This window comes from Ideonella paludis, assembly GCF_018069865.1.
Taxonomy (GTDB): domain Bacteria; phylum Pseudomonadota; class Gammaproteobacteria; order Burkholderiales; family Burkholderiaceae_C; genus Ideonella; species Ideonella paludis.
The window spans coordinates 1-57,671 of sequence record NZ_JAGQDG010000004.1; the positions used below are offsets into that span (position 1 = coordinate 1).

Annotated in this window: 49 protein-coding genes (1 of these 49 running past the window's edge); 27 read left to right on the forward strand and 22 right to left on the reverse strand. The window is 63.5% G+C overall.

Annotation, left to right across the window (positions count from 1 at the left end; translation table 11 throughout):
• Both KAK11_RS10425 and KAK11_RS10430 read right to left on the reverse strand, forming a co-directional pair.
• The coding region (locus tag KAK11_RS10425) for an ABC transporter permease subunit (RefSeq protein ID WP_445666943.1) at positions 1-296 on the reverse strand (296 nt) is incomplete at its 3' end.
• Between the two features lie 90 nt (positions 297-386).
• Positions 387-1,748 (reverse strand): replication-associated recombination protein A, encoded by a 1,362-nt coding sequence (locus tag KAK11_RS10430; RefSeq protein WP_210809015.1) that lies wholly within the window; start codon positions 1,746-1,748, stop codon positions 387-389.
• A gap of 163 nt (positions 1,749-1,911) precedes the next feature.
• Here KAK11_RS10430 and KAK11_RS10435 point away from each other — a divergent pair, with 163 nt between their 5' ends.
• Positions 1,912-2,442, forward strand: coding sequence for a chemotaxis protein CheW (locus KAK11_RS10435; protein WP_210809016.1), 531 nt, complete (start codon positions 1,912-1,914; stop codon positions 2,440-2,442).
• A 10-nt stretch (positions 2,443-2,452) separates the two neighbouring features.
• Positions 2,453-3,148 carry a PA4824 family protein gene (locus KAK11_RS10440; protein ID WP_210809018.1) on the forward strand — a complete coding sequence of 232 codons (696 nt, stop codon included), beginning with the start codon at positions 2,453-2,455 and terminating at the stop codon, positions 3,146-3,148.
• Positions 3,149-3,158: 10 nt separating this feature from the next.
• Here KAK11_RS10440 and lolA read toward each other — a convergent pair whose 3' ends face one another.
• The 3 genes from lolA to KAK11_RS10455 are packed head-to-tail and all read right to left on the reverse strand — an operon-like array spanning position 3,159 to position 6,847.
• Complete coding sequence (gene lolA / locus KAK11_RS10445; protein ID WP_375140682.1) at positions 3,159-3,782, reverse strand: outer membrane lipoprotein periplasmic chaperone LolA; 624 nt, start codon at positions 3,780-3,782, stop codon at positions 3,159-3,161.
• A 37-nt stretch (positions 3,783-3,819) separates the two neighbouring features.
• Complete coding sequence (locus KAK11_RS10450) at positions 3,820-6,123, reverse strand: DNA translocase FtsK (RefSeq protein WP_210809020.1); 2,304 nt, start codon at positions 6,121-6,123, stop codon at positions 3,820-3,822.
• 58 nt (positions 6,124-6,181) lie between these two features.
• On the reverse strand, positions 6,182-6,847 hold the full coding sequence (locus tag KAK11_RS10455) for a Crp/Fnr family transcriptional regulator (protein ID WP_210809022.1): 666 nt from the start codon (positions 6,845-6,847) through the stop codon (positions 6,182-6,184).
• A 194-nt stretch (positions 6,848-7,041) separates the two neighbouring features.
• Between KAK11_RS10455 and trxB the strand changes: the two genes are divergently transcribed.
• The 3 genes from trxB (at position 7,042) to rpmG (ending at position 8,709) form a co-directional block, all read left to right on the forward strand.
• On the forward strand, positions 7,042-7,998 hold the full coding sequence (trxB, locus tag KAK11_RS10460; RefSeq protein ID WP_210809024.1) for a thioredoxin-disulfide reductase: 957 nt from the start codon (positions 7,042-7,044) through the stop codon (positions 7,996-7,998).
• Positions 7,999-8,282: 284 nt separating this feature from the next.
• On the forward strand, positions 8,283-8,516 hold the full coding sequence (gene rpmB, locus KAK11_RS10465) for a 50S ribosomal protein L28 (RefSeq protein WP_210809026.1): 234 nt from the start codon (positions 8,283-8,285) through the stop codon (positions 8,514-8,516).
• 22 nt (positions 8,517-8,538) lie between these two features.
• Positions 8,539-8,709 carry a 50S ribosomal protein L33 gene (gene rpmG, locus KAK11_RS10470; protein WP_141286813.1) on the forward strand — a complete coding sequence of 57 codons (171 nt, stop codon included), beginning with the start codon at positions 8,539-8,541 and terminating at the stop codon, positions 8,707-8,709.
• A gap of 540 nt (positions 8,710-9,249) precedes the next feature.
• Here the strand turns inward: rpmG and KAK11_RS10475 are convergent.
• From KAK11_RS10475 to purN, 3 genes are all read right to left on the reverse strand, one after another.
• On the reverse strand, positions 9,250-10,473 hold the full coding sequence (locus KAK11_RS10475) for a DesA family fatty acid desaturase (protein ID WP_210809028.1): 1,224 nt from the start codon (positions 10,471-10,473) through the stop codon (positions 9,250-9,252).
• A gap of 126 nt (positions 10,474-10,599) precedes the next feature.
• Entirely contained in the window at positions 10,600-11,859 is a 1,260-nt protein-coding gene (locus KAK11_RS10480; RefSeq protein ID WP_210809030.1) for an RsmB/NOP family class I SAM-dependent RNA methyltransferase, read from the reverse strand.
• Between the two features lie 21 nt (positions 11,860-11,880).
• A complete protein-coding gene (gene purN, locus KAK11_RS10485) occupies positions 11,881-12,513 on the reverse strand; it encodes a phosphoribosylglycinamide formyltransferase (RefSeq protein ID WP_310737784.1) in 633 nt (210 codons plus the stop codon).
• Positions 12,514-12,629: 116 nt separating this feature from the next.
• Here purN and trpS point away from each other — a divergent pair, with 116 nt between their 5' ends.
• The 4 genes from trpS to KAK11_RS10505 all read left to right on the forward strand — a co-directional run bounded on the left by trpS (position 12,630) and on the right by KAK11_RS10505 (position 15,988).
• Complete coding sequence (gene trpS / locus KAK11_RS10490) at positions 12,630-13,634, forward strand: tryptophan--tRNA ligase (protein WP_210809032.1); 1,005 nt, start codon at positions 12,630-12,632, stop codon at positions 13,632-13,634.
• Complete coding sequence (locus tag KAK11_RS10495) at positions 13,634-14,545, forward strand: DMT family transporter (RefSeq protein ID WP_246498809.1); 912 nt, start codon at positions 13,634-13,636, stop codon at positions 14,543-14,545. The genes trpS and KAK11_RS10495 overlap by 1 nt, the downstream gene beginning before the upstream one ends.
• Before the next feature lie 2 nt (positions 14,546-14,547).
• A complete protein-coding gene (locus KAK11_RS10500; RefSeq protein WP_210809034.1) occupies positions 14,548-15,420 on the forward strand; it encodes a sulfurtransferase in 873 nt (290 codons plus the stop codon).
• A 133-nt stretch (positions 15,421-15,553) separates the two neighbouring features.
• Positions 15,554-15,988, forward strand: coding sequence for a universal stress protein (locus tag KAK11_RS10505; protein ID WP_210809036.1), 435 nt, complete (start codon positions 15,554-15,556; stop codon positions 15,986-15,988).
• A gap of 39 nt (positions 15,989-16,027) precedes the next feature.
• Here the strand turns inward: KAK11_RS10505 and KAK11_RS10510 are convergent, their stop codons facing one another.
• The 3 genes from KAK11_RS10510 to KAK11_RS10520 all read right to left on the reverse strand — a co-directional run bounded on the left by KAK11_RS10510 (position 16,028) and on the right by KAK11_RS10520 (position 18,637).
• Entirely contained in the window at positions 16,028-16,804 is a 777-nt protein-coding gene (locus tag KAK11_RS10510) for a ZIP family metal transporter (protein ID WP_210809038.1), read from the reverse strand.
• 66 nt (positions 16,805-16,870) lie between these two features.
• On the reverse strand, positions 16,871-17,758 hold the full coding sequence (locus KAK11_RS10515) for a dienelactone hydrolase family protein (RefSeq protein WP_210809040.1): 888 nt from the start codon (positions 17,756-17,758) through the stop codon (positions 16,871-16,873).
• Positions 17,759-17,899: 141 nt separating this feature from the next.
• Positions 17,900-18,637, reverse strand: a complete 738-nt coding sequence (locus tag KAK11_RS10520) for a glycine-rich domain-containing protein (RefSeq protein ID WP_246498812.1) — start codon at positions 18,635-18,637, stop codon at positions 17,900-17,902.
• A 172-nt stretch (positions 18,638-18,809) separates the two neighbouring features.
• Here KAK11_RS10520 and metG point away from each other — a divergent pair, with 172 nt between their 5' ends.
• The 3 genes from metG to KAK11_RS10535 all read left to right on the forward strand — a co-directional run bounded on the left by metG (position 18,810) and on the right by KAK11_RS10535 (position 23,521).
• The gene (metG, locus tag KAK11_RS10525) at positions 18,810-20,855 is read left to right on the forward strand and encodes a methionine--tRNA ligase (RefSeq protein ID WP_210809042.1); all 2,046 of its coding nucleotides are present in this window, start codon (positions 18,810-18,812) and stop codon (positions 20,853-20,855) included.
• Positions 20,856-21,014: 159 nt separating this feature from the next.
• Positions 21,015-21,800: a hypothetical protein gene (locus KAK11_RS10530; protein WP_210809044.1), complete on the forward strand. Its 786-nt coding sequence runs from the start codon at positions 21,015-21,017 to the stop codon at positions 21,798-21,800.
• Positions 21,801-21,847: 47 nt separating this feature from the next.
• Positions 21,848-23,521, forward strand: coding sequence for a SulP family inorganic anion transporter (locus KAK11_RS10535; RefSeq protein WP_210809046.1), 1,674 nt, complete (start codon positions 21,848-21,850; stop codon positions 23,519-23,521).
• Positions 23,522-23,535: 14 nt separating this feature from the next.
• Here KAK11_RS10535 and KAK11_RS10540 read toward each other — a convergent pair whose 3' ends face one another.
• Positions 23,536-24,042 carry a hypothetical protein gene (locus tag KAK11_RS10540; protein WP_210809048.1) on the reverse strand — a complete coding sequence of 169 codons (507 nt, stop codon included), beginning with the start codon at positions 24,040-24,042 and terminating at the stop codon, positions 23,536-23,538.
• Positions 24,043-24,380: 338 nt separating this feature from the next.
• Between KAK11_RS10540 and KAK11_RS10545 the strand changes: the two genes are divergently transcribed.
• Together KAK11_RS10545 and KAK11_RS10550 are read left to right on the forward strand one after the other, a co-directional pair.
• Complete coding sequence (locus KAK11_RS10545; RefSeq protein WP_210809049.1) at positions 24,381-24,581, forward strand: DUF3460 family protein; 201 nt, start codon at positions 24,381-24,383, stop codon at positions 24,579-24,581.
• Between the two features lie 11 nt (positions 24,582-24,592).
• Positions 24,593-25,438: a segregation and condensation protein A gene (locus KAK11_RS10550; RefSeq protein ID WP_210809051.1), complete on the forward strand. Its 846-nt coding sequence runs from the start codon at positions 24,593-24,595 to the stop codon at positions 25,436-25,438.
• A 51-nt stretch (positions 25,439-25,489) separates the two neighbouring features.
• Here the strand turns inward: KAK11_RS10550 and KAK11_RS10555 are convergent, their stop codons facing one another.
• The 6 genes from KAK11_RS10555 to KAK11_RS10580 form a co-directional block, all read right to left on the reverse strand.
• Complete coding sequence (locus KAK11_RS10555) at positions 25,490-26,182, reverse strand: response regulator (RefSeq protein ID WP_210809053.1); 693 nt, start codon at positions 26,180-26,182, stop codon at positions 25,490-25,492.
• A gap of 111 nt (positions 26,183-26,293) precedes the next feature.
• Positions 26,294-26,770, reverse strand: a complete 477-nt coding sequence (locus KAK11_RS10560; RefSeq protein WP_210809054.1) for a MaoC family dehydratase — start codon at positions 26,768-26,770, stop codon at positions 26,294-26,296.
• Between the two features lie 186 nt (positions 26,771-26,956).
• The gene (locus KAK11_RS10565; RefSeq protein WP_210809056.1) at positions 26,957-28,525 is read right to left on the reverse strand and encodes an ABC transporter substrate-binding protein; all 1,569 of its coding nucleotides are present in this window, start codon (positions 28,523-28,525) and stop codon (positions 26,957-26,959) included.
• 161 nt (positions 28,526-28,686) lie between these two features.
• Positions 28,687-28,893, reverse strand: coding sequence for a heavy-metal-associated domain-containing protein (locus KAK11_RS10570; RefSeq protein ID WP_210809058.1), 207 nt, complete (start codon positions 28,891-28,893; stop codon positions 28,687-28,689).
• A 75-nt stretch (positions 28,894-28,968) separates the two neighbouring features.
• A complete protein-coding gene (locus KAK11_RS10575) occupies positions 28,969-30,204 on the reverse strand; it encodes a cyclic di-GMP phosphodiesterase (RefSeq protein ID WP_210809059.1) in 1,236 nt (411 codons plus the stop codon).
• Between the two features lie 96 nt (positions 30,205-30,300).
• A complete protein-coding gene (locus tag KAK11_RS10580) occupies positions 30,301-30,924 on the reverse strand; it encodes a c-type cytochrome (RefSeq protein WP_246498814.1) in 624 nt (207 codons plus the stop codon).
• Positions 30,925-31,133: 209 nt separating this feature from the next.
• Between KAK11_RS10580 and KAK11_RS10585 the strand changes: the two genes are divergently transcribed.
• From KAK11_RS10585 to KAK11_RS10595, 3 genes are all read left to right on the forward strand, one after another.
• Positions 31,134-31,988, forward strand: coding sequence for an AAA family ATPase (locus tag KAK11_RS10585; protein ID WP_210809063.1), 855 nt, complete (start codon positions 31,134-31,136; stop codon positions 31,986-31,988).
• Between the two features lie 20 nt (positions 31,989-32,008).
• Positions 32,009-32,602 carry a GNAT family N-acetyltransferase gene (locus KAK11_RS10590; RefSeq protein WP_210809065.1) on the forward strand — a complete coding sequence of 198 codons (594 nt, stop codon included), beginning with the start codon at positions 32,009-32,011 and terminating at the stop codon, positions 32,600-32,602.
• Positions 32,603-32,681: 79 nt separating this feature from the next.
• Positions 32,682-34,760: a S9 family peptidase gene (locus tag KAK11_RS10595; protein ID WP_210809067.1), complete on the forward strand. Its 2,079-nt coding sequence runs from the start codon at positions 32,682-32,684 to the stop codon at positions 34,758-34,760.
• A 3-nt stretch (positions 34,761-34,763) separates the two neighbouring features.
• On the opposite strand, the gene KAK11_RS10600 is transcribed toward KAK11_RS10595, so the two are convergent.
• Entirely contained in the window at positions 34,764-36,794 is a 2,031-nt protein-coding gene (locus KAK11_RS10600) for an EAL domain-containing protein (protein WP_210809069.1), read from the reverse strand.
• A gap of 186 nt (positions 36,795-36,980) precedes the next feature.
• Here KAK11_RS10600 and KAK11_RS10605 point away from each other — a divergent pair, with 186 nt between their 5' ends.
• The 4 genes from KAK11_RS10605 (at position 36,981) to KAK11_RS10620 (ending at position 46,352) form a co-directional block, all read left to right on the forward strand.
• A complete protein-coding gene (locus tag KAK11_RS10605) occupies positions 36,981-38,150 on the forward strand; it encodes a vWA domain-containing protein (RefSeq protein ID WP_210809071.1) in 1,170 nt (389 codons plus the stop codon).
• Entirely contained in the window at positions 38,147-40,024 is a 1,878-nt protein-coding gene (locus tag KAK11_RS10610; protein WP_210809073.1) for an autotransporter assembly complex protein TamA, read from the forward strand. Before KAK11_RS10605 ends, KAK11_RS10610 begins: the two co-directional genes overlap by 4 nt.
• The gene (locus KAK11_RS10615; protein ID WP_210809075.1) at positions 40,021-44,238 is read left to right on the forward strand and encodes a translocation/assembly module TamB domain-containing protein; all 4,218 of its coding nucleotides are present in this window, start codon (positions 40,021-40,023) and stop codon (positions 44,236-44,238) included. Before KAK11_RS10610 ends, KAK11_RS10615 begins: the two co-directional genes overlap by 4 nt.
• Positions 44,239-44,609: 371 nt before the next feature.
• Positions 44,610-46,352 (forward strand): DEAD/DEAH box helicase, encoded by a 1,743-nt coding sequence (locus tag KAK11_RS10620; RefSeq protein ID WP_210809076.1) that lies wholly within the window; start codon positions 44,610-44,612, stop codon positions 46,350-46,352.
• On the opposite strand, the gene KAK11_RS10625 is transcribed toward KAK11_RS10620, so the two are convergent.
• Complete coding sequence (locus tag KAK11_RS10625) at positions 46,265-48,340, reverse strand: M3 family metallopeptidase (protein WP_210809078.1); 2,076 nt, start codon at positions 48,338-48,340, stop codon at positions 46,265-46,267. The genes KAK11_RS10620 and KAK11_RS10625 overlap by 88 nt on opposite strands.
• A 241-nt stretch (positions 48,341-48,581) precedes the next feature.
• Here KAK11_RS10625 and KAK11_RS10630 point away from each other — a divergent pair, with 241 nt between their 5' ends.
• From KAK11_RS10630 to KAK11_RS10645, 4 genes are all read left to right on the forward strand, one after another.
• Complete coding sequence (locus KAK11_RS10630) at positions 48,582-49,673, forward strand: oxidoreductase (RefSeq protein WP_210809080.1); 1,092 nt, start codon at positions 48,582-48,584, stop codon at positions 49,671-49,673.
• Between the two features lie 62 nt (positions 49,674-49,735).
• Complete coding sequence (locus KAK11_RS10635) at positions 49,736-50,308, forward strand: YaeQ family protein (protein ID WP_210809082.1); 573 nt, start codon at positions 49,736-49,738, stop codon at positions 50,306-50,308.
• 147 nt (positions 50,309-50,455) lie between these two features.
• On the forward strand, positions 50,456-52,600 hold the full coding sequence (locus KAK11_RS10640) for a prolyl oligopeptidase family serine peptidase (protein ID WP_310737785.1): 2,145 nt from the start codon (positions 50,456-50,458) through the stop codon (positions 52,598-52,600).
• 7 nt (positions 52,601-52,607) lie between these two features.
• Entirely contained in the window at positions 52,608-52,886 is a 279-nt protein-coding gene (locus tag KAK11_RS10645; protein WP_210809083.1) for a GNAT family N-acetyltransferase, read from the forward strand.
• Here the strand turns inward: KAK11_RS10645 and KAK11_RS10650 are convergent.
• Positions 52,883-55,246 (reverse strand): TonB-dependent receptor plug domain-containing protein, encoded by a 2,364-nt coding sequence (locus KAK11_RS10650; RefSeq protein WP_210809085.1) that lies wholly within the window; start codon positions 55,244-55,246, stop codon positions 52,883-52,885. The genes KAK11_RS10645 and KAK11_RS10650 overlap by 4 nt on opposite strands.
• A gap of 32 nt (positions 55,247-55,278) precedes the next feature.
• Between KAK11_RS10650 and KAK11_RS10655 the strand changes: the two genes are divergently transcribed.
• Together KAK11_RS10655 and KAK11_RS10660 are read left to right on the forward strand one after the other, a co-directional pair.
• Complete coding sequence (locus KAK11_RS10655) at positions 55,279-55,785, forward strand: retropepsin-like aspartic protease family protein (protein ID WP_210809086.1); 507 nt, start codon at positions 55,279-55,281, stop codon at positions 55,783-55,785.
• On the forward strand, positions 55,778-57,613 hold the full coding sequence (locus KAK11_RS10660; RefSeq protein WP_310737786.1) for an NAD(P)-binding domain-containing protein: 1,836 nt from the start codon (positions 55,778-55,780) through the stop codon (positions 57,611-57,613). The genes KAK11_RS10655 and KAK11_RS10660 overlap by 8 nt, the downstream gene beginning before the upstream one ends.
• Here KAK11_RS10660 and KAK11_RS10665 read toward each other — a convergent pair.
• Positions 57,604-57,671 carry the 3' portion of a helix-turn-helix transcriptional regulator gene (locus KAK11_RS10665; RefSeq protein WP_210809088.1) on the reverse strand. 922 nt of this gene lie beyond the right edge of the window, so only the last 68 of its 990 coding nucleotides appear in the window; the start codon falls outside the window, past its right edge; it ends in the stop codon at positions 57,604-57,606. The two genes, KAK11_RS10660 and KAK11_RS10665, sit on opposite strands and share 10 nt — an antisense overlap.

Sequence of the window (57,671 nt, forward strand, 5' to 3'; positions counted from 1 at the left end):
CGCGGCGCGTTGCGCAGCGGCCGGTAGGCCACCTTCTCGATGGTGAAGTTCAGCAGCGAGCACACGATGATGGCCGCGACCGCCGAGATCAGCAGCAGCACCCAGCCCGGCCAGCCCGTGCCGGCCAGCGCCGTCACCACCGTCCACGACACCATGGCGCCCACCATCAGCACTTCGCCGTGCGCAAAGTTGATCAGGCTGATGATCCCGTACACCATCGTGTACCCCAACGCCACCAGGGCATACATGCTCCCCAGCACCAGGCCGTTGATGATCTGTTGTACGAATATGTCCATCTGAATCTCCTGATCTGAAGTCGCGGCGCATTGTAGGGACGAGGCCCCCCGCCGCTGCCACGGTGTTTTCCCCCCGGAAAGTACCCGGGACTAGGATTTGTCGGGGGCTTGGCCGCGCGCCTCGGCATTGAGGCGGCGCAACTCGGCGAGCTTGTCGCGGATGCGCAGCTCTAAGCCGCGTGGGACGGGCTCGTAGAAGCGCGGCTCGCCCAGGCCTTCTGGGAAGTAGTTGACGCCGGCCGCAAACGCGCCGGGCTCATCATGGGCATAACGGTAGGCCTGACCATAGCCCAAGCCCTTCATCAGCTTGGTGGGGGCATTGCGCAGGTGCAGGGGTACGGGCTGGCTGCCGCCTTCCCGCACCAGGCGTTGCACCGCCTTCCAAGCGACATAGACCGCATTCGACTTTGGCGCGACAGCCAGATAGACGACCGCCTGCGCCAGCGCCAGCTCGCCTTCGGGGCTGCCCAGGCGCTCGTAGGTCTCGGCGGCGTCCAGCGCCAGCCGCAGTGCACGCGGGTCGGCATTACCGATGTCCTCATTGGCCATGCGGATCAGGCGACGCGCCATATAGCGAGGGTCGGCACCGCCATCGAGCATGCGCGCAAACCAATACAGCGCAGCGTCAGGGTCGGAGCCCCGCACCGACTTGTGCAGGGCCGAGATGCTGTCATAGAAGTGATCGCCGCCTTTGTCGTAGCGGCGGAGTTGCTCACCCAGCGAGCGCTCCAGCGCCTCTTCGTCCAACTCAGTGACCTCACCCGCCTGGGCCACCAGATTTTCATAGGCATTGAGCAGGCGGCGGGCATCGCCATCCGCATAGCCGATGAGTCGCTCGGCCGCAGCCGCGCTGAGCGGTGGGGCTGCCAGCAAGGCTGCCGCTCTCTGCAACAGTTGCTCTTGCTCAGGGGGCTGCAGCGCTTTGAGCACATGCACCGTGGCCCGGGAGAGCAAGGCAGAGTTCACCTCGAAGGACGGGTTTTCGGTGGTGGCACCGATGAAGGTGAACAGGCCGGACTCGACATGCGGCAAAAACGCGTCTTGCTGGGCTTTGTTGAAGCGGTGCACCTCATCCACAAACACCACGGTGCGATGCCCGGCCTGCCTGGCCAATTCAGCTTGAACCACCGCGTCGCGGATGTCCTTGACCCCTGCCAGCACGGCCGAGAGCACGATGAAGCGGGCCTCCACCGCCCCCGCGACCAATCTTGCGAGCGTCGTTTTACCCACGCCCGGCGGGCCCCAGAGGATCATGGAGTGCACGCGCCCGCGCTCAAAGGCCACCCGCAGCGGCTTGCCTGGGCCCAGCAGATGGGACTGGCCGATGACCTCGTCCAGGTGAGCAGGACGCAGCCGCTCGGCCAGCGGGGCGTCTTCAGGCACAGGGTTTGGCCCATCAGCCTGCTCGAGTGGGGCGGGCTCGTGGTCAAAAAGCGCATCTTGCCGAGTCATGTCTGCATTGTCGCAGCCCAGGGAGTGCGAACCTGGGCGAGCCACAGTCGCGCAAATTGGCAAGCGCAGAACCCGCTTATCAAGCCTTGCAGCGCTTCAAGCTTCGCCAAACTGCGGGCATTACCTGATTCGCTCTTCTTCTTTGCCTTAGGAGCCCCCTGCCATGAGCGCTCAAGCCTCAACCCTGAAACCCGCCACCCCCAACGGTGCCGCGCTTGCTGGTGCGCCGCGTGAGTACTTGTCCTTCAAGCTCGGGGCGGAAGAGTACGGCATCGATATCTTGAAGGTGCAGGAGATTCGCGGCTACGAGCCGCCCACCCGCATTGCGAATGCACCGCACTTCATCAAGGGCGTGGTCAATCTGCGCGGCGTCATCGTGCCCATCGTAGACATGCGCCTGCGCTTTGGCCTGCCCGACGTCAAGTACGACAGCTTCACTGTGGTCATCATCTTGAACATTGCGCACCGCACCGTGGGCATGGTGGTGGATTCGGTGTCGGATGTGCTGGAGTTGCCTCCGGGCCACATCAAGCCAGCACCCGAGTTCAATGGCGCTATCGACGCCACCTACATCACGGGCCTGGGCACCATCAAACACGGCGATGATGAGCGCATGCTCATCTTGATGGACATCGAACAAATGATGACCGCCGCCGACATGGGCTTGATGGACACCGATACCTTTGTTCACTGAAAGCTCCGCCATGACGCTTCGCCTCCTCCTGCTGGCCACAGCCACTGCCCTGACCTGCTCGTCCGCCTTGGCGGGTCGGCCCATGGCGACGGAAGACGCCGGTGTCTTGGAGGCCAGCGCTTGCGAGTTGGAGAGCTTCATCGGCGCCAACCGGCCCAGCGGCGGCCCCACGGAGCGCGTGCTGTCGGTGCAAATCGGGTGTGGCGTGGGTGCTCAAAGCCAGTTTGCCGTGGCCTTGGCCCGAGCGAGTGCTGAGGGTGACTCTGTACGCAGCATGACCCTGCTAGGCAAAACTGCGCTGACCCCGAATACCGAAGACACAGCACCCCAGTTCACGCTGGCCTGGGCCTTGAGTGCCGACTCCGCGCGTGGCGGCATGAAGCACGAAGGCAGTGCGCTCAACGCAGTAATGAGTTGGCCCTTGCATGAGAAGGTCAGCCTGCATTTCAACGTGGGCTGGAACCACTCCGCGAGCGACAAGCAAAGCACCACCAGTTGGGCCGGCGGCGTCGAGCACCATGTGCGGGACGACTTGGACCTGACGGCTGAAACCTTTGGCAATGACCGCGAAGCCTCACCCTGGGTTCAGGTGGGATTGCGCTGGGCGGTGAAACCCGAGAAGTTCTACATCGACACCAGCTACGGGGTTCAGACCGGCGGCGAGCGCAGCAAAGCCGTGACGCTGGGGCTGCGCTGGGCTTTCTGACCGGCCCTGATCAAGGCTCCGTCACATCCACGCCTGCTGGCACGGTGAACTTGAAGGTCTCAGGCGCCGGTGGCGTTTGCGAGGCGATTGCATTGAATTTCAGCAAGGATCGCTGACCAAAGCTGTCGGCGATCTCCAGCGCCGCCAAGGTCGTCCCCTTGAAGCCCACGCGCAACCACTGCAGTTGCCCTTCGGATTGCTTGGGCGTGGCCAGCACCCACTGCAGTCCATCGCGGTCGGGCTCGGCCTTCAGCTCAAAATCTTTCTCAATGCCCTGCCCCGCCAACACGGCCGCTGGCGTGGCGCCCAAGGCGTCGCCCATTTTGCGCACCGTCACCTGGGCCAAATCGACGTCGTAGAACCAGACCTTTTGGCCGTCGCCCACAATGGTCTGTGCATAGGGCTTTTGGTAGACGAATCGAAAGCGATTCGGCCGCGAAAACTCAAACGTGCCCGTCGACGTTTTCTTCTTGATGCCGTCGGGCGCCGTCACTGTTTGGGTGAAGTCCGCGCGGCCAAACTTGGTGTCGCGAACAAAGCCGCGCAATTGATCTAAGGCGTCCGCGTGGGCCAGGCCCGGCAGGGCCGCGGCCGCCAGCGCCGCGCGCAGCGCCCAGGTTTTGAGTGTGTGCACAGTGATCTCGTTCAGCGAGCCCAGGGGCTCATCGTCATCATTCTTCACGCTTGGGCAGGAGGATCTCTCGGCTGCCGTTGGTGGACATGGAGGATATGAGCCCGGATTGCTCCATTTGTTCCAGCAAACGGGCGGCTCGGTTGTATCCGATGCGTAAATGTCGCTGCACCAAGGAGATGGAGGCCTTGCGGTGCTGCAGCACGATGGCCACGGCCTGGTCGTACATCGGGTCAGACTCGGCGTCTCCGCCGCCCTCAGTGCCCCCTTCACCGCCCTCACCGTCCAGCGTGCCGCCCTCCAAAATGCCCTCGATGTAATTGGGCTCGCCCTGAGACTTGAGCTGTTCCACCACGCGATGGACTTCCTCGTCGGAGACAAAGGCGCCATGAACGCGAATGGGCAGCCCCGTGCCTGAGGGCATGTAGAGCATGTCGCCCATGCCCAGCAAGGCCTCAGCACCCATTTGATCAAGGATGGTGCGGCTGTCGATCTTGCTGCTGACTTGGAAGCTCAGGCGTGTAGGAATGTTGGCCTTGATCAGACCCGTGATCACGTCAACACTGGGCCGCTGGGTGGCCAAGATCAGGTGAATGCCTGCGGCCCGAGCCTTCTGGGCCAAGCGCGCAATCAGCTCTTCAATGCGCTTGCCCACCACCATCATCAAGTCAGCCAATTCGTCAATGACGATGACGATGAAGGGCAGCCGCTCCAGGGGCTCGGGCGCCTCCGGCGTCAGGCTGAAGGGGTTGGGCACCAGCTCGCCTCGGGCGGTGGCGTCGTCAATCTTCTTGTTGAAGCCCGCCAGGTTACGCACGCCGTGCTTGCTCATCAGCTTGTAGCGGCGCTCCATCTCACCCACGGCCCAGTTCAAGGCGTTGCCGGCCTGCTTCATGTCGGTGACCACCGGGCACAGCAGGTGCGGGATGCCCTCGTAGACGCTCATTTCGAGCATCTTGGGGTCGATCAGGATCAGGCGCACATCACGCGCCTCGGCCTTGTAGAGCAGGCTCAGGATCATGCCGTTGATGCCCACCGACTTGCCCGAGCCGGTGGTGCCCGCCACCAAGCAGTGCGGCATCTTGGCCAAGTCCGCCACGACAGGCAGGCCCACAATGTCTTTGCCCAAACCCATGGTCAACAAAGACGGCGCTTTGTTGTAGATCTCGGAGCCCAGCACCTCCGACAGACGAATGGTCTGGCGCTTGGCATTGGGCAACTCCAAGGCCATCAGGTTCTTGCCGGGAATGGTCTCGACCACCCGGATAGACACCAGCGACAAGGAGCGCGCCAAGTCCTTGGCCAGGTTGACGATCTGCGAGCCCTTCACGCCGGTGGCGGGCTCAATCTCGTAGCGTGTGATCACAGGCCCCGGCTGGGCCGCCACCACGCGCACACTGACCCCGAAGTCCGAGAGCTTCTTCTCGATCAAGCGGCTCGTCATCTCCAGCGACTCTGGCGTGACGGTCTCGACATGCGGGGGCGCTTTGTCCAGCAGATCGACTTGGGGCAGCTTGGTGTTGATCAGTTCATTAAACAGCGGCGCTTGGCGCTCGCGGATGACCCGCTTGGACTCTGGCACCACCATGACGGGGGGCTCGATGACGATGGGCGCATGCTCAATGTGCTCAACCCGCTCCTCTTCAACCTCCACTTCCCGCTCACGCAGTGCGACTTCGCCCATGCGCACGTCCTCGGCCTTCTCGCGCAGCTCAATGCGTTTGTCGCGCACACCCAGCACCCAGCCGCCCAAGGCGTCCGCCACGGTGGCCCACGAGAAGCCCAAGGCCATGGGCAAGGCCGTGGCCAACAGCGCAATCCACAGCACGCCCGAGCCGGTGAAGCCCAGCCACTGCATCGACAGTGGCCCCAAGGTGTACCCCAGCGCGCCGCCCGCATGACCGGGCAGCCTAGCTTCCAGGCCGTAGAGGCGCGTCCATTCCAGTGCAGAGCTGGCCACGATCAGCAGCGCAAAGCCCACCCATCGGCGCCAACGCGGCGGGCGATTGAGCAAAGGCAATGTGGGGTCACGCACCGCGTCTGCCAGGGCCGCCAGCCACAGTCGCACGCCAGCCACCACCATCCACCACGCCGAAAAGCCCAGGGCCACCAAGGCTGCATCGGCCATCCAGGCCCCGCTGGCACCCATCCAGTTGCGCAAGGGCTCACCCGTGCCCGACGTGGAAAAGCCAGGGTCGTTGGGGTGGCGACTGGCCAGCGCCAGCGCAAAGGCCAAGCCAAACACACCCCAGACCAGCAAACGGAAACGGGCCCGCAACGCCCCTGTGGTGGGGCCGGGCCCGGCTTCACTGCGGCGGCGCGCCGCAGCCGTGTCTATACGCATTCAATCCTCCCTGGGCCAGACGCAGAGCGATCTGCGCGCCCCGGGCGGGGGAGCCGCATCACTCCGGCAGGCGATTCTTCAACAGGACAGAGCCATTTTCCAGCGTTTCAATCACGCCGCGCTCTTCCAGATCCTTCATCACACGGCTGACCATCTCGCGCGAGGCGCCCACGATCTTGGCCATGTCTTGGCGCGAGACCTTGCTGCGCACCACCTGATCGCCATCGACTTCTTCGGACATGTCGAGCAAAGCCCGAGCCACCCGGCCATAGACATCCAACAGCGCGAGGGACTCAATTTGACGGTCAGCACTGCGCAAGCGCGTCACCAAGCCTCGCATGATCGCGTACGACAGGCTGGAATTCTCAGGCAAGCAACGTGCAAACTCTTGGCGACCCAAGATCAACATGTCACATTGAACCTCGCAGCGCACCGTCGCGGAATGCGATTGATTGTCAATGAGACTCATCTCACCGACGTAATCACCGGCTTCCAAGACCGCCAAAATGACCTCGCGACCGCGGGAGTCAGCCGTCAGCACACGCGCCCGACCGTTGAGCAAAATGAAAAGCGCATTGCTCTTCTTGCCCTGTTCCACCACCAGTTCGCCGCGACGATAGCGACGCTTCACCACACCATCAGCCACCGCGCGGGCTTGATCGTTGGTCAGCATCGAGAACAGCGGCACCCGGCGAATCAGGTCCAGGTTAGACAGCATCGACATCAATGACCCCCTCAAAGAGCTCGTTTCCCAAACAGCCGCCAGCAACGCGGCTACCCAATCCTTAGAATACGGAGACATTGTGGCTCAGCTTGAGCCCTTCCCTGATCCGTATCACCACCCAGCGAGTCAGTTTGATACAGGAAGCTGCTTTCAGCGGCCTCTTGCTCACATTAACGCGCATTACTCTCAAATCCATGACGACCACGACACACGCTCAGGTTCTGATCCTTGGCTCCGGCCCTGCGGGCTACTCCGCCGCGATCTACGCGGCTCGTGCCAACCTCAAGCCCTTGCTGGTCACCGGCATGGCCCAGGGTGGACAACTGATGACCACCACGGAAGTCGACAACTGGCCGGCTGACGTGATGGGCGTGCAAGGCCCCGAGCTGATGCAGCGATTCCAACAACATGCCGAGCGATTCCAGACTCAGATCGTGTTCGATCACATCAACACTGTGGATTTCGGCACGCGGCCGTTCAAGTTAAAGGGTGATAGTGGTGAATACACCTGCGACAGCCTGATCATCGCCACCGGCGCCTCGGCCAAATACCTCGGTTTACCCTCTGAACAGGCCTTCGCAGGCCGCGGCGTAAGCGCTTGTGCCACTTGCGACGGTTTTTTCTACCGTGGCGAGGAAGTTTGCGTCGTCGGCGGCGGCAATACGGCGGTCGAAGAGGCGCTTTACCTCTCGAATATCGCGAACAAAGTGCATTTGGTGCACCGCCGTGACAAATTCCGCGCAGAAGCCATCATGATCGACAAGCTGATGGACAAAGTTGCGGCCGGCAAGATCGAGTTGCACCTGCACCAAACCCTGGACGAAGTGCTGGGAGACCAAAGCGGTGTGACCGGCGTGCGTCTGCGCAGCACCTCCGGCGACAGCACCAAGGAGCTGACCCTGAAAGGCTGCTTCATCGCGATTGGTCACTCGCCCAACACGCAAATTTTTGAAGGTCACCTGGAGTTGAAGGATGGCTATCTGGTGACACGCGGTGGCCAAAACGGCTTTGCCACCATGACCAGCGTGCCCGGCGTGTTTGCCGCAGGCGACGTGCAGGATCACATTTATCGCCAGGCCATTACCTCGGCGGGCACGGGCTGCATGGCCGCGCTGGACGCTCAACGCTTCCTGGAACAAGGCGCTCATTGACCAGAAGGCCCGGGGGCCGGTGTCACCCGGCTCTCAGCACAGGAGACGCAGCCCGCTGGCAGGCCGCCTAAAACGTGGCTATAATCGCGGGTTTTCTTGTGCAGGCAATCAGGGCTTCAAGCCTTTCTAGCGGTTCGCTAGTCGGTTTTCAGGCTCTCGACATTTCAAGCAAGATAGGGTTACCGCCACCCTTTTGGCGAGGTGAGGCCCAGTGGCTGACAGGTGAGCAAAGCGCTCAAAAACCAGTCAAGTGCTAGGCTGTAGACAAGTATCGGAGTGTCCTCATGGCACGCGTCTGCGCAGTTACGGGCAAGAAGCCCATGGTCGGGAACAATGTTTCCCACGCCAACAACAAAACCAAGCGCCGGTTCCTCCCGAACCTGCAATACCGTCGTTTCTGGGTCGAGAGCGAGAACCGTTGGGTTCGTCTGCGCATCAGCAACGCAGCTTTGCGTCTGATCGACAAGAAGGGCATCGACGCCGTTCTGGCCGACCTGCGTGCTCGCGGTCAAGCCTAATCACTGAACCAGGAGCAATACCATGGCATCCAAAGGCGGCCGCGAGAAGATCAAGCTGGAGTCCACTGCGGGCACCGGTCACTTCTACACCACGAACAAGAACAAGAAGACCACGCCCCAAAAGCTGGAATTCATGAAGTTCGACCCCAAGGCACGTAAGCACGTGCTGTACAAGGAAATCAAGCTGAAGTAATTCGGCGCTTCCTCATCAAAAAGCCCGCTTCACCGCGGGCTTTTTGCTTTCCGTGGGACTTGTTGACTGGAGTGGTGCGCAGACTGCGAACAGGGTGTAGCTGACACGGGAGAACAGCGGGCTTGCCGCCGCTCGTGTCCTCCGTCCGGTGCCTGACGGCACCGGCCTCCCCCTTTACCTCGCTATGGCGAGCCCACTGCTCTCCCGCGTCCATCGACGACGGATGCTCATCGAGGGTTGAGCGAACACGCAGCCCTCCTCACGAGACCCGGGCTGCACCGAAACGCGCAACGCAACGAATTGCGGCAGGGTGCTGGGGCGTGATGTAGCGAAGTTAAGGAGGAGCCCAAGCGGAGCTTGGGCGGGGGACTGAACTCGGACACAAACAGTCCTGAGGACTGTTTGTGCCTAGTGAAGGCCAGTGACGCTGCCGCTGGCATGAGCGGAATCACGCCCCAGCGACCTGTCGCATAGCACCCACGCCTTGAAATTGAATCCGGATTGCCCAACAGGTCTAGGCGCGGAAGTCAGTGCGACAACTTAGGCCCGCGCCGCACGCAACTGCAGCGAGAACTCACGCAGCGCCGCAATGCCGCTGTCCTCAGCACGCTTGCACCAGTCTTGGAGGTCGGCCACCAACTGCTCGGCGGAAACATTGGTGCGCGTCCAGAGTTGGCGCAGCTCTTCGCGCATGGCCACCAACTTTTGCAGCGATGGTGCATGCGCCATGGCGCTCTCTAACGCAGCACGCACATTGGCGGGGATCTTCTCGGCATCACGGTGCAGCCAACGCTCAGCCACCCGCAAGTCACTCCAGGCTTTGCCAGCGGTGCTGCCCTGCGCCTTCAAGCGCGCGACCTCACCAGCGCAAGCGCGGCGCAACTCCTTGGCGTAGTTGGCCATCACCTCGTAGCGATTGGCAATGATGGCCTCCAGCGTACGAGCGTCGGCCACGGCCTTCAACTCGCCCAAGATCAGCTGCGGCGGTGTCTTGCGCGCCTTGGCCAAGCCCACCATCTCCATGCCCCGGATGTACATCCAGCCGATGTCGAACTCGAAAGGCTTGACCGAGAACTTGGCCGAGGTCGGATAGGTGTGATGGTTGTTATGCAACTCTTCACCGCCGATCAAGATGCCCCAAGGCGAGACATTGGTGGAGGCATCCGGTGCCTCGAAATTGCGATAGCCGTAATAGTGACCGATGCCGTTGATGATGCCGGTGGCCATCACAGGGATCCAAGCCATTTGCACCGCCCAGACCGTCAAGCCGATGGCGCCGAACAGGGTCAGGTTGATGATCATCATCAGCGCCACACCCTGCCATGAGAAGCGGGTATAGAGGTTGCGCTCAATCCAATCATTGGGCGTGTTGTGGCCGTACTTGGCCAGAGTCTCAGGGATCTTGGCTTCGGCGCGGTACAACTCCACGCCGGTCAGCAACAGCGCCTTCAAACCACGGGTTTGCGGGCTGTGCGGGTCTTCGGGTGTTTCGCACTTGGCGTGGTGCTTGCGGTGAACGGCCACAAACTCCTTGGTCACCATGCCCGTGGTCAGCCACAACCAAAAACGGAAGAAGTGGGAGGGAATCGCATGGAGGTCCACCGCCCGGTGCGCCTGCGCGCGGTGCAAGAAGATGGTGACCGAACAAATGGTCAGATGGGTCATCACCAGCGTCACCGCCAGCACCGTCCAGCCACTGGCACTCAAGACGCCATGGGCACCCCAGTGGACCAATGCGTCGATCACGGTTTGGAAATCAATCATGTAGCAACCCCGCGCCTGGAACGCCCAAGCCGATGGTGAATTGTAGGGGGGGCTCTCCTGACGGTGAGCCCCGCAAAAGCCCGACCTATCGCCGGCTTCTGCAATGCTTGCGGCAGCTCAAAACGCTCAGTCTTTGCGCTGCCAAGCGGCGGCGAAGAAGCCGTCGGTGGCATGGCGGTGTGGCCACAGGCGCAAGTAGCCTTGGCTGTCCAGGGCTTCAGCCCCCTGCACTTGGGCAGAGGTCAAGGCGGCAGCGGCCGGCAAAAACTCAAACCCTGGGTTCGCTTCGCTGAAGGCTTGGGCAATGGCTTCGTTTTCGCGGCTCAGCAAGCTGCAGGTGGCGTACACCAAACGACCGCCGGGCTTCACCAAACGGGCCGCACTGGCCAAGATGGCCGTTTGTTTGGCCTGCAACTCCTCCAGCGCCTTGGGCGACTGACGCCACTTCAGGTCAGGGTTGCGACGCAAAGTCCCCAGACCTGAGCAAGGCGCATCCACGAGCACACGGTCGATCTTGCCGCTCAAGCGCTTGATGCGCTCGTCGCGCTCGTGGGCGATCTGGGCCGGATAAACGTTGGAGAGACCACTGCGCGCCAAGCGCGGCTTCATGCCTTCCAAGCGATAGCCCGACACATCAAATGCATAGAGCCGGCCGGTGTTGCGCATCAGTGCGCCCAGTGCCAGCGTCTTGCCACCGGCGCCAGCGCAAAAATCCACCACCATTTCGCTGCGCTTGGGGGCCAACAAAGCCGCCAGCAGTTGGCTGCCTTCGTCTTGCACTTCCACATCGCCGCGAATGAAAAGCGGCAGCTTCTGCAGCGCGGGCTTACCGGCAATGCGCAGGCCCCAGGGTGAATAGGGGGTCAACTCCGCCTGAATGCCAGCCTCAGCCAGCTCAGCTTGGATGTCTTCGCGCTTGGCCTTGAGGGTGTTGACCCGCAGATCCAGCCCGGCCGTGTTATCCATGGCCGCAACCAAGGGCCAAAAATCCTCGCCCACTTCGTTGCGCAGGGCTTGGGCCAGCCAGTCGGGCAGGTTGTGACGCAGCTTTTCAGGCAGGCCTGAGCGGTCAATGGCGTTGACCTGCTCCAGCCATTGCTGCTCATTGGGCCCCAAGGCCCGACGCATGAAGCTGTCGGTGCCCTGCCAAGCCAAGATGGCTAAGCGACGCTCCAGAGCACCACTGCCACTTTGGGCCAGATGGGCGAGCACCAAGCGCTGGCGCAGCAGGGTGTAGGCGGTTTCCGCCAGGGCATGGCGCTCACGCGGGCCCAGTTGGCGATGTTGGCGAAGAAAACCGGAAACGATGGTGTCGGCCGGGGCGTCGAGGCGGAGGACGAGGCGCACCAGTTCGGTGGCCATATCCAGCAGGGCGTTGGGATGCATCGCCCGATTATCCCCGGTCTCTCACAACATCAGGCTTTGGGGCTCGCCATCCAATTGCCGCACACGGCAACCCTGCACCTGCAGGCGTCCCTCTAAGAACCAGCGCACAGCTTGGGGGTAGATGCGGTGTTCGCCCACCAGGACCCGAGCAGCCAAGCTGTCTTCATCGTCATTCGGCAGCACGGGCACCACTGCTTGAGCGACGATGGGGCCGTGGTCCAGATCGGCCGTCACAAAATGCACCGTGGCCCCGGCCACCACACAACCCGCCTCAATGGCTTTGCGGTGCGTGTGCAGGCCCGGAAAGGCCGGCAGCAACGAGGGGTGGATGTTGAGCAGGCGCCCTTGGTAATGCTCGACAAAGCCCGCCGTCAAGATGCGCATGAAGCCGGCCAGCACCACCAAGTCCGGCGCATGCTGATCGATCGCTTGAGCCAGGGCCTCGTCAAAGCCCTCTCGGCTGCTGAAGGACTTGTGATCGATAGCCGCGGTGGCAATGCCCCGCTGCGCCGCCCAGGCCAAGCCGCTGGCGTCTGCCTTGTTGCTGAGCACGGCCACCACCTCAGCGCCCCAGGCTTCTTGCGCGCAGCGCTCGACGATGGCCTGCATATTGCTGCCGCGACCGGAAATGAGGATGACGATGCGCTTGTTCACAGAGGGAGCGAGAGAGGACTCAAGGGGCGCCAGTGTAAGGGGCGTGGGCACAGGCTGGGGTGGTGCGGGCGGCGCATGGGAGAATTCAAAGCTCTAAAGCCCCACCCTCTTTCCTCATGCGCGAACGCGTTCTCTCTGGCATGCGCCCCACCGGCGCCCTGCACTTGGGCCACTACCATGGTGCCCTCAAGAACTGGGTTCAGCTGCAGCACCAGTACGATTGCTTTTTCGTGGTGGCCGATTGGCATGCCCTGACCACGGCCGACAACCGCAGCGCGCACCTGGAGCACCATGTGTACGACATGGTGGTGGACTGGCTGGCCGCGGGCGTCGACCCCGACAAAGCCACGTTGTTCATTCAAAGCCGCTTGCCAGAACACGCCGAACTGTTCACCTTGTTGGCGATGAGCACGCCCTTGTCCTGGCTGGAGCGCACACCCGCCTATAAAGACCGGCTCTCACAGGCCCCCGATGCGGAGTCCACCAGCTATGGCTTCTTGGGCTATCCCTTGCTGCAGGCCGCTGACATTCTGGTGTATCGCGCAGGCTGGGTGCCGGTGGGCGAAGATCAAGCACCCCACGTGGAGCTGACACGCGAGGTCGCGCGCCGCTTCAACCATCTCTATGGCAAAGACGGCCACAGCGCGCCGCTGGTGGAGCCTCAATTGCTACTGACCGACACGGCCCGCTTGCCCGGCCTGGACGGCCAGAAGATGAGCAAGAGCTTGGGCAACAGCATCGCCATGCGCGACGACCCCGAGGCCGTGCGCGATAAGGTTCGCCGCATGCCCACCGACCCGCAACGTGTGCACCGCAGCGACGCGGGCGAGCCTGAGCGCTGCCCGGTCTGGCCCTTGCATCAGCTCTACACCCCTGCGGACGAGCGCGAGGCGCTGGCCCAAGGCTGCCGCAGTGCGGGCATAGGCTGCCTGGATTGCAAGCAACCCTTGATTGAGGCCATCGTGCGCGAGCAAGCACCCTGGCGCGAACGCGCCCAAGCCGTGCTGGACAACCCCCGCCAAGTGCACTGGATGGTGGAGCTGGGCTGCGAGCGTGCCCGCACCGTGGCGCGACAAACCCTCAAAGAAGTGCGTGACGTCATGGGCCTGAGTTACGGCTGATGATGAACCGCCTCAGCGCCCCCTGGCTGATGCTAGGTGCTTCTTTCCTGTTTGCCACCATGGGCGTGTGCGTCAAGCTGGCCTCGGCCCATTACAGCACCGGTGAGATCGTGTTCTACCGAGGCCTGGTGGGTTTGCTCTTCATTGGGGGACTGACGCGTTGGCGAGGCGGCGAGCTGCGCACCCCTGTCCCTGCGATGCACCTGTGGCGCAGCATCTCGGGCGTCGCGGCGCTGAGCCTGTGGTTTTACGCCATCGGCACCTTGCCCTTGCCCACGGCCATCACGCTGAACTACATGTCGTCCATCTGGATGGCCTTGTTCTTGATCGGTGGCGCCATCATGCTGGGGGCCGCCAAAGTGGATGGCCGTTTGGTCTTGACCGTGCTGGTGGGCTTTGCGGGCGTGGCCTTGGTGTTGCAGCCCACGCTGGAACCCCAGCAGTTCAAAGGCGCCATGGCCGGCTTGTTCTCGGGCATGCTCTCAGCCTTGGCCTACCTGCAAGTCACGGCGCTGGGCCGCGCGGGTGAGCCCGAGTACCGGGTGGTATTTTACTTTTCGATGGGCAGCATGTCAGTGGGCTTGGTGCTGGCCCTGGCGGGCGGGCTGCATGGCCACACCTGGGCCGGTGCAGGCTTGCTGCTGGCCACGGGACTCTTGGCGACCAGCGCACAAATCTTGATGACTCGCGCCTACGCCATTGGCCGCACCCTCAGCAATGCCAGCCTGCAGTACATGGGCATTGCGTTTTCATTTGTCTATGGCACGCTGCTGTTTGACGACAAGATCAACGCCCTGAGCCTGATCGGCATCGTGTTGATCGTGGCCGCAGGACTTGCGGCGACCCTGCTGCGCCAGCAAGCCAGCCCCCATGCCAAAGACCTCACCAAAGACTCCACCTTGGAAGCCTGAGCATGACTGAAGCCCTCTCCCCGCCCATCTCCCCGCTGATCTCCGCCACAGCCTTGCAAGCGCGCCTGCAAGGCCAGCACGCACCCTTGCTGCTGGACTGCAGTTGCGACCTGATGGACCCTGCCGCCGGCCTCAGGCAGTTCGAGGCCGGCCACGTGCCCGGCGCGATCTATGCCCATCTGGACCACGACCTCAGTGCACCCAAGTCTGCGCTGGGGCCCCGCGAAGGTGGGCGCCATCCCCTGCCCAGCCGCGAAGCCTTTGCCCAGCGCGTGGCGCAATGGGGCCTGACGCCAGCGCGCGATGTGGTGGTGATGGACAACCAAGGCGGCATGTATGCGGCCCGCGCGTGGTGGATGCTGCATTGGCTGGGCCACTCTCGCGTGCAAGTGCTGGACGGTGGCGTGCCCGCCTGGCGCTCAGCGGGGTTTGCGCTGGAGAGCGGCGCGGGCTCCACGCCACAAGCGGCCAAGTCGCCGTATCCCTTGGGGCAAACTGTGCCCACGCTGGATGCGGCCACCTTGCAGCGCGAGTTGCATCGCTGGCAGGTGCTCGACGCCCGCGCCCCTGAGCGCTTCCGAGGTGATGTGGAGCCCCTGGACAGCCAAGCGGGCCACATCCCTGGCGCCTTGAATCGTTTTTTCAAGGACAACCTGGGCGCGAACGCTTGCTTCTTGCCTGCCCACGTCTTGCGGGCTCAGTTTGAGCAATGGGGCGTGCCGCCAGAGCGCCTGGTGCACCAGTGCGGCTCCGGGGTCACGGCCTGCCACAACATCTTGGCCATGGCGGTGGCGGGCTTTGGCATCACCCGCCTCTACCCGGGCTCCTGGAGCGAGTGGTCGGCCGACCCTGGCCGCCCTGTGGCCAAGGGTTGATCTTGCTCAAGCGCTTGACCCAAGGCGGGCCGAGGCCAGCGCTGGCTTGACCCTGATCAAGACCTGACACCGCGCTTGCAGCACACTGGGTCACCGGCCGCAGTGACGGCCTTTGACCCGAAAGGAGCGCCCCATGGTTCGCCACATTCTTGTCCCCACAGACGGCTCTGAGATCACCGCCAAGGCGGTTCAAGCAGCCATTGATTTGGCACGCCCTCTGGGGGCCACGCTGACCACCATCAGCGTCAAGGAGCCTTTCCCTTACAGCGCCATCTCAGAGATGCAACCGGTGCCGCCCCAGGAGTTTTTTGATGCCCAGGAGCGGATTGCCTCGGCGCGCGTCAAGGAGGTCGTCAAGACGGCCGAAGCCGCTGGTTTGGCTTGTGCGGCCTACACCGTTGAAGCGTCTCACCCTTGGGAAGCCATCGTTGAGCAAGCCAAGGCCCACCAATGTGATCTGATCGTCATGGCCTCGCATGGCCGACGTGGCGTCAGCGCTTTGCTGCTGGGCAGCGAGACCCAAAAGGTACTGACCCACTGCAGCATTCCGGTGCTTGTGATCAAGTGAGCCCAGCGGCTGCGGTGACACCACTGCAGCCCTGCCCATTCAGTGGCTGTGCATCAAGGCCTTGGCCAGCATCACCACCCCCAAGCCCACAGCGATCCAAGCGACCTGTTCGGCCATCTCCCGCCAAGGCAGGCGCCGCTGCATCTGAGGGATCAGGTCCGCCACAGCCACATAGATGAAGCTACTGGACGCCACGACCAGGAGATACGGAAAGATCTCCTCCATGGCGCCCACCACAAAGTAGCCCACCACGCCGCCGGCCACAGCAGCCAGGCCTGACAAGGCGTTGTAGAGCAAGGCTTTGCGTCTGCTAAACCCTGCGTTAATCAGCACGATGGTGTCGCCCACCTCCTGCGGAATCTCATGCAGGATCACAGCCAAGGCTGTGGTGATGCCGAGCTGGGGGCTGGCCAAGAACGCTGCGGCAATGATGACGCCGTCGCAGAAGTTGTGGATGCTGTCGCCAACCAGAACGCTGTAACCACCGCGTCCGGCTTGGTCTTCATCAAAGTGGTGATGGTGATCGTGGCCATCGCCCTCGTGATGATGGGCATGGCGATACAGCTCTGCCTTCTCCAACAAAAAGAAAAACAGCAAGCCGCCCAGCAGAGTCGCGAACAGGCTGTGTGGCTCAACCTTGCTTTCAAAGGCCTCAGGCAGCACATGCAGCAGCGACGTGGCCAGCAACACACCGGCCGAAAGGCTCACCAAGTGCTTCACCACGCGGCCCAGCACATGCACGGTGAGCGACGCCGCCACCACCACCGACAGCACGCCGCCAACCAGGGTAGCCAAGACAATGTAGAACAGGGTCATGAACTTTGCTTAGACAAAACAAAACCGCGCCCCAAATGGGGCGCGGGCTGGGGCAGCCGCGACAGCTCAGGCCACACCGTTGGCCTTGAACCAAGCCACACAGCGCTTCCAGCCATCCTGCGCTGCTTCCGCCCTGAAGCTGGGCCGGTAATCAGCATGGAAAGCATGCGGCGCATCTGGGTACACCACAAACTCGCTGCGCTTGGCGGCCGCAGAGCCCGTCGCCAGCGCTGATTTCATCTTATCAACCGTGTCAAGCGGAATGCCGGTGTCTTTTTCACCATAAAGCCCCAGCACCGGCGCCTTCAGCTCTGTGGCCACATCCACAGGGTGGCGCGGCTGCAAGGCAGAGTTCACCCCCACCAAGCGGCCATACCAAGCCACACCCGCCTTCACACCAGGGTTGTGAGCGCTGTACAACCAAGTGATGCGCCCGCCCCAGCAAAAGCCGGTGATCGCCAGCTTGGAGGTGTCGGCGCCCTGCGTTTTGGCCCAGGCCACGGTGGCGTCCAGATCCGTCATCACCTGGGCGTCAGGCACTTTGGAGATGACCTCGCTCATCAGCTTGGCAATCTCGGCGTAAGCACTGGCATCCCCCTGGCGCACGAACAATTCGGGCGCAATCGCGCAATAGCCCGCGTGGGCGAAACGCCGTGCCACATCGGCAATGTGCTCATGAACGCCAAAGATCTCGCTGATCACCAAGACCACCGGCGCGTTCGACTTCCCTTTGGGCTGCGCTCGGTAAGCGGGCATCTTGAAATCACCCACGGGGATGCTGACCTCACCGGCCTCCAGGCCCTCATGCGAGGTCTTGACGACGGTTTGAGCCTGAATGGGCTGGACCGCCAGCGCGAAACCAGACCCCACCGCCCCGGCGACGAAACCGCGTCGCGACAGGTCTTGGCCGGATAACAACGCTGCGCCGTCTTTCATCAAACTAGGCTCCTGCATGGGTGATCTCCTCAGAGGTTGAGTAAAAGGGGGTGGGTACGTGGATTCTCCATGAGTCCCGCCAATCTTGCTGGCGGCCCGCCCATCAGCCCACTCAGCGCGCATTCAATCGGCTGTGGGGTGCGGTGCTGCCCCTTGCCTTCAGTCACCGCCCCCGCCACCACACCCGCCGCCACCGCAGCCGCCACCATCAGCACTGCCCCCATCGCCGGAGGAGGAACCATGCCCAGCGCCGCCCTCAGAAGCGCCGTCCCCAAAGCCCGCGGTGCCGCCGTCGTAAGACGAACTCGCGAACTCGCCGCCGCAATAGGCGATTGGACCCATATCTCCGCCATCGTCCGTGCGCCGCACGCCCTGGCAATCAGGCACATATCGAAACCCGCCAGGGATGTTGAGCTTGGCGTCCAAGGCGAACAGGAGAGGTAGCCGGGTCGGCTGATGCGGGTTGATGTTCTCGTCCTTACAGGCATACCACCAACACCGCCGCAAACCCTCGTTCTGTTGCCGCTGGCCACCGGCCAACACCACGGCTGGGGTGTGGTGCAAGAAAGCCCCAAAGGCTTGGCGGCAAAACACCTCATAGTTGCGTGTATGGAGGATGAACTCGTGCCACAGGTCATCCACCACCTCGCTGGGCATGGAGACAAAGCGCCGCCCGCTGAGCAAGTGCGCCAGAAAGAACTGGCGCAAACCATGAGCGACTAACTGGCAATCCTTGATGCTCAGGTGGGGGTGCTTGGACCTGAGCTTCTCAAACAAGCCCTTGGGAAACTCAAAGTGGCGAATGAAGGCTTCGCGCTGGAGCCTGCGGTAGCGAGGCACAAACACCAGCGCGCCCACGACCGCGACTGCCGTCAACACCATGAAAAGAATGTGCATCTCAAGGGGCCATCATGTACAAGACTGCAGCGAGCGCCAGCGACCGCCACTTGACCCTCAAGGAGCCTTGGCCCATTGTGGCGGATCGCGCCGCACACGCGCCCGCCAGGCTGAGGCGCCCAGGCTTTTAGAATCCCCCTTTTGCCCAGCCCAGCCTCACGGCCCGCGCCCCATGACCCGCAAGCTCTTCGTCACCACCGCCCTGCCCTATGCCAACGCGCCCTTCCACATCGGGCACATGATGGAATACATCCAGGCAGACATCTGGGTGCGGCAGCAGCGCATGAAGGGGCACGAGGTGCACTTTGTCTGCGCGGACGACGCCCATGGCGCGCCGATCATGATTGCCGCCGAGAAGGCGGGCAAGACGCCGCAGGCCTTTGTCGCCGAAGTGGCGGCAGGCCGCGCCCAGTACCTGAACGGTTTTCACATCGCCTTTGACAACTGGCACTCGACCGACGGGCCAGAAAACCATGAACTGGCGCAAGACATTTATCGGGCGCTGCGCAAGAACGAGCTGATCAGCGTCAAAACCATTGAGCAGTTCTTCGACCCGGAGAAGGGCATGTTCCTGCCCGATCGCTTCATCAAGGGCGAGTGCCCCAAGTGCGGCGCGCAAGACCAATACGGCGACAACTGCGACGTGTGTGGCGCGGTCTATGCCCCCACCGACCTGAAAAAGCCCTACTCCGCCCTCTCCGGCGCGACCCCGGTGCTCAAGACCTCGGACCACTATTTCTTCAAGCTCTCGGACCCGCGCTGCCTGGCGTTTTTGGAAGGCTGGACCCAAACCCCAGGGCGCTTGCAGCCCGAGGTGCTGAACAAAATCAAAGAGTGGTTCACCAAGGACGAAGAGGGCAACGGCGGCCTGGGCGATTGGGACATCTCGCGCGATGCGCCCTATTTCGGCATTGAGATTCCAGACGCTCCGGGCAAGTATTTCTATGTCTGGCTGGACGCCCCCATCGGCTATCTGGCCTCGCTGAAAAACTATTTCGCCAAGACCGGCCGGGACTATGACGCCTTCTTTGCCGACCCGACTGTGGAACAGGTGCACTTCATTGGCAAGGACATCACCTACTTCCACACCTTGTTCTGGCCCGCCATGCTGCATTTCAGCGGCCGCAAGACGCCCGACAAAGTGAATGTGCACGGCTTCATCACCGTCAACGGCGGTGAGAAGATGAGCAAGAGCCGCGGCACCGGCATCAGCCCGCTCAAATACCTGGAGCTGGGCCTGCACCCGGAGTGGCTGCGCTACTACATTGCCGCCAAACTCAACGCACGAGTCGAGGACATCGACTTCAACCCCGAAGACTTTGTCGCCCGCGTCAACAGCGACTTGGTGGGCAAGTACATCAACATTGCCAGCCGCGCCGCCGGCTTTTTGGCCAAGCGCTTTGAGGGCCGCCTAAGCGCCGATTTAGGCGTGGAAGGCCGCAGCCTGCTGGACACCCTGCGGGCGCACCGCCCCACCGTCGAGCAGCTCTATGAAGAGCGCGAGTTCGGCAAAGCCCTGCGCGAGGTCATGGCGCTGGCCGACAAGGTCAACGAGTATGTGGACGCCCACAAACCTTGGGAACTGGCCAAGTCGGAAGATAGCCGCGCCGCCCTGCACGATGTCTGCAGCACCTGCATTGAGGCCTTCCGTGTGCTGACCATCTATCTGAAGCCCGTGCTGCCTGCGCTGGCCACGGCGGTCGAGGCCTTCCTCAAGGTGGAGCCCTTGGTGTTTGCGGACGCTGAGCGCGCCTTGGGCGCCCACACCATTGGCGCTTATCAGCACCTGATGCAGCGCGTGGATGTGAAGCTGCTGGATGCCCTGCTGGAGCCGCCCGCACCGCCCCAAGTCATCCCTGGTGGCGAAGACCTGGCGCCCGAAATCAAGATCGACGATTTCACCAAGGTGGACCTGCGCATCGCCAAAATCGTCAAGGCCGAGCATGTGGAGGGCTCCGACAATCTGCTGCGCCTGAGCTTAGACGTGGGCGAAGGCCGCCTGCGCAATGTCTTCAGCGGCATCAAGAGCGCTTACAAGCCTGAAGATCTGGAAGGCAAGCTCACGGTGATGGTGGCCAACCTGGCGCCCCGCAAGATGAAGTTCGGCATCAGTGAAGGCATGGTGCTCGCCGCCAGCCACGCCGACGAAAAGGCCAATCCCGGCATCTTTGTGCTGGAGCCCTTCCCGGGGGCGCAGCCTGGGATGCGGGTGCGATGAGCGGCACCGATCAACGAGCCTAGACGCAGTTCGCCCCCCTGAAGCTGCAATTCATCGCACACCAGTTCACGGCTAGACGGAGCTTTGTAAGACTAACGCCCATTACTTCACCACCGTAGTGGTTGGGCTGAGGTCCTTACTCAACTCTGGAGAGCATTCATGTCTGTTGTGTCAAATCGGCGCCAAGCCCTGCGGGTCGGGGTTGCGGCTGTAGCGTCTGCTGTCGGGCTCTGGGCAAACATCGCTTCCGCAGCGACGGCGGGAGCACCGAAGCTCGCTGTGATGTCCATGCTTGGACGCGATGTGCATGTGGTCGAAACAGGCGGTCAAGTGGGCAGCCGACTGTCTACACGTGTCAGCTCATTGAACCTCAAGTCAGGCTTGATGGACAACAGAGCGATGCTCATGATTGACCAGTACGCTAGAGGTCACTTCGCACCCGAGAACATCACGATGTTGGGGACCCAAGGCCAAATGTGGACGGAGTTGCAGCAGGACGCGATGGCTAGTGCAGCGGGCATGCGAGACATGGTCGCGACGGTGACTGACGCAGCGCGGCAAGCCAACTGCACGCATGCCTTGGTACTCATGAAGTATCGAAGCACGGCACAACTGCAATTGGCTTACACCACGATTGGCTTCGGGATGATTGAGGGCATGGGCTTTTACGTGGACTCAGAAATAAGAACCAATGAGATCGGCACTCAGAACACGACTAAAGGCGTGTTGGCACCCTACGTATACCTTCAGCTCTTGTTGATCGACGTCAACAAGGCCTCATTAGTCAGGAGTCAGACCGCCAAGGCCTCGACATACTTTGTTCCCGAGAACGGATCCTTGACGGCCCCATGGGAGGTGCTTAGCCCTGAAGGAAAGGTCGACAGCTTGACCAAGCTTTTGGACGCGGAACTGGCTCGCTTGGTGCCTTCACTGCTGAAAGGTTGAGTGCTCAGCGTTAAGGCTGCGTCAGGAGGTCGCGCCACAATTGGCCGATGGTCTCTTCATCGTTCCCCTTGCATCCCTTCAAGCCCCGCCTGAGCCAAACCCTGGCGGGCTATGAACGCAAGCACTTCTTGGCGGACTTGGGCGCGGGGGTCACGGTGGGCATCGTGGCCTTGCCGCTGGCCATGGCCTTTGCCATCGCCTCCGGCGTCAAGCCAGAAGCCGGCCTGTTCACGGCCATCATTGCCGGCTTTTTGGTCTCTGCGCTAGGTGGCTCCAATGTGCAGATTGGCGGGCCGGCCGGCGCCTTCATCGTCATTGTTTACGGCATTGTCGAACGCTATGGGCTGGCCAATCTGCTGATTGCCACCTCGCTGGCGGGGGTGCTGCTGTTCGTGATGGGCTGGCTCAAGCTCGGTGCGCTGGTGCGCTACATCCCCGTGTCCATCGTGATTGGCTTCACCAACGGCATCGCGGTGCTGATTGGACTCTCACAGGTCAAAGACCTGCTGGGTCTGCAGATTGCCAAGATGCCGGCCGATTTTTTCACCCAGCTGAGTGTGTTGGGGGCGAACATCCACAGCCTCAACCCTTGGGCCTTGATGCTGGGCATGGGCTGCTTGGCGGTGGTGGTCATTTGGCCCAAGAGCTATGCGGCGCCGGACGGTGCCACCGGCTGGCGCCACAAGACGCGGCAAGTGGCGGCCCAGGTGCCGGGCACCGTGATCGCGCTGGTGGGCGCCACCTTGGTGGCCCAGGCCTTTGGCCTGCAGGTGGAGACCATCGGCAGCAAGTTTGGGGGCATTCCGCAGGCCCTGCCTGCTTTTGCCTTGCCAGAGTTCACCTGGGCGACGGCCAAGCAACTCGTCATCCCCACGCTGACCATCGCGCTGCTCGGGGCCATTGAGTCCCTGCTCTGCGCCCGCGTGGCCGACAACATGGCGGACATCCCGCGCCATGACCCCAACCAAGAGCTGATGGCCCAGGGTGTGGCCAATCTCGTCACCCCATTCTTCGGGGGTATTCCGGCGACCGGCACCATTGCACGCACCGTCACCAATGTGCGGGCCGGCGGCCGAACCCCCATTGCCGGCATGGTGCATGCGGCCACCTTGCTGATCATCGTGCTGGTGGCGGCCCCCCTGGCCGTGCATGTGCCCTTGGCCGCCCTGGCGGGCATCTTGTTGTTCGTGGCCTGGAACATGGGCGAATGGCGAGAGTTTGCTCGGCTCAAACACTTCTTGCTGCCCTATCGCGTGGTGCTGGTGGGGACCTTCGTCTTGACGGTGGTGTTTGACCTGACCGTGGCTGTCGAGATGGGCTTGATCGCGGCCTGCGGCTTTTTCATCTACCGCATGAGCACATTGTTTCGCGTCTCGCCGGTCTCTACCGCCGACCTACCGCCGGGCGTGACGGTTTTCGAGCTCTACGGCTCCCTGTTCTTTGGCGCCGTGGGCAAGATTGAAGCCCTGCCAGGACATCTGCCGGACGGCTGTCGTGTGGTGGTGCTGGAGATGCATCGCTTGGTGTCCATGGACACCTCGGGCCTGGATGCCCTGGAGCAACTCTGGCACGCACTGGCCAAGCGTGAGGTGGCGCTGGTCTTGGCCAGCGTCAATGAACAGCCTCTGGGCCTGATTCGCCGCTCTGGCTTTGAGGCCAAGCTGGGGGCAGACCACATCGTCCCCAGCGTGGGCGAATGGACGCCCGGCAGCACGACCTAGCCTGCCCTCCAGGGTCATGGCGCAGCGACCCTGAAGCGGAAGTCGTCCGCGGCCACGTGGTCATAGTCATCTTTGTGAAAGACAAAGGCGACACCGTCCACCAAGCCCTTGTAGCCGGTCGGAATCAGCCTCGGTGTGCCGGTGAAACGCATGCGCCCTTTAGAGCTTTGGGTGCCATCAAAGACGGTTTTGCCCTGCAGGTACAGCACGTAATAGAAAGACCCGTTGGCGTCTGCCCCTCGACGACTCCAGAACGTGGCTCCATCGTAGTAAAACGGTGCCCTGTCGACACGTTGGATCAGCGTGCCGGCCTGGAGGGTGCCCATGGCCAGATAGTTCAGGGTTTCAGCGCTGGTGGTGCTCATGTAGTACCACTGCAAGCCCCAATTGAAGCCACCGTACCCGGCTGGCACGTTCAAGCCAATGGGCGTCGCGCTCAAGTCGTTGAAGGTCACGGTCTGCTTCTTATAGGTCTGAGCCTGCGCCAAGGACGCCAACAAACACGTGGCCAAGACGGCCATTGAGCAGCAGCGCTTCAAGATGCTATTGACTGGCATTGTTCACCTCACCAAGATCATTAAAAGGGTGATTTGCACATTGCAAAGACCATGCCCGTCTCGGTGCCACACCGCTGACCGCCATGGCCGTTTAGAAATCAAGCACTTACAGCGGATTCAGCGCTCCAGGGCCACAGGTAATGGGGCCTTTGCCCCACCCACCCTGGGTGATTTAACCCAAGCATGAGCTCAGGCGCTGCACGCCGCCCGCGATGGGCCGAGACGGATGCACCGCTGCGTCAGTGCCCCGCTACAATGCGGGATTGCCCTGACACCACCACGGCGCCGTGCGCCGAACAGCCATGCCGCTTTTTTGGAAACACTACAAGTCCGACGTGACTCAATTCATTGATGAATTGAAGGCCGCTAAGCCCACCCTGGAAGCTGAACAGCGCGAAGGCCGGGGCCTGCTGTGGGATCGCCCGCAAGACCGTGAGGCCGCCGCCGCTTACCAGGCCGCACGTGTGGCACAACAGCCTTACGTCTACCAGAACAAGCACTGAGCCCCCGCACCGTGGCGGACGAGAATCTCCTGCTTCCGGCGGCCTCGCCCGAGCTGGACACGCCCACGGTGGTGGATGGGGTGGCGCTGGCTCGCCTCTATGGGGAGCCGCTGTTCACGCTGCCCAATGACCTCTACATCCCGCCAGATGCACTAGAGGTTTTTCTGGAGGCCTTCCAAGGGCCCTTGGATCTGCTGCTCTACCTGATCCGCAAGCAGAACTTCAACATCCTCGACATTCCGATGGCCGAGGTGACCAAGCAGTACTTGCGCTACATCGAGCAGATCCGTCGCACCAACCTAGAGTTGGCTGCAGAGTACTTGCTGATGGCGGCCATGCTCATCGAGATCAAATCGCGCATGCTGCTGCCGCCCAAGAAGACGGATGACGGCAGCGAGCCCGAAGACCCGCGGGCTGAGTTGGTGCGGCGCTTGCTGGAATATGAGCAAATGAAGCTCGCCGCCGCACGGCTCGATCAGATGCCCGTGCTCGGCCGAGACTTTCTGCGTTCGCAAGTCTTCGTGGAGCAAGCGCTCGCGCCCCGTTTCCCTGATGTTTCTGCCGATGATCTGCGAGATGCTTGGGCGGACATCTTGAAGCGTGCCAAGCTGCACCAACACCACCACATTTCGCGCGAGCAGCTCTCCGTGCGCGAGTACATGAGCATCGTGTTGCGGCGCCTGCAGGGCGAGCGCTTCGTCGAGTTCCGGGACATGTTCGATGTCACGCGAGGTGCACCGGTGCTGGTGGTGACCTTCATCGCCATGCTCGAGTTGGCCCGCGAGCGATTGCTGGAAATCACGCAAGCCGAAGCCTTTGCGCCGATTTACGTGCGCTTGGCTTACAGCCCCAATTGAGCATGAGCAGCTGACGCCGCGCAAGATGGCCTCACGGCACGCGCACGACGCTCAAAAGCTTCCTCGCCGCTGCTGCGTCATCTGACCTACAGCCAGCACCGCCTGCGTACGGGAATTGACGCCCAAAGCGCGCAGCACCGCCTGCACATGATCTTTGACGGTCTCCACAGACAGACCGAGCCGGCGCGCGATGTCTTTGTTCGGCTTGCCTTGCAAAAGCAACTGCAAGACTTCGTTCTGGCGAGGGGTCAGGCCCAGCTCCTCCATGGAAGGCCGGCGCGGCGGCATCGGCGAAGGCGGCAGCGGGGCACTGCGCGGTGCAGGGGCGGTGTAGGAACCTTCGTGATCCATCGACAAGCCCATGGTCGGCACAAAAATGCCGCCGTCCATCACCAAGCGCAGCGCATCGGCCAAGTCTTCAGTGGCCATGCGCTTGGGCAAGAAGCCCATGGCGCCCAAGTCAATGGCGCGAATCACGTCCCCCGAGCGGTCTGACGCTGACACCACGACCACAGGAAGTGCCGGGTAATCGCGACGAAACTCTGCCAACAGGTCGAAGCCATTGACTTCGCCTAACTGCAAATCAAGCAAGACCAAATCGTGGTCATGGTCTTCACGCAATGCTGCACGCGCTTCATCGGCATTCGACAAGGCATTCACGTGCACGTCAGGGTGCATGCCTTCGATCATGGCCTTCAATGCAGCCAGGATCAGCGGATGGTCATCTACCAGTAGAACTTTCATCGAACCTAGCACCTGAACACGTGCCGTCACGGGCACCTCGCACAAATTGCGTCTCCGCAATGCTGTGTGCCATCGTAGCAGGCTCGACGAGGAATTCGGCGTGCAGAAGCTCTAGCGGTCGCTGACGGTGTATCGACGGCCAAGCGTCTCGGCCACGCACACAGGCTTGTCCTGCCCTTCGCACTCCACCTCGACCAGCACCGCCAGCTGGGCGCCGCCCTCCAAAGGCTCAAAGGCTTGCAGGGTGAAGTGGCCGCGGACGCGGCGACCGACCAGCACCGGCGCCGGAAAACGCACCCGGTTGAGGCCATAGTTCAGGCCCATGACAACGTCGTCCACCACAAAGGCGCTGTCAAACATGGCAGAGATGAGCGACAGCGTGAGAAAACCGTGCGCGATGGTGCACCCATACGGCCCCACAGACGCCTGTAGTTCATTGCAATGGATCCATTGGAGGTCGCCGGTGGCCTCGGCAAAGCGGTCAATGCGCGCTTGATCTACCAGCATCCATTCGCTGGAGCCCAAGCGTTGACCGACCAGCGCGGACAGCTCCGCCAAATGGGCGTAATGGGTCGTGGGGGTACTCATGACAGGATCTCCTACCTGATCTTTTAATGGGCTTGGCCTGCCCACAATGGAGACCTCAACTTTTTATAGGTTTGCCCGAGAGAAGAGATGGTATCGCGCCTTCCGCCAGCCTGACAATAAAAATACGGCCCCTTCATCAGGGGCCGCTGTCTTGGCAATCCGTGCGGCCTCACCCGAGGCCCTGCGTCACTTGACGGTGATCCACTGCACCTCGAGCCAGTTGTCGGCGCGGTGCACCACACTGACATTTTGGCGAGCAGCCCAAGGAATGACCTGGCGGTGCAACGGCAGGGTATGGACTTGGTCCTTTTGCTCTTTCAGCGCAGCCTTGACCAGAGCCTCACGCTTCTTGGGATCTGGCTCGACACTGCTTTGAGCAATGAGTTGGTCCAACTTGTCGTTCTTGGAGTTGCCGTAGTTATAGGCTCCCACTTTTTCGCCGCGGTTGCGCATCACGGGCGTCAGTGTGGTCTCAGCGTCGGTGATGGCGCCCCCCCAGCCGAGCATATAGAGGCTGGTGTCGAGCTTTTCGAGCTTGGGGAAGTAGGTCGCTCGAGGCATGGCGTTGACACGCACCTTGACCTTCAACTGCGACCACATGCCCGCCAAGGCAATGCAAATCTCTTCGTCATTGATATAGCGGTTATTGGGGCAATCCAAAGTGACTTCGAAACCATCGGCATAGCCGGCGTCAGCCATCAGCTTGCGCGCTGCGGTCAAGTCAAACGGCAGGCGCTTCTCCAGCTCAGGGTCGTTGTAGGTGCCGAGTGGTGAAGGCGTCATGCCCCCCGTGGGGAAGGACTGGCCATTCATCAACTTGGTGCGCATGGTCTCGATGTCGATGGCCTGGTAGAGGGCCTGCCGAACGCGCTGATCTTTGAAGGGGTTCTTGCCCTTCACGCTGCTGTAGAGCAACTCGTCACGGCCCTGATCCATGCCAATGAAGACGATACGGTTCTCGGGGCCGTCGATGATCTTCACGCCAGAGGTATTGCGCAGACGCGGCACATCACGCGGAGCCGGGTCCAAGACGAAGTCAATCTCACCAGAGACCAAGGCCGCCAAACGCGTGGCGTCATTGGAGATGGGGGTGTACTCAATGGTCTGGACGTTGCCTTCCATCTTGCCCCACCAGTTGGGGTTGCGCTTGTAAACCGTCTTGATACCGGGCGCACGGCTGACCAGCATATAAGGGCCGGTGCCATTGGCATTCATGCCTGCATGGGTCTCTTCTTTGTTCTTGAAGTCCAGGGGCTTGGTGACCTTGTGCTTCTCGCTCCAAGCCTTGCTCATGATCCACAGCGTGTCGATGTGCTGCAGAAAAATGGGGTTGGGCGCCTTCAGTCGGAACTCCACCGTCAAGTCGTCAATCTTGACGGGCTCACCCACTTGCGTGGCATAGGGGTTGATCTGTGACGTCGGGGCCGCACCGCGCTGCACCGAGAACACGACGTCGTCGGCGGTGAGGGGCGTGCCATCGTGGAACTTGACGCCGGGGCGCAGCTTGAAGCGCCACAGCAGCGGAGACACTTGTTGCCAACTGGTGGCCAAGGCTGGGACGATGGCCAAGGTCTTGTCGCGCATCACCAAGCGCTCATAGACCTGCCCGTTCATCATATTGGTCATGGACTCGTTCTGAGAGTGCGGGTCCATGGTCTGCGGATCACCCTGACTGGCCCAGCGCAAGGTCTGGGCTTGCAAACCAGCCGCGGCCAACAAAGCGGCCAGGGCTACCGGCAGAAAATGACGTTTCATGAAGAAAGCTCCTCTCGCAGTTCAACAAAGGCGTAGGCACGGAGTGTAGGCAAGGACGAGCTGGCCTTGCCCGGGGGATTCCCGATAGCCTGACGCGGTTGTTGAGCGAATGTGTGTGAGCGCAGCCCCGGCGTGCAAGCCGCAGTGCCGCAGCAGCACGCTCAGGCGGCGGGGGGATATCCCTCGGCGCTCAAGGCGGCGGCCAAGGCTTCAGGGCTCGGGGCCTCGTCGGCGCGAGTCTGAATCTGCACGGTGCGGTTGGGGAGATCGAAGGTCAACTGAGCTTGGGGGTCAAGCTTGTGCACCGTGGCTGTGACGGCCTTGACGCAATGGCCGCAGCTCATGTCCGGCAGTTTGAACTCAATCATGGAATGCTCCTGAAGGGGGAACTGAACATGAGCTCCAGTATCCCCTCAGGCGGCCCGCTCCTCATGTGCGGGAGATCAACGCTTTTTGGGCAGGGCGTCGCCGGCCCACAGTTCATCGACCTGCTTGAAGCCCCAGGTCTTGGGGTTCTCTCGACCCACGATCTTGTCGCTGGACTTGGCCAACTCCAACATCTGGGCGGGAATGGGCATATTGGCCTTGGTCGAAAAGAATACTCGCACCGTGGGTGCCGTCAGCATCTGCGGGTTTTGCTCAACCACCACCGCCAATTTCCCAGACTGCAGTTTGACCAATGAGCCGGTCGGGTAAATGCCCAAGCTCTTCACGAAGGCCTTGAACATGCTCATGTCGAAGTGGCCCTGCCATGTCGCCATGCGGGCGATCGACTCCGCCGGGTCCCAACCCTCTTTGTAGGGGCGGTTGGAGGTGATGGCATCGTAGACGTCGCAGATGGCGCCCATGCGCGCCAAGTGGCTGATGTCTTCGCCCACTAACTTGCCCGGATAGCCGCTGCCATCCATTTTTTCGTGGTGGCGAAGGCAAACATCCAAGACCGGGTCGCTCACACCATGGCCTTCCAGCAGCATTTGATGACCCTTTTCAGGGTGCATGCGCATGATGCGGAACTCTTCTTCCGTCAATTTGCCGGGCTTGTTCAACACCTCGAGAGGCATCGACGCTTTGCCGAGGTCATGCAACAAGCCCGCCAAGCCTGCAACGCGGCACTGCGTGTCGTCCATGCCCAGCTCTTTGCCCAGCGCCACCATGAGGGCGCACACGGCCACAGAGTGCATGTAGGTGTAATCGTCGGCCGTCTTCAGGCGCGCCAAACTGACCAAGGCACCGGGATTGCGAAAGACGGAGTCGGAGATTTCCTCCACCAGGGGCAAGCATTGCTCGGCGTCCACCGCCTTGCCCATGCGCGCCTCGGCAAACATCGAGACCACCTTGGAGCGCCCACGCTGGCAGACAGCAGCGGCCTCGGACAACTCCTCTTGGAAGTTGCGCTTCGGAACCAGGGTGGCGGGCTTGGGGGCCGGCGGAGGCGGGGGGGCGGAAGGCGCCTCTGCGGCTAGCTCGGCAGAGGCGGGAGCTGCATTGGCTTCGACGTCTAGGCCTTTGCTGGGATCAATCCAAACAGCTTTGACCTTGCTGGCCAACAAGTCGGCCAGCATCTGCTGCTCCCGGATGACGAACTTCGACTTCCAGAAGGGGTGATCCAGCCAGTTGCCCTCCAGGGCATGCAAGTGCATGCCGAGACGGACTTGATCAACGGGTATTTTTTTGAGCATGAGTGGCTGACGCTAGGGGTCTGCCACCATATCGGCCGATGAGACCGCTCCATTGAGCGGCTCGTGGCCCAGAATGCCTAGTATTCCCGGCCCGCTTCAGCGGGTACGCGCCTGAGGAATGGTTTTGAGCTCACCCGGCAGCGAACCCAGGAAATTGGCGATCTGCTTCATGTCCTTGTCGCTCAGGGGAGCGACCATACCCACCATGGTCGCATTATTGCGGCCCGTGACATGGTTTCCGCCCTTATAGGAGCGCAGGGCAACGTACAGGTAATCCGCATGCTGACCCGCCAAGCGAGGATTGGCGGGGTCGGTGGTGTCGCTGAAATTGTCGCCGTGGCAGGCCACGCAACTGGCCATCTTGGCTTGCAGGCTGGCCGGAATATCCGCCTTCGGAGCCTTTGGCGCATTGGCAACCCGCCCATGCTGCTCATAGAAAGCGGCCAAATCGGCAATATCTTGATCGCTTAAACCTGCACCAATGCCGCGCATCGAGGGATGCTTGCGATCACCCTTGCGGTAGGCATCCAGGGCGGCAGCAATGTACTTGCCGTTCTGGCCGGAAATCATGGGCACTCGGTGCACTTGGGGAAAACTGGCCTGATAGCCCGGAATGCCGTGGCAGCCAATGCACATGGCATTCTTCTTCTCGCCTGCCTTGACGTCGCCCTTGACGTCCTGAGCCTGAGCCATAGAGAAGGCGCTGGCCAAAGCCAGCATCAAAACGGTAGTGACAGTCTTCATCGCAGTGTTGTGGAGTGAAGCGGTGGAGAGGTGCGACTCAGGCCCAGACGGCGCCAGAGTTGCGATTTATCAAGGATTATAGGAGTGGGCTTGGTCGATTTATCGGCTGAAAATCCTCTGGTAAACCAGCAGTGAGCGAGGCATATACTGAGACGCACCATTGGCCCTACCTCCCACACCACGTCATGAAGTTCCAAGGTACCGACGCCTACGTCGCCACGCCAGACCTGATGCTGGCCGTCAACGCTGCCATCACCCTGCAGCGCCCCTTGCTGGTCAAAGGCGAGCCCGGCACCGGCAAGACCATGCTGGCCGAACAAGCGGCCCAGGCCTTGGGCCTGCCCCTCCTGGAATGGCACATCAAGAGCACCACCAAAGCGCACCAGGGCCTCTATGAGTACGACGCGGTCAGCCGCCTGCGCGACAGCCAACTCAGCGATGCAGAGAGCGCCGACAAGGTGCGTGACATCCGCAACTACATCGTCAAAGGGGTGCTGTGGCAGGCCTTTGAGGCGGACCAGCCTGTGGCCTTGTTGATTGATGAGATCGACAAAGCTGACATTGAGTTTCCCAACGACTTGCTGCGTGAAATCGACCGCATGGAGTTTCATTGCTATGAAACCCGGCAGACCATTCGGGCCAAGCACCGGCCGCTGGTCTTCATCACGTCCAACAACGAGAAAGAACTGCCTGACGCCTTTTTGCGCCGCTGCTTCTTCCACTACATCAAGTTCCCGGAAGCCGAGACGATGCGCAAGATCGTAGACGTGCACTTCCCTGGGCTTAAGCAAGAGTTATTGGCCGCTGCGCTGAAGAGTTTTTACGACGTGCGCAACCTGCCGGGCCTGAAGAAAAAGCCCAGCACCAGTGAGTTGATCGACTGGCTCAAGCTCTTGGTCGCTGAAGACATTTCCGCCGAGGTGCTGCGCAGCCCCGATGACAAGGTGGTGTTGCCGCCTCTGGTGGGAGCCCTGCTGAAGAACGAACAGGATGTGACCTTGTTCGAGAAGCTGATCTTCATGCAAAGCCGCAACCGCTGAGCACGCCAAAGGGCCACACCATGCACGCTATATTGCCCGTGACTTTGGAGCAAGGGCCGGTTCGCCTTGTGCCACTTGAGCTTTGTCATGAAGAGGGCCTGAAGAGCGCCGCGGCCGACGGGGCTTTGTGGACGATCCGCGTCACCTCCGTGCCGGAGCCTGACCAAACCCGTGCCTACATCGAAAACGCGCTGAAAGGCCGCGCGGAAGGGCACCGCCTGCCTTTTGCCGTCATCCATGTGCCCAGCGGCCAAGTCATTGGCAGCACCAGCTACCACGACATCGTGCCCGCCCTATCGCGCCTGGAGATCGGCTGGACGTGGTACGCCCAAAGCCATCAACGCAGCGCAGTGAACACCACCGCCAAGCTGCTGCTGATGCGCCACGCCTTTGAAACCCTGGGCGCTCAGGTCGTAGGCTGGCGCACGGACAACTTCAACTTTGCGTCGCAGCGGGCCATTGAGCGCCTGGGCGCGCACAAAGACGGCGTGATCCGCCACCATGCCCCGCGGCGCGATGGCACCGTGCGTGACACCGTGATGTACAGCCTGCTCGCAGGCGAATGGCCGGAGGTCAAAGCCCAACTGCTTTGGCAACTGAGTCGCCCTCGCTGAGTGCGCAACGCCTGATCGGCGGACCGCACTCCCCACCCTTCTCTTCACAGCACTCGGCGCCACAAGCGCCCACACTCCCATGGCGAAGACCTCCTCGACCCCCCTGACCGTTGACCTGCTCTGGCAACTCCAGCGCATTGGCGCCCCCAGCCTCAGCGCCGACGGCGCGCAGGTGGTGTGCAGCGTCACCCAACCCTCGATGCAAGACAACCGCACTGCGAGCAGCCTGTGGTTGCTCTCCACCCTGGGAGGTGAGCCGCGCCAACTGACACAATGCGGCGACAAGGACGGCCAACCGCGCTTCTCGCCCACGGGGGAGTGGATCGCCTTTGTGGCCAAGCGCGAGCAAAACGGCGTCAAAGACGAGACGCCCCAGCTCTACCTGATCCCACCCGATGGCGGCGAGGCCCGCCGGGCTGGTGTGGTGCCGACTGGCGTAGACGCTTTCAAATGGTTCCCAGATGGCCAACGCCTCGCCTTGATCTCTTGGGTTTGGCCCGAAGGCCGGGGCATGAAGGACCAAGCGGCGCGGCTCAAGGCCTTCAAGGAGCGCAAGGAGACGGCTTACATCACCGACGCCGCGGTCTACCGCCACTGGGATGACAACCTGCCCATGGGCCGCGTGCCTCATGTCTTGGTGCTGGAGGTCGCCACCGGCAAAGTCACTGATGTGCTGGAAGGCACCGACTATGAGCTGCAGCGCCGTGAGCCGGGAGCGGCTGACCTCAGCATTTCGCCCGACGGACAGCGCATTGCCTTTGTGCACGACCCAGCGCGCGGTCAGCACCCTGCGCCGCGCATGGCGCTGGCAGAGATCGAGCTCAAAGGCAGCGCCCGCAAGGCAGTGCGCGACCTGGTCAAGCATGCCGACTGGGATTTCAATGCGCCCAGCTACAGCCCAGACAGCCTGAGCTTGGCCTTCTTGGCCTCACACCAAGCCAAGAAACACACCATGCCGCAGCAATTGGCGGTATTGGACTTGGCTGACAAACGTGCACGTTGGGAAGTCATCAGCGCCGAGTGGGACCGCGAACCCCAAGCGCCGCTGCTTTGGAGCGAAGACGCCAGCGCCCTGCTCTTCGTGGCTGAAGAGCAGGGTCGCTCGCATGTATGGCGCTTCGATGTGGCGCATCGCGAGCCCAGCGTGGTGGCCCAAGGCGGCACCATCCATGGCTTTGACACCGCCGCAGCCTGCCTCGTCACCTTGACCGATCGTGCCGCCCACCCAGGCCGGCTTCATGCCCAAGGCGTGGATGACCGCGGTGTGCGCCTAGGCCAAGAAGCCGAGCGCATCGAAACCTTTAACGACAAGCTCCTGGCCAACGTCGCCTTGGGCAGTACCGAAGAGCATTGGGTCACTGGTGCCAAAGGCGAGAAAGTTCAAGTCTGGTTGCACTTCCCACCGGGCTTTGACCGCAAGAAGAAGTACCCGCTGCTGCACACCATTCACGGCGGCCCTCACACCGGCCCGGGCGACTGCTGGCACTGGCGCTGGAACTACCTCGTCTTTGCCGCGCAGGGCTATGTGACGGCCAACGTCAACTACCACGGCTCCTCGGGCTTTGGCCATGCCTTCCTCGACAGCATCACCCACCAATGGGGCGCGCTCGAGTTGCAGGACATGGAAGCAGCCACCGACTGGCTGCTGAAAAAGCCTTGGATAGACCGTCAACGCGTCTTCGCCACCGGGGGCAGCTATGGCGGCTATATGGTGGCCTGGATGAACGCCCACGTGAAGCCGGGCCGCTACAAGGCCTACATCTGCCATGCAGGCTGCTTTGATTGGGTGGGCATGTTTGCCGACGACGCCTATGGCTGGCATGCCCAGGAACTGGGCGCCTGGTATTGGAATGACATGGCCAAAGCCCACAGCCAAAGCCCGCACGCCTTTGCTGCCAGCATGCAAACGCCGACCTTGGTCATCCATGGGGCCAAGGACTACCGCGTGCCTGACGCTCAAGGCTTGGCCTACTACAACACGCTCAAGGCCAAGGGCGTCGACGCCAAATTGGTTTGGTTCCCGGACGAAAACCACTGGATCTTGAAGCCTCGCAACAGCGCACTTTGGTACCAGGAGTTCTTCGACTGGCTCAAGCGCCATGACCCCGCGGCCACGCCCAAGCGGACGGCAGCCAAAAAGCCAGCGTCCAAGCGCTGACGTTCAAGCCGCGCCAGCCGCACCCAGCCGGGCCTCTATCCCTGCGATGGAGCCCGGCACTGCTCGGGCGGGCAGCGGGCGGCTGACCCAAAAGCCCTGCACGTCCTGCACACCGCAGGAACGAACAAAGGACATTTCGGCCAGGGTCTCCACCCCTTCCGCCACCAGCTTGTAGCCAAGCCGCTGCAAGGTGCTGCAGATCTCTCGGTAGAGCTGTGCCCCCCGAGACTCGGCGGCCCCCACGAGCAAAGAGCGGTCAATCTTGACCGCGTCTACATCCGCGCTGTGAAACACAGCCAAGTTGGCATAGCCCGTGCCGAAGTCGTCCACCAGCACTTTGCCTCCCCGTGAGCGCAGTGCCCCCAGATGCGCCTTGACCTTGGCGGGCTCGCTGGCCAAACTGCTCTCCAGCAACTCCACTTCCAGCCCATCTCCGGCTGGCCCGCTGAGCTGCTGCATCATGGCCGCGAAAGCACGCTCGTCCGCCAGGGAAGCCGCCGTCAAGTTGATGGCGACCGAGCACTCAAAGTGCTGATCCCGCCATTGCGCGCGGTCGACGCCGACCTGCCTGATCACCCACGCGTCGAACATGTCGCCGTACCCAGCCCGCTCGAGCGCAGGCAGGAACCGCCCCGGCCCCAGCACCGTACCGTCGGGCAACTCCAATCTCAGCAGGGCTTCTAGGCCTGTGATTCGTCCAGTTTGGGCAGACACCTTGGGTTGATAGTACAGGTGCAAGCTACCGCGTTCGACCAGCTTCATGGCCTCTTGGGCTTCACTGTGCGAGGCCTGCAGTGCTGCCAAGGATTGCGCATAGCGCCGCTCTGCATCCAACTCCTGCGAGGGGCCCACGCCCAGCTGCTCAGCCAGATGTCGCGAGAACTCCGTCATACTTTGAGCCAATGCCAATTGACGCACAAAGGGTCGATAGACCGCTACAGCCGTCAGAAGGATCAAGCCTTGCACCCCCACCAGTGCCCAAGGATCAGAGGACAGTGCCCAGGCATTGAGGCCAAACGGCAGCATCCAATACACCTTCCGGTCGAAGTGAACCCAGCCCCAATGGAAGGCCATCAGCGCAATCGCTGCGCCAGCCAAAGGCGCCAGCAAGAAAGGAATCAGCAGCCGACGCTGGCCCACCACCGGCAAACCAAACAACAAGGGTTCACTGATGTTGACGGCCGCAAAAGGCAAGGCCCACCGCAATACCCGGCGGTCCCGGTCGTCCTTGACATACCACCACAAGCACAAAGCCAATGCCAAGGCACAGCCACTGCCCCCGGCATAGACCAGGCCGTACATCAACTCGGCCAGCGTGGCACCGCCCCCGATCTGGATCTCCCACAGCGCATTGCCAGTCAGCAGATCCCACGCAATCGCGCCATGTATGCCCGTCCACCAAAGGCCGTTGACCACCAACACACTCAAGACCAACACCACGCCATCGGGAAGGCTTCTCACCCACAGGCCCAGGGGCGCTTGCATCCCGCTGGGCAACACGATCAGAGCCACGGACAAGCTCGTGAAGCTCAAGGCAAAGGGAACGATGTGCACCACCGTCCGCGCCAAGGCGGGCGAAATCATCGACAAGGCACGTGTGTCCAACTGCGGCATGGCGCTCAGAAAGAGCCGCAGCATCCACACACCGAGCAGCGGCAGCAAGATGGCACCGATCGACACCCATGCCACGCGCAGCTTGATGCTCTGAAATTCACCGTTGGTCTGCACCGCCACCAGCAGCAGACCAAGCACCAAGATGGCCGCGATCACCGGATCGACTTCATAGGCACGCGCCAAATGAATCGTCAGCGCCAAGCCGATGGCCAGAGGCCAGCAATACATCAGGAACAAGCGCACAGAGCGCAGCACAGGCAGCAGGTTCCAAGGCAGCTCCCATGAGCGCAAGACCGCCAAATCCACCAACAAACCCACTGCGTGCATCAGGATGAACAGCGGCAGCAAGGCCAAAAAGCTCTCGCGCAAGGCCATGGCAAGACGGCCGTGCGACAGCGTTTCCAGGCTGGGAAATTTCATGTCTGGCAAGTGCAACTTTGGTTGGAAACAGCGAAGTGAGTCCTGCCTTTTACTCTCCCCTCCAGCGCCCCACAACCCCTTTCTCATCGTCAGACTGCAGCGCACAGACACCAAGCCTTGACAGGCTTGTGGCACCATCTTGCTTGCTCGCCTTGAGCCATGCCCTGTCGGCAACCTCCTCACACCATGCTGATCGACTTCTTCTACACCCTGCGCGCTGCTCGCCTCCCCGTCTCGGTCAAAGAGTTTTTGACCCTGCTGGACGCCTTGCGCCAGGGCGTGATCGGCCCGTCGGTTGACGACTTCTACCACCTGGCACGCCTGACCCTGGTCAAGGACGAAGCCTTGTTTGACAAATTCGATCGCGCCTTTGCTGCCTATTTCAAAGGCGTCGAATTGCTGACTGATTTCGGCAAAGAGGTCCCCCTAGACTGGCTGCAAAAGGTGTTGGAAAAAGAACTCAGCCCTGAGGAAAAAGCCGCGATTGAAAAAATGGGCTGGGACGAGTTGATGGAGACGCTCAAAAAACGTCTTGAGGAGCAAACGGAGCGTCACGAAGGCGGCAACCGTTGGATAGGCACCGGGGGTACCAGTCCCTTCGGTAATGGCGGCTATAACCCGCAGGGTGTGCGCATTGGAGGACAGGGCCGCAACAAGAGCGCAGTCAAGGTGTGGGAGCAGCGCGCCTACCGCGACTATGACGACTCACTGGAGCTGGGCACCCGCAACATCAAAGTGGCCTTGCGCCGCCTGCGCCGCTTTGCCCGCGAAGGCTCCGATTTAGAGTTGGACTTGGACGACACCATCCACAGCACCGCCGCCAATGCCGGCCTGCTGGACATCAAGATGATCCCCGAGCGGCACAACAAGGTCAAAGTGCTGCTGGTGATGGATGTTGGCGGCACCATGGATGAACACATCCACCGGGTGGAAGAGCTTTTTTCAGCCGCCAAGACGGAGTTCAAGCACTTGGAGTTCTATTACTTCCACAACTGCCCCTATGACTTCATGTGGAAGAACAACAAGCGTCGCTACAGCGAGAAGATGCCCACGTGGGACATCATCCGCAAGTACAACAAGGACTGGCGTCTGATCTTTGTGGGCGACGCCACCATGAGCCCCTATGAAATTTTGCAGCCCGGCGGCAGCGTGGAGTACAACAATGAAGAGGCCGGCGCCGAGTGGATACAGCGCCTCACCAATGCCTTTCCCAAATACGCCTGGATCAACCCTGAGCCCCAGGGCGTGTGGGACTACCGCCAGAGCATTGCCTTGGTGCAGCAACTCACCCATCACCGCATGTTCCCGCTCACCCTGGCTGGGCTGGAAGGCGCGATGCGCTTGCTGAGCAAATGAGCCGTTGGGCACCTCTGGCGGCCCTGCTGATGGCGCTGGGCCTGAGCGCTTGCGCGAGCTTGGGCGACATGGTCGCGCCAGGCTCCGCTGCCGCACCACTCAGCCCCGAGGCTGCGGCCTCCGCGGCCCAAGCCGCTGCCCGCCGCCCGCAGCTCGAGATTGAAGCCGACAGCGCGCTCAAGCCCGTGTTGCTGCGCTCGCTGGATTTGGCACGCGCCGTGGCCTCACCCGATGCCGACACCATCAATGAGCTGGAGTGGGCACGCCTGATCGCCGTTGCGCCTGAGCAAGCCCAGCAAGCGCTGCAAACCGAAGGGCTGTTTGAAGCCCAGGTCCGGGTCGAGCGGGCGTCAGAGTCGCCGCTGCGCCTCAAGCTGATCGTCACGCCAGGTGAGCCGGTCCGCGTCGGTCGATTGACCTTGGAGGTCCAAGGCGAGTTGGCTGACTTGGCAGAAGCGGGCGACGCCACGGCACAGGCGCTCAAGGCCAAGCTGCAGGCCCAATGGCCTCTGAAGCCCGGCGTGCCTCTGCGGATGAGCGACTGGGCCGACGCCAAGAACGCCGTGCTGGCCCTGCTGCGTGCGCAGGGCTATGCGAGTGCTTCTTGGGCGGGCACGGGGGCGCAAATTGACCCCGCGCAGCGCGAATCTCGTTTGTTCTTGGTGGCAGATAGTGGCCCGCTCTACCGCGCCGGGGGCATTGATGTGGAGGGCCTTTTTTTCCATCAGCTCGACCGCATTCAGGCCCTGGCCGATCTGCCGCCGGGCAGCCCACTGACAGAGGCCGCCCTGCTCGACTATCAGCTGCGCTTGACCAAAACAGGCCTCTTCGATCAAGCCACGGTCACCTTGGACCCAGACCCAGCGCTGGCCGCGCAAGCCCGGGTCAAGGTGACGGTGAAGGAAGCACCGATCTACACCACCACCTTGTCCCTGGGCTACAGCTCGGACGGTGGCCCCAGAACCGTCGCAGAGCATTTGGTGCGCCGCCTGCTGGACAAGCCCATCCAAATGAGCAACAAGTTGGAATGGGCAAGGGATGCACAAAGCTGGACGGGCGCACTCTCTACACACCTCAACGGTCACTTTGACCGCGATATCCTGGGACCGAGCTATGCGAGGCGCTCCGACCTCGACCTGACGGAAACCTCGCATCGGCTGCGAGTGGGCCGCTCACATGAGCGCACAGAGTTTGAACGCCTGATCTTCGCCGAGGTGGAACGCTCCGAGGTCTGTCTGGACCAAGCCAATGGTGTTTGCCTGTCCACACAGGCCTTCTCCTTGAATACCCACTACACCTGGCGGCGCCTCGACAGTGTCTTGCTGCCTACCGAGGGGTACGCCTTGCAACTGCAGGCCGGCATGGGATGGAGTGTGGACAAAAACGGCACAGATAACAGCCGCAATAAGGGACTGTTTGGACGCCTCTACGCCCGAGCCATCGGCTATTGGCCCCTGGGGGGCCTGTGGACCTCCCAAGCGCGCCTGGAGTTGGGGGCAGCGGCGTCGACCAACGATGTCAGCGTACCGCTGAGCCAACTCTTCTGGGCTGGCGGCGATGACTCCGTGCGCGGCTATCCCTCCCGTGGGCTGGGTGGCACCTCGGTGGGCCCGCTGGAGATCGGCTCCAACTTGTTGGCCACAGCCAGTGTCGAACTGGCCCATCCATTCACCGCCAAACTGCCCTCGGTCCAGTGGGCCGCCTTCATCGACGGCGGACGCGCTGGCGACAGCGTGGCCGACCTCCGGCCCGCGCTGGGCTATGGCTTGGGCCTGCGTTGGCGCAGCCCGGTCGGGCCGCTGAAGGTGGATTGGGCCTGGGGCGAAGAGCGGCGACGTGGCCGTCTGCACCTCAGCTTGGGAGTGAACTTTTGAGCCAGCTGCCCGAGGCCACGCCTGCCCCCACGGCCGAGCCAGCGCCCCCGCCACGGCGCCGCCGCGGCCTGTGGCTGCTGGCCGGCACAGCGGCACTGGCAGCCGCCAGCCCGGTGGTGCTGTGGCACAGCGAGGCCGCCACAGCCTGGGCATTGCGCCAGGTGCCTGGCCTGCAGGTCGACGGCTGGCAGGGCAGCCCGGGCCGTGGCCCCATGCAGGCGCGGCAGCTTCGCTGGGAGTCACCTTCTGGCCGTCTGGAGATCACCAACCTCCACATCCAAGGCCTGCAGTGGCATTGGCAAAGCGGCGCCGGATCGCACATCGCACTGAGCCTGCCTGAGCTCAAGCTCCAACGCCTGCAATGGACCAGCGCCAGCACGCCCCAAGGCGCCAGCCCAGCCCCCAATAGCTTGCGACTGCCCCTCAGCGTCGCCTTGCCGAACATCCACATCGCCACCCTGCAGGCGGATGGCTTGCCCGCCCTGCAAGACCTGCAGGCTGCGCTGCATCTGGGCGCAGACGCGGGCGCCCTGCACCGGGTGGAGCACCTGCGTCTGCGCACAGACCGCTTCAGTGCCGAGGCTTCGGGCCAACTGGGGGCCGACGGCCGATTACCCTTGCAGGCCAAGCTCAGGCTGCAGAGCTTGCCGGGCAGCCCGGCTTGGCAAGCAGAAGCCAGCGCACAAGGGCCCTTGGCTCAATTCGACCTCTCGGCGGCACTGCAGGGTCAAGCCTCCGTGGCTGCAGGGCCGGCCTCACCCCACGCCGCCGCCGCGCCCTCATTGCAGGCCCAAGCTCAGATCCGGCTTTTTGAGCCCTGGCCCCTGGGAGACTTGTCGCTCCGCACCGACGCATTGGACATGGCCGCCTTGCTCGCAGGCCTGCCCAGAACACAGTTGAAGGGCGAGGTAGTGCTGCGCACCGCCGGCCTAGACCAAGCCGCTCAGGCGGACATCCGCGTGACCAACGCGGCTGCGGGCCGCTGGGATCAAGGCCTGCTGCCGGTGCGCAAGCTGCAGGCCGCGCTCAGCGGCACGCCCTCGCCCCTGAGCCGCCTGAGTGGCCAGCAAGTTCAGCTTGAACTGGGGGACGCCCGGGCCGCCGCCGGCCTGATCACGGGCCAAGCGGAGTGGCAGGCCCCAAGCGGGACGCAGGCCTACAGCCAGACCGCGCTCACCCTAGACCTCCAGCGCATCACCCCAGCAGCCCTGGACCAGCGTGCTCCAGCCATGACGCTCAGCGGCCCGCTGACCCTGAAGCTGCAATCCCCGACCGCACCCGCTTCGGCCCAAGACTGGACCCTCGACAGCCGCCTGCAAGGCACCCTCAGCGCAACGGCGCCCAACGCCCCGGTGGTCAACCTGAACCTGAAAGCGCAGGGTCAAGGAAGCAGCCAGCTCACCATCGAGCAAGCCACGCTCACTGCCGGCCCGGCGCAAGCACAGCTGAGCGCAGAGCTTTCTCGGCAAGACGAGCAATGGCGCTGGAAGGCCGAGGGCCGCCTGCAAGACTTTGACCCCTCAGTATGGTGGCCGGGCGCCCCTGACAGCGCCTGGCGGCGCGGGCCGCACCAACTGCGGGCGGCTTTGAGCACCAGCGGCCAAGCCTCGGTGGCACTGCTCAGCCAACCTGAGCAACTGTGGCGCTCCGGCGCTGCCAAGCTGGCCCTGACAGTGGAGCCCAGCGTGCTGGCGGGCGTGCCGCTGCAGGGGCAACTGAGCCTCACCCCCAGTGCTGGCGCCATCAAAGGCATGCCCGCTTTGGACGGGATGCTGCAACTCAACTCAGGCCGCAACGCCCTGAGCGCGCAGGCCGGCGCCAGCGCAGGTGCGCCACTGAGCGTCACGCTGAGCTGGCCGGATGTCGCCAGCCTGGCACCGCTGTTCAAACTCCACCCCGGCAGCGCGGCCTGGGCCCCCACCGAAGGCGAGGCCGAGCTGAGCCTGCAGGCCGAGCCTCAAGGCCCGCAAGCCTGGTCTTGGCGCCTGGCGTCCAAGCTCAAAGCCATTCGCACCCCATCCATGAGCTTGGTTTCAGGCCAGCTCATCGGGCAAGGCCAGACCGGCAGCACAGGCCGCGAGGGCAAAGCCGAGCTGAGCTTGACGGCTGACAAGCTGCAGGGCCAGCCCTGGCTCATCGACCGCCTACAGGCCGACCTGAGTGGCAGCCTGGCCCAGCACCGGCTCAAGCTCAACGTGGTCAGTCCCGCCCGGCCACCGGCTTGGTTTGAGCAAATCTTGGGAGCCAAGACAGGGGGCGGCAGCCAAGTCAGCGCAGACCTGCAAGGCCAATGGCGCCCGGCCACGACCGAGAAAAGGCCTCGCAGCAATGGTCTCGCAGGCCGCTGGACGGGCCAAGTGCTCAGCCTGCAAGGCCGCAGCACCGATGCCGCCAGCCAGCCTTGGCTCAGCGCCGAAAAGCTGGCCCTGAGCCTGGACATCGACCCTGGCGGGCGCCTGCAAGCCGCGGAGATTCAACCTGGGCGCGTGGCTTTGCCCGGCACCGCCGTCCGTTGGGCCCAAAATCAATGGCGTTGGACGGAGCAGGGGCAAGCGCGGGGCACGCTGGAAGCCCAGATCGAGCCCTTTGCCGTCGCCCCCTTGCTGGCGCGCGCCCAGCCTGAGTTGGGCTGGCAAGGCGACCTGGTTTTGGGGGCCGAGCTGAGGATCAACCGCGAAACGGAGTTCGACGCCGACATCGTGTTCGAGCGCCGCAGTGGGGACCTGAGCGTCGCCTCCGACAGCCTCGGCCCCACGCCCCGGCAACAAGCGCTGGGCTTGACCGACCTGCGCCTGGGGCTGGCCGCCCACAAAGGCGTGTGGCACTTCACCCAAGGGCTGGCCGGGCAAAAACTGGGCGAGATGGCCGGCGTGGCCACCGTGCGCACTCAGCCCGAGCTGGCCTGGCCGCCTGCCGACGCGCCGCTCGACGGTGTCTGGCAGATGCGCGTGGCGGAGCTCGGCGCTTGGGGCACTTGGGTGCCACCCGGCTGGCGCTTGGGCGGTGAGCTTCGCAGCGCGGCCAGCCTGGGTGGCCGCTTTGGCGCGCCGGAGCTGAACGGCCAAGTCAGTGGCCAAGGTCTGACCTTGCGCAATGTGCTGGAAGGCGTGCATCTGCGTGAGGGCGACATCGACATCCGGCTGCAAGGCGCCAGTGCGCAGATCGAGCGCTTCAATTTCAAGGGCGGCGCCGGCAGCGCACGCCTGACCGGCAGCGCCAGCTTGGGTGCCGACCCGAAGGCGCAGCTCAAGCTGGCGCTCGACCAATTCCAGGCGCTGGGCCGTATCGACCGCCGCTTGGTGGCCAGTGGTGAGGCTCACATCGAGCTGGACCGCGAGACCGCCAAAGTCACTGGCGATGTTCGGGTGGACGAGGGACTGATCGACGTCAGCCAAGCCTCGGCCGCCCAACTGCCAGACGACGTCACCGTGCTGGCGCCGCAAATCGCCGACACGCCACGCAGCGCCGTCAACAGCCCCCGACGCAAGATGGGCTTGGCGCTGAAGGTCGAACTGGGCGATAAGCTCCGCCTGAAAGGCCGAGGCATAGACACCTTGCTGCGCGGAGACCTCAAACTGGTCACGTCTGCCGCCGGGGTGCTCTCCGTGGCGGGTGCCGTGCGGGCCGAGCAAGGCACCTATGCTGCCTACGGGCAAAAGCTCAAGATCGAACGCGGCGTGCTGCGCTTCGTAGGCCCGGTCGATGACCCTCGGCTCGATGTGTTTGCGGTCAGGCCCAACATCGATGTGGTGGTGGGCGTGGCCGTCACCGGCAGTGCGCTCAATCCTCGCATCCGCCTGGCCAGCGAGCCCGATATGCCCGAGACCACCAAGCTGAGCTGGCTGATGTTGGGCCGCGAGCCCGACGGCCTGGGCCAGGCCGAAACGGCCTTGCTGCAGCGTGCCGCAATTGCCCTTTGGGCTGGCGAAGGCGAAGCCCCCACCGACGCCATGCTCAGTGCGATCGGCATCACCGATTTCTCGGTGCGCCAAACCGACACCGGTGAAGCCCGGGACACCGTGGTGGCCCTGGGCAAACAACTCAGCCAACGCTGGTGGGTGGGTTATGAGCGCAGCATTAACAGCACCACGGGCACCTGGCAGCTGATCTACCGCGCCGCCCAACGCTTCACCCTGCGTGCCCAGTCAGGCCAAGACCAAGCCCTGGACCTGATTTGGACCTGGCGCTGGAACCCAACGCCCGCCAAAAAGTGAGGCGAACGCCGTAGCTTGCGCTGGCCACCCCAAACAGGATTAGGGATTTCACCAGTTTTAGGCTATGATCGTGGACTGATCTGACATCAGCCTATGGGTTGTGATGCGCATTGCGACATCAAGGCAGCCTTTCTGAGTTTGATCTCTACGCCCATCTCCCTGACCTTCCGGTTCAATTACCGTTGAAGGCCGCGTCTCAAAGCCCTCGTGGCCAAGAGCAGCGAGTCTTGAATGCTTCAGCGCAGCGCTTCAAAGTGTTGCGTGGTCCTCTGGTCGGCGGCGATGTTTATGCCCCACCGCACGTCCGATTCGGCTTGCGTTTCGCACCTTGCATGGTGTGAGCGATAGCTTGGTCGGTGCACAGGACTGTTATGACATTCGAATCCCTTGGCCTCGATGAGGCCCTTCTGCGCGCACTTCAAACCGCAGGCTACGAAAACCCCACCGACGTTCAAGCCCGCGCTGTGCCTGCCGCCTTGGCGGGCCGCGACCTGCGCGTCTGCTCCAGCACCGGCAGCGGCAAGACCGCCGCTTTCGTGCTGCCTGCGCTGATGCGCGTTCTGGAAGCACGCAAAGACCCCGCCCAAAAGCCCAAGCGTGGCGAAGTGCGTGGCCCGCGCATTCTGGTGCTGGTGCCCACCCGTGAGTTGGCCATGCAAGTCGCCAAGGCCGCAGCCGACTATGGCCGCTTTGTGCCCTACCTCAGTGTGGCCACCATCGTCGGCGGCGTGCCTTATGCCAACCAATTGCGCGCCCTGCGCATGCCGCTGGACATCCTGATCGCCACCCCCGGCCGTCTGATCGACCACCTCGGCAGCGGCAAGGCGATTCTTGAGAACGTCGAGATGCTGGTGCTGGACGAAGCCGACCGCATGCTGGACATGGGCTTCATCGACGACATCGAGCACATTGCCCAAGCCTTGCCGATCAAGCGCCAAACCCTGATGGCCAGTGCCACCTTCGCCGGTGAAGTGGGCCGCCTGGCCCAGTCGCTGCAGAAGGACGACGTGGAGCGCATCGAGATTGCCGCCCACACCGCCAAGCACGAGAACATCACCCAGCAACTGATGTGGGCTGACGACCTGGACCACAAGCATGCCTTGCTGGACCACTTGCTGACCGAGCGTGAAGTCGACCAAGCCGTGGTCTTCACCAGCACCCAGATCGATGCCGACCGCCTGGCCGAGCGCCTGGGCGAAATGGGCCATTCTGTCGCAGCCCTGCACGGCGGCATGCCGCAAGGCCGCCGCAACCGCGTGCTGTCTGCGTTGCGCAGCCGCCAATTGCGCATCTTGGTGGCCACTGATGTGGCCGCCCGCGGCATCGACGTGCCCACCATCACCCACGTGGTGAACTACGGCCTGCCGCTCAAGGCGGAAGACTATGTGCACCGCATTGGCCGCACCGGCCGTGCGGGCCGCGAAGGCCGTGCCATCACCTTGGCCGAGCGCCGTGATGTGTCCATGATCCGCCGCATCCAGCACTACACCACCCAGCCCATCCCCGTGGCAACGGTGGAAGGCCTGGAGCCGCGCCGCGCAGCCCCTGACATGAGCGGCCGCCCCGCTTTTGGTGGCGACCGCCGTGGCCCCAGCCGCGGTGGCAGCTATGGCCGCCCCAACAACTATGGTGGCGACCGTGGCCAAGGCCATTGGGGTGACCGGCCGCAAGGCGACCGCCCGCCCTATGGCGACCGCCCTTACCAAGTCGGCCCCAAGCCCAGCCGCAGCTTCGGCGGTGGTGGCGACCGCTTTGCCCCCGCCCCGCGTGGCGAGCGCCCCTACACCCCCAAGACTCCCTTCGGCGAGCGCCCTCAGGGTTACTTCAACCGCGACGGCGGTGAGCAGCGCAGCTTTGGGGGTGAACGCTCATACGGCGGTGACCGCCCCCAACGTGACGGCCACCGTGCCGAGAACGGCTTTGGCGGTGGTGGTCACCACGCACCTGCCAGCCGTCCGAGCTGGGGTGGCAAGCCCCGCGCGGGTGGCGACCACGCCCCCTTCCGCGGCGAGCGTGCCCCTCACCATCACACCGATGGTGCGCCTTCGTCCAGCAAGCCCCGCTTTGTGAGCAAGGGCACCAGCGACGGCAAGCGTCCGCGGAAAGCGGTGTAAGCCGCCTGCGGCGCGACCGTGTCGCCGCTGGCATAGATGTGGCGGTGCAAGCGCGCCGCCACGTCGGCATCAAAGGGATTGCCCGCCTCGATGAAGGCATCGTAGGCATCGGCATCCAGCACCTCAGCCCACAGGTAGACGTAGTAGCCCGAGGCATACGACGCACCGGCGAAGAGGTGCTGAAAGTGCGGCAGCCTGTGCCGCATGCCCACGGCGCGTGGCATGCACAGGCGCTGCAATGCGGCCTGCTCGAAGGCCACGATATCGGCCGGTGGCGTGCTTTGCGCGTGGATCTCCAAGTCCACCAAGGCGCTGCCGCAATAGCTCACCGTCTCGTAGCCCTGGCCCCAGCGCTGCGCCGCTTGCAGGCGCTGCACCAGCGCATCCGGAATCGGCTCACCCGTCTGCCAATGGCGGGCATGTTGGCGCAGCACTTGCGGCTCGGCCAGCCAATGCTCAAACAACTGCGACGGCAGCTCGACAAAGTCGCGCAGCACCTGTGTGCCCGCGAGGCGGTGATAGGTCACCCGAGAAAGCAAGCCGTGCAGGCCATGGCCAAACTCATGGAACAGCGTGCGCGCGTCATCAAAGGACAGCAGCGTGGGCTCGCCCGGCGCGCCCTTGGCGAAGTTGTTGTTGTTGACGATGATGGGTCGCTCAACCCCCCGGTTACGGGACTGGTAGTTGAAGTCACTCATCCAGGCGCCTGAGCGCTTGGTCTGGCGCGCAAAGTTGTCGTGCAAGAAGACTCCGGCGCTGCGGCCCTGGGCGTCAAACACCTCATAGACCTTCACATCAGGGTGATAGGCCGCCACCTCAGGTCGGGCTTCAAAACGCACGCCGAACAGGCGCTGGGCGCAGTCGAACACCGCCTCGACCATGCGGTCCAGCGGGAAGTAGGGCTTGAGCTCGGACTCTTCAATGCTGAAGCGTGCTTGGCGAACCTTTTCAGACCAATAGCGCCAGTCCCAGGCCTCGGGCTCGCCCGCCACGCCATGGCTGCGCATCATCGCAATCAAGGCTTGGCGCTCGCGCTCAGCCGCTGGCAAGGCCCGCTGCCAAACCTCGTTCAGCAGATCGAACACCGCCTTTTGCGAGCCGGCCATGGTGTCGGCCAGCGCATAGTCGGCATAGCAGGCATAGCCGTGAGCTTCGGCCTGGGCTTGGCGCAGCACCAAGATCTGCCGGGCGACCTCACGGTTATCCGTCTCGCCACCCGTCTCGCCGCGCGCGTTCCAGGCGCGCCAAGCGGTTTCGCGCAGGTCGCGCCGCTCGGAGAAGGTCAAGAAAGGCACGATCAGGGAGCGCGACAGCGTGATCACATGGCTGCCGGCGGGCAAGCCCCGCTCCACCGCTGCTTGGGCCGCTGCGGCCCGCACAAAACCGGGCAGGCCGGCCAAATCGGCCTCGCCTAGCAACAGCAATTGATAGCTGGATTCATCGGCCAGCACGTTTTGCGCAAAGCGGGTGGTCAGCTCGGCCAACTGCTGCATGATGCTGGAGTAGCGCGCCTGAGCCTCGGCGTCAAAGCGAGCCCCCGCGCGCACTGCGTCTTGGTGCAATCGCTCCAGTAAACGCAGTTGTTCCGGCGCCAACTCCAGGGCATGGCGCCGCTCATGCAAGGCGTCCAAACGCGCGAACACCCCCGGGTGCATCTTGACCTGGCTGTCATGGGCCGCCAGCAACGCAGCGGTATCGCGCTGCACGGCTTGCAGCTCCGGTGAGGTTTGCGACGACGTCAGGTTGGAGAGCACGGCTTCGATGCGATAGAGCAAAGCACCCGCTTTGTCCAAGGGCACCACGGTGTTGTCAAAGCTGGGCAGCTCGGTGGCCGCACCAATCGCGTCTAACTCGGCGATCTGCTGGCGCATGGCTTCTTGCAGGGCCGGGCCGAAGTGGGCGGGGGCGATTTGCGCAAAAGGCGGCAGGCCGAAAGGCCCACTCCAGGGCAAAAGCAGAGGGTTGGGCGCAACAGGATCTAATGGCATGAAAGTCCAATCGTGGGTGACGACATGAAAAGCAGCAGTGCACCGGCCAAGGCGCCGCGCAAGGAATAATCCCGCCAGACACTCCCTGAGGCTGAAGACGTGTGGTCTTGGGCGCACTGAATCATCAAAGAATGATGCCACCGATGCCCTGGGACACGCCTCGCCAAAGACCCCAATAGCCGGGTGGCAGGCCGCCTCAAACAAGGGGGCTCGCCACCCTGCCCCGCCCTATTTGCCCACCATGAGCACCGCCTTTGTTGCCCCCTTCTTGCGCGTCGGACTTGTCGGCTTCGGTTTTGCCGGGCGCACGTTTCATGCCCCGCTGCTGCGCACCACACCCGGTTTGCAGCTCTGCGCCGTGGCCAGCAGCCAGCCCGCCGAGGTCCACGCCCAACTCGGGCCCCACACCCAAGTCTGGGCCGATCCATTGGCCTTGATCGCCAGCCCTGAGGTCGACCTCGTCGTCTTGGCCAGCCCCAACGACAGCCACTTTGCCTTGGCTCACGCTGCGCTGCAGGCGGGCAAAGCGGTGGTGGTGGACAAGCCCTTCACATTGCATGCCGCCGAGGCACAAGCCTTGGTGAACCTGGCCGAGGCCAAGGGCTTGTTCTTGAGCGTGTTTCACAACCGCCGCTGGGACGGCGACTTTTTAACCCTGCAAGCGCTGCTGGCCCAAGGTGAGCTGGGGCGAGTGGTGCGCATGGCCTCGCATTTCGACCGCTTTCGCCCCTTGGTGCGCCAGCGCTGGCGCGAGGCTGCCGGCCCCGGCGGTGGCTTGTGGATAGACCTCGCACCGCATTTGCTGGACCAAGCGCTGCAGTGCTTTGGCGCCCCTGCGGCGCTGTATGCCGACATCGCCACCCTGCGCGACGGCGGCCAGGCCGATGACTGGTTTGCCTGCGAGCTGCGCTATGCCTCTGGCCTGCGCGTTCACCTCAGCGCCAGCACCCTGGCCGCCCATGCCGCCCCGCGCTTTGTGGTGCACGGCACGCGCGGCAGCTACCGTAAATGGGGCCTGGACGCTCAAGAAGACGCACTGCGTGCGGGCACCCTGCCCGACCCAGCACAGCCCGAACACTGGGGCCACGACCCCCAAGCGGGCGAGCTGACCCAAGCCACCGACCCCGCCCAACCCGACCAGCGCCACACCCAAGCCTGGCCCACCCTGCCCGGCCGCTACCCGCACTACTACGCCGCCGTGGCCGCCGCGCTGCGCGGCCACGGCCCCAACCCCGTGCCGCCGCGCCAAGCCTTGGCGGTGATGCAACTGCTGGACCTGGGGCGGGAGAGTGCGGCGCGCCGGGCGGAGCTGAGCGTCCAGATCGTCTCCTGAGCACAGCTACACTCGGCCACCCCTGAGCCTCAGGGGCTTTTTGTTGGAACGACACCGCGCCCATGGCTCTCAAATCCACCATTTACAAGGCTCAGCTGCAGATTGCAGACATGGACCGCCACCTCTATGCCGACCATGCGCTGACGTTGGCGCGTCACCCCTCGGAGACGGACGAGCGCATGATGATGCGGCTGCTGGCCTTTGCGATGAGCGTGCCCGCCGACGACCTGCAAGGCGCACTGACTTTTGCGGGCGGCTTGTCGGACACCGAAGAGCCTGACCTGTGGCAAAAAGACCTGACCGGGCAGTTGGTGCAGTGGATCGAGGTGGGCCAGCCCCTGGATGAGCGCCGCCTGATCAAGGCCTGCGGCCGGGCCGAGGTGGTGCGCTTGTGGGCCTACAGCAGCGCGGTGCCGGTGTGGTGGAGCAGCATGGAAGGCAAGCTCTCACGCCTGAGCAATTTAGAGGTTTGGCAGGTGCCCCCTGAGACCAGCAAGGCCTTGGCCGCGCTGGCCCAACGCAGCATGCAATTGCAGGTGACGGTGCAAGACGGTGCCATCTGGGTGGGCGACGGGCAAAGCTCGGTGCAAGTAGAGCCCATCGCCCTGCGCAGCCTGAAGCCCAGCCGAGGGTAATCGCCCCCCAAGTTCTCGGGCCTGGGTCGGGCGGCAGGGCTCTGCAGCCCCTGCGGCGCTGGCCTATCATGGCGCCCGACACTCCAGCCGCCGCACGCCTACCCGGCAGCCGCGGCCTTTTTCGTCCCAACGCCACCCGCGCTGCCCATGACACACCCCTTTTCTCGCCGCCTGATGCTGGCCCTGATCGGAGCCACCAGCCTGATGACCATGACACCTGTTGCCCACGCTGCCGCCCCGGCCCCTGAAGACCCCTACTTGTGGCTGGAGGACGTACAAGGCGAGAAGCCCTTGGCGTGGGTGCGAGAGCGCAATGCCGCCTCGCGCGCGGTGCTGGAAGCGCACCCTGATTTCGCCAGCAACAAGCAGCGCTTCCGCGAGATTTTGGATTCGACCGACCGCATCCCCTATGCCCAACGGGACGGCGACTACTTTGTCAACTTCTGGCGCGACAAGAGCAACCCACGTGGCCTGTGGCGCCGCACCAGCCTGACGGAGTACCGCAAGCCCAATCCGCAGTGGGAAGTGCTGTTGGATTTGGACGCCTTGGGCAAAGCCGAGAACGAAAACTGGGTTTGGAAGGGTGCGCGTTGCCTGGACGGCGCCTCCACCCGCTGCCTGCTGCTGCTCTCGCGCGGCGGTGCAGACGCCGTGGTGGTGCGCGAGTTCGACACCGCCACCAAGCAGTTCGTCAAAGACGGCTTCAACTTGCCCGAGGCCAAGACGGATGTGACTTGGCTGGACCAAAACCGCCTCTTCGTGGGCACCGACTTTGGCCCCGGCTCACAAACGGATTCGGGCTATCCGCGCGTGGTCAAGCTCTGGCAGCGTGGCCAGGCCTTGAGTGCTGCCACCACCGTGTTTGAAGGCGAAAAAACCGATGTGGCGGCTGGCGCCAATGTGGACCACACGCCTGGCTTTAAGCGCGTCACCTTCAGCCGCGCCGACAGCTTCTACACCAGCCAGATGTTTGTATGGACCGAAGGCCAAGCACCCGTCAAAGTGGACAAGCCTGCCGATGCCCAGTTCAGCTTCTGGCGCGAGCGCGTGCTGGTGGAGTTGCGCAGCGACTGGAAGGTCAAAAGCAGCAAGGGCGAGGTCACTTGGCCGCGTGGCAGCTTGTTGGTGGGCGACGCTCAGGCCTACCTGAAGGGCCAGCGAGACTTCACCGCCTTGTTCACCCCCACCGCGACCCGCTCGCTGGCGGGCTTCTCGCTCACCCGCAGCCAGGTGCTGCTGAGCGTGCTGGACAACGTGGCCGGCCGCGCCGAAGCCTGGCGCTTTGAGGGCAGCCAGTGGAAGAAGCGTGACATCGCTGCGCCCTTCCCCGGCACGCTGGGCCTGTCGGCCCTGCATGACCCGCAAGTCAGCAATGACCCCTGGGCCGAGCACTTCATGCTGACCTACACCGACTTCGTCACGCCTGATTCGCTCTACCTGGGTGAAGCGGGTAAAGACGGCCTGGAGCGCATCAAGTCGCGCCCGGCGTTTTTTGACGCCTCGACCGTCAAGGCCGAGCAGCACTTTGCGACATCGAAGGACGGCACCAAAGTGCCCTACTTTGTGATCGGTGCCAAAAACCGCGTGGACGATGGCAAAAACCCCACCTTGCTCTACGGCTACGGCGGCTTTGAGCAGTCGATGCAGCCCTGGTACTCGGGCGGCTATGGCACAGCCTGGTTCACCAAGGGCGGCGTGCTGGTGGTGGCCAATATCCGCGGTGGTGGTGAATATGGCCCAGGCTGGCACCAAGCCGCCATCAAGGCCAATAAGCAAAAGAGCTATGACGACTTTGCGGCCGTGGCCGAAGACCTGATTGCCCGCAAAGTCACCTCGCCGCGCCACCTGGGCATCCAGGGCGGCAGCAACGGCGGCCTGCTGGTGGGTGCAGTGATGGTGCAGCGCCCTGAGCTGTTCAATGCCGTGGTCTGCCAAGTGCCGCTGCTGGACATGCGCCGCTTCCACACCCTGCTGGCCGGTGCGAGCTGGATGGCCGAATACGGCAACCCGGATGTGCCCGAAGAGTGGGCTTACATCTCCAAGTACAGCCCTTACCAGAACGTGAGCAAGGGCAAGACCTATCCCAAGGTCTTCTTTGTGACCTCGACGCGCGATGACCGCGTCCACCCTGCGCACGCCCGCAAGATGGCCGCGCGGATGATCGAGCAAGGCCACCAAGTGCTGTACTACGAGAACATCGAAGGCGGCCACGGCGCTGCGGCCGACAACTCCCAAGCGGCCGACCGTCTGGCCCTGGAGTTCGCCTTCCTCTGGCAACAACTCAAGCGTTAACCCAAACATGAGCCAGCCTACCGTTACCCACAATGCCGCGGCCCAGCGCTTTGAGCTGACGGTGGACGGCTTGCTCTGCGAAGCCACCTACCGCCTGAAGGACGGTGTGATGTGGATGAACCACACCGGCGTGCCCCCGGCACTGGAGGGCCGCGGCTTGGCCAGCCAGTTGGTGGCCGCCGCTGTGGCCCATGCGCGAGAGCACGGCTTGAAGATCAAGCCGCTGTGCAGCTATGTGGTGGTGTGGATGCGGCGGCACCCTGAGGCCGCCGACCTTCTGGCTTAAATCTTGATTTCCAACTGCGCCCGCCAGGTCATGGCGGTAGGCGACACCGTCTGCGCGACTTCGTCACCCACTTGAGAGGTCGAGCCGGTGTCCAGCGGCGCCAAATTGCTGAGCGACACGCGCAGGCGCCACGCTGAGCTGAAGCTCCACAAGGCATAGGCATCAATGACCCGCTTGGTGGGCTGCTCCAGCCATTGGTTTTCGGCCAGGCGGGTGGTGTAGCCTGGGGTGTAAGAGACGCTGCTGCCCACGGTGAGGGGCATGTCCTTGACCTTCCAGTCGGCGCCGATGTTCAAAGTACCACCGGGCTGGCTGTCCAAGCGATTGTTCGGCCCGACCACGCTGTCCACACGCGACACATACAGGCTCAGATTGGCGCGCAGGTCCACCTGTGGCGCGTCTTGCACCCATTCCGTGAGCCGCCCTTTGGCCTCCAATTCCACGCCTTGTGTGGTCGCTCGCCCGACGTTTTGAGGTCTGGACACATAGCGCGGCGTGGCCGACCACGACACGTCCTCCAAAGACACCACGGAGCGCATCAGGTCCGTGATGCGGCGGTGGAACAGGTTGACGCTCAACAAGCCGCCACCGGGCAGGTAGCGCTCGGCCGCCAAGTCAATGCCAGTGGCCAACTCGGGCTGCAGGGCTGGGTTGCCGGCGCGGTCGGGCGAGGTTTCGCTGTTGCGGGTGGCGAGGCTGGGCCAGGCCACCAGTTGGGTCAGCGTGGGGGATTTGTAGCTGCGCGTCAGGCTGATGCGCACCTGGTCGCGGCTCTTGGGCTCGGGCCGCCACAGTGCATGCAGCAAAGGCGTGACCACGCTGCTGGTGTTGCTCACCGCCGGTAATTCTCCCAGTGGCTCGCCTTGGGTGCGGATGCCTTCCCAGCGCAAGCCACCATGCACCGCCCATTGCGGTGTCAGGCTCCATTCGTCTTGCCCAAACAGGGCCACGCGCCGTGTGGAGGCGGCCAGGTTGTCACCAAAGCCCACCAGACGCGGCTGACCGTTGAGCAAGGGCTCGCGCTGGTCATCGCGCTGAGCGGCTTCGGCTTCCAAGCCAAACACCAAGTTGTGGTCGTTATCGAGCAGCTTGCTGCCCTTGAGGTTGATCTGCTGGGTGCGCTCGGTGCTGCGGGTGTGGTCTTGCACCACATCCGGCGTGCTGCCACCGTCAACGCTCTCTAAGCGCTGCGACTGCCCGGTGCTGCGCGATTGGCTCACACCGCCTCGGGTTTCCAGGCGCCATCCATCCACCGTGGTTCGCCATTGGCCATTCAAGCGCACCAGGGCGAAGTCACTGTCGTTCTCGCCCGTGGTGCTGCACAGCAACTGGCGGTTAAACGGCGCTTGGCCATCGCAGGCCACCGGTTGGTGGCTGAAGCTGGCCTGCCGCGTCCCCGAGCCCTTGGAGACCACCATCATGGGCATGATCATCAGGTTGTCCGTCTCACTCAGCCGCCATTGCAGCCGGGCGCTGGCGTGCAGGCCTTGGCGTTCGTCGGTGCTCTGGGCACGCTCCACCTGCACCCTCTCGGGGGTGGTGGTGGTCGTTGTGGAGGACTCCTTGCCCTGGCGCCGCCAGGCGGTGGCCGAGACGTTGTAGTTGAAGCTGTCGATCTGGTCGTCGCGGGTCCAGCCCACAAAGCCACCGGGCTCGCCGCGCTCGACCCCCACGCCCAACTTCAGGTCGTTGAGCCGCTTGGTGAAGCCCTCGCGGGTGATGATGTTGATGGTGCCGCCAATGGCGCGGGCGCCCGTCTCAGCCGTGGGGGCCCGGATGATCTCGATGCGCTCGATCTGGTCGGGGCTGATGGAGTCCAGCGACAGCCCGCCTTGCACGCGCTCCCCGTCGATCAAGATCTGCGTGTAGCCCGCCCCCAAGCCGCGCATGCGCGGGTTGCCCCCCCGGCCGGGTCGGCCGTCGGTGGTGACACCGGGCAGGCGCTTCATCACCTCGCCCAGAGAGGTGTCGCCGAACTTGTCCAGCTCCTCGCGGCCAATGATGATCTTGGCGGCGGTGGACTGGCGCCGCTGCTCGTCCTCGGTGCGCGTGCCCTTGACGGTCACGCGCTCGGTGGGTGTTGCGGCCGGCTTGGCCGCCGGTGCAGGCTCCGGCTTGGCCGGGGCCTCGGCCGCAGGGCTTTGTGCCCAAGTGGCACTGGCTGCCACCATGCTGGCGGCCAGCGCCAAAGCAGACTTGGAAAATGGCAGCGTGGTAAAAGGCATGGGCATGGCGCTCACAGGTGGGCCGGTCAGTTCAGGAATCAAGGCATTTTCATCCAGGGCCGCACCGCCTTGGGTCCAGAGGGTCTTGACTTTGCGCTGCAGAAACAGAAAAGCAGCCCGGCGCGAGCGGCGCACCAACGCCGCACCAACGCCGCACAATGGCAGCCATGAACGAGCCACCCAAGACCCTCAAGCTGCTGACCCTCTGGTTGCTGCTGGGCACTGTCATTTTTTTAGCCTTTCAATGGTGGCTGCATGAGCGCGCCAAACCCCGCATCCAGTGGAGCCAAGGCCAGGTGACCCTGCAGCGGGCCGCCGATGGCCACTACCACTGGCCAGCCACGCTCAGCGGCCCCAAGGGCCAGCGCGAGGTGGTGTTTTTGATCGACACCGGTGCCACCAGCTCGGTGCTGCCCGGCGACGTGGCCCAAGCCCTGGGCCTGCCCCAGGGCCCGCGCTTTGTGGCGCGCACGGCCTCCGGAGAGGCCGAAGGCTGGCGCAGCACGGTCGATCTGGCCTTGGAAGGCGGCTTCACCCTGGACCGCATGGCCATCTCCGTGCTGCCCAGCCTCTCCGACGCGCCTTTGCTGGGCATGGATGTGCTGGGCCGGCTGCGCCTGGAGCAAGGCCAAGGCGTGATGACGCTGCGCCTGCCGGAGGCCCCGCGTGACTGAGCCTGGCAAGCCCCCCATCGGCCTCGTCGGCATCGGCAATATGGGCTTTGCCCTGCTGCAGCGACTGCGCTCTGAAGGCTGGCCCGTGGTGGTCCACGACATTGACCCGCAACGCTGCAAAGCGGCCAAGGCGCTGGGGGCCACCGTGGCCCGCCACGCCGCTGAAGTCGCCCAGCATTGCCGCCAAACGCTGGTGGTGGTGGTCGATGCCGCGCAAACCGCCGAGGTGCTGTGGGGCGACCACGGCCTGCACACCCAGGCCCGCCCTGGGGATGTGGTGTGGCTCTGCCCCACCCTGGGGCCGCAGGACGTGGAAGACGCCGCGGCGCGCTTGGCCGCCCTGGGCGTCACCGTGATGGATGCACCCATGTCCGGTGGCCCACTGCGAGCCCAACAGGGCGAGATGAGTCTGATGCTGGCCGGGCCCCCCTTCGTGCTGCAAGCCCACGAGGCCTTGCTCAGCACCCTGGCCCGACAACGCTTTGTCATCAGCGACAAAGCCGGTGACGCAGCGCGCACCAAGCTCTTGAACAACTTGCTGGCCGCCATCAACCTGGCCGGTGCGGCCGAAGTCTTGGCCCTGGCCCAGCAGTGGGGGCTGAACGCCCGCCAAACCCTCAGCGTGATCGAGGCCAGCAGCGGCCAAAGCTGGATCGGCAGCGACCGCCTGCGCCGGGCGCTGGACAACGACTTTGCCCCTCGCGCCCACACCACCTTGCTGGCCAAAGACAGCCGCCTGGCCCTAGAGGCCTGCGCCCTGGCAGGCTCGCCCACACCGGGCTTAGGCCAGATGGCCGCTCAGCGCTTTGCCCAGGCCTGTGAGCAGGGCCTGGGCGCCTTGGACGACGCCAGCCTGTTCCTGCAGGCGGGCGGGCAGCCCGAGCCTGCCGCCGCACAGGATGAAGCCGCCGCCCTGCGCGCCTGCACCGAGCTTGCGGCCCACTTGGGGCTGGGCGGCGTGCAGGCCCAGGTGCTGGGCCGCTTTTCCAACCTGGCGGTGGGCCTGCCGCCGCATGGCATGGTGGCCCGCGTAGCCACCGGCACGGCGCGCTGGCGCGCGGCCGAGCAAGCCCAGCACGAGATGGCCGTGGCCCAGGCCTTGGCCCACGCAGGCGCGCCTGCGGTGCGGCCTGCGGTGAGTGCCATCGCTGGCGCACACCGCCATCTGGCTGGGCCGCATGCCTGGGTGTCGCAGGGCCGCACCTGGCACATCAGCCTGTGGCAGCGGGCCGAGGTCTTGACAGCGCAGCCTGAGCCCATCGCCGCCGGCCAAGCCCTGGCCGCCTGCCACGCCGCCTTGGCTCAGGCCAGCCTGCCCCTGCGCGCAGACTGGGGCATGTTTGAGGAAGTGCATCGTCTGCTGGACGACCCCTACTTGCTGCACCAAGGCGCAGCGCCCGACGATGTGGCCCTGGTGCGCCACCTGACCCAAGCCTGCCAGCAGCGCCTGCACGCCCTCTGCCCTGCCCTGCAAGCGCTGCATGGCGATGCCCACCTCAACAATGTCTGGGCCACGCCTCAGGGGCCGCTGTGGGGAGACTGGGAAGACACCATCCATGGCCCCGTGGAGTGGGACGCCGCCTGCCTGGTGGCCGGCGCACGCGTGCTGGGCACCGAGGTGGCTTGGTCCGAGGCGGCACTGCAGGGTTGGTGGCAAGCCCGCGAAGCGCAAGGGGTGGCGCCCAGCGCAGCGCTGCTGGACGAATGCGTGCTGGGCCGCACGCTGTTTGTCACCGCCTGGCTGTGGGCCTTGGGGGCGGCGCAGGCCAACCCCGAGCGGCAGGCGCGGCTGGCGGGGCGCTTGGCGTGGCTCCGGGCTCAGGCGTAAAGCGCAGCGGTCTCGCGCGCCTGCTGCGCCACCAGCTTGGCCAGCCCCGCCGGGGCCA

Coding starts and splice junctions, on each gene's coding strand:
- KAK11_RS10480 (WP_210809030.1), bottom strand. CDS start 11,859: ATGCATCCCAACGCCCTGCTGGATATGGCCACCGAACTGGTGCGCCTC.
- KAK11_RS10600 (WP_210809069.1), bottom strand. CDS start 36,794: ATGAAATTTCCCAGCCTGGAAACGCTGTCGCACGGCCGTCTTGCCATG.
- KAK11_RS10505 (WP_210809036.1), top strand. CDS start 15,554: ATGGTTCGCCACATTCTTGTCCCCACAGACGGCTCTGAGATCACCGCC.
- KAK11_RS10570 (WP_210809058.1), bottom strand. CDS start 28,893: ATGATTGAGTTCAAACTGCCGGACATGAGCTGCGGCCATTGCGTCAAG.
- KAK11_RS10580 (WP_246498814.1), bottom strand. CDS start 30,924: ATGCTGGCTTTGGCCAGCGCCTTCTCTATGGCTCAGGCTCAGGACGTC.
- KAK11_RS10625 (WP_210809078.1), bottom strand. CDS start 48,340: ATGCCATTAGATCCTGTTGCGCCCAACCCTCTGCTTTTGCCCTGGAGT.
- rpmB (WP_210809026.1), top strand. CDS start 8,283: ATGGCACGCGTCTGCGCAGTTACGGGCAAGAAGCCCATGGTCGGGAAC.
- trxB (WP_210809024.1), top strand. CDS start 7,042: ATGACGACCACGACACACGCTCAGGTTCTGATCCTTGGCTCCGGCCCT.
- KAK11_RS10610 (WP_210809073.1), top strand. CDS start 38,147: ATGAGCCGTTGGGCACCTCTGGCGGCCCTGCTGATGGCGCTGGGCCTG.
- KAK11_RS10655 (WP_210809086.1), top strand. CDS start 55,279: ATGAACGAGCCACCCAAGACCCTCAAGCTGCTGACCCTCTGGTTGCTG.
- KAK11_RS10560 (WP_210809054.1), bottom strand. CDS start 26,770: ATGAGTACCCCCACGACCCATTACGCCCATTTGGCGGAGCTGTCCGCG.
- KAK11_RS10475 (WP_210809028.1), bottom strand. CDS start 10,473: ATGATTGATTTCCAAACCGTGATCGACGCATTGGTCCACTGGGGTGCC.
- KAK11_RS10640 (WP_310737785.1), top strand. CDS start 50,456: ATGACACACCCCTTTTCTCGCCGCCTGATGCTGGCCCTGATCGGAGCC.
- KAK11_RS10435 (WP_210809016.1), top strand. CDS start 1,912: ATGAGCGCTCAAGCCTCAACCCTGAAACCCGCCACCCCCAACGGTGCC.
- KAK11_RS10605 (WP_210809071.1), top strand. CDS start 36,981: ATGCTGATCGACTTCTTCTACACCCTGCGCGCTGCTCGCCTCCCCGTC.
- KAK11_RS10595 (WP_210809067.1), top strand. CDS start 32,682: ATGGCGAAGACCTCCTCGACCCCCCTGACCGTTGACCTGCTCTGGCAA.
- KAK11_RS10630 (WP_210809080.1), top strand. CDS start 48,582: ATGAGCACCGCCTTTGTTGCCCCCTTCTTGCGCGTCGGACTTGTCGGC.
- KAK11_RS10510 (WP_210809038.1), bottom strand. CDS start 16,804: ATGACCCTGTTCTACATTGTCTTGGCTACCCTGGTTGGCGGCGTGCTG.
- KAK11_RS10590 (WP_210809065.1), top strand. CDS start 32,009: ATGCACGCTATATTGCCCGTGACTTTGGAGCAAGGGCCGGTTCGCCTT.
- rpmG (WP_141286813.1), top strand. CDS start 8,539: ATGGCATCCAAAGGCGGCCGCGAGAAGATCAAGCTGGAGTCCACTGCG.
- KAK11_RS10585 (WP_210809063.1), top strand. CDS start 31,134: ATGAAGTTCCAAGGTACCGACGCCTACGTCGCCACGCCAGACCTGATG.
- KAK11_RS10535 (WP_210809046.1), top strand. CDS start 21,848: ATGGTCTCTTCATCGTTCCCCTTGCATCCCTTCAAGCCCCGCCTGAGC.
- KAK11_RS10555 (WP_210809053.1), bottom strand. CDS start 26,182: ATGAAAGTTCTACTGGTAGATGACCATCCGCTGATCCTGGCTGCATTG.
- KAK11_RS10540 (WP_210809048.1), bottom strand. CDS start 24,042: ATGGCCGTCTTGGCCACGTGTTTGTTGGCGTCCTTGGCGCAGGCTCAG.
- KAK11_RS10645 (WP_210809083.1), top strand. CDS start 52,608: ATGAGCCAGCCTACCGTTACCCACAATGCCGCGGCCCAGCGCTTTGAG.
- KAK11_RS10620 (WP_210809076.1), top strand. CDS start 44,610: ATGACATTCGAATCCCTTGGCCTCGATGAGGCCCTTCTGCGCGCACTT.
- KAK11_RS10430 (WP_210809015.1), bottom strand. CDS start 1,748: ATGACTCGGCAAGATGCGCTTTTTGACCACGAGCCCGCCCCACTCGAG.
- KAK11_RS10635 (WP_210809082.1), top strand. CDS start 49,736: ATGGCTCTCAAATCCACCATTTACAAGGCTCAGCTGCAGATTGCAGAC.
- KAK11_RS10520 (WP_246498812.1), bottom strand. CDS start 18,637: ATGCACATTCTTTTCATGGTGTTGACGGCAGTCGCGGTCGTGGGCGCG.
- KAK11_RS10565 (WP_210809056.1), bottom strand. CDS start 28,525: ATGAAACGTCATTTTCTGCCGGTAGCCCTGGCCGCTTTGTTGGCCGCG.
- trpS (WP_210809032.1), top strand. CDS start 12,630: ATGCGCGAACGCGTTCTCTCTGGCATGCGCCCCACCGGCGCCCTGCAC.
- metG (WP_210809042.1), top strand. CDS start 18,810: ATGACCCGCAAGCTCTTCGTCACCACCGCCCTGCCCTATGCCAACGCG.
- KAK11_RS10515 (WP_210809040.1), bottom strand. CDS start 17,758: ATGCAGGAGCCTAGTTTGATGAAAGACGGCGCAGCGTTGTTATCCGGC.
- KAK11_RS10575 (WP_210809059.1), bottom strand. CDS start 30,204: ATGCTCAAAAAAATACCCGTTGATCAAGTCCGTCTCGGCATGCACTTG.
- KAK11_RS10545 (WP_210809049.1), top strand. CDS start 24,381: ATGCCGCTTTTTTGGAAACACTACAAGTCCGACGTGACTCAATTCATT.
- KAK11_RS10450 (WP_210809020.1), bottom strand. CDS start 6,123: ATGCGTATAGACACGGCTGCGGCGCGCCGCCGCAGTGAAGCCGGGCCC.
- KAK11_RS10455 (WP_210809022.1), bottom strand. CDS start 6,847: ATGTCGATGCTGTCTAACCTGGACCTGATTCGCCGGGTGCCGCTGTTC.
- KAK11_RS10500 (WP_210809034.1), top strand. CDS start 14,548: ATGACTGAAGCCCTCTCCCCGCCCATCTCCCCGCTGATCTCCGCCACA.
- KAK11_RS10495 (WP_246498809.1), top strand. CDS start 13,634: ATGATGAACCGCCTCAGCGCCCCCTGGCTGATGCTAGGTGCTTCTTTC.
- KAK11_RS10440 (WP_210809018.1), top strand. CDS start 2,453: ATGACGCTTCGCCTCCTCCTGCTGGCCACAGCCACTGCCCTGACCTGC.
- KAK11_RS10530 (WP_210809044.1), top strand. CDS start 21,015: ATGTCTGTTGTGTCAAATCGGCGCCAAGCCCTGCGGGTCGGGGTTGCG.